Below are 57,399 nucleotides of genomic sequence, written 5' to 3'. Positions count from 1 at the left end.
TGTAATGTGAGTTTCCGGTTTTTCGGCGAAATCATGACTTAATGATTCCAATAAAAACAAGATGTTACGGAGGCTGTTCGGATAGTGTCTAGTGTTATCTTCGTCACAATTATCACCCAATAGTGACTATGCTTTACGTGTGACTCAAATGTGAGACAGCACAGAAAGTGTGTTAGTGAGGTGTTTATGACGATTCGGATGATATCGGTACTCGTGTTACTTGGTGCGATTTGGGGATGTTCAGATAACGGTAGCAGTGCGACTACCTCGACTAGCAGCTTGCAACTGCCCCAACAATTGGAGGTCGTGACCAATGAAACTGAATAAGGTTATCGCGGCTGTATCGGTTCTTACGAGCGTCGGCATCGCCCAGGCTGCATTTAACGACGCAGGCACTGACTATACCAATGCACCCCAGAAACGTTATGTGTGGAACGAAGCGTTACAACCCATTGAACTGGTAAACAGCATCCTTTGTTTTACTGCGCAGTTTAATACCACGGAATTTGCCAATCAGGGGCCATATCTGGTGCTGGCTGACGAAGGAGCCTGTTTTGATGATACGGATGATGGCTCTACCGGACAGTCAGCCGGGGCGGCAAACACGGTTTCTTATGTGACCGCAGTTGCGGATGTCACCCGCGAATCTACAAGCAGCCCGTTGATTGTGAATGTATGGCTGCCTGAAATGGGGGGCGGAGATGGCGAGCAGGCGATTAAGTTCAAGGCGGTGATCTCCGAAGGCGCCAGCGATACCAATCCATTTGGCCAGTTTCAGTTCAACTTCGAGTTTTTCGACAACTTTGACAATTTAACGCCAAGGGGTGGCGGTGAAGTGATAACCCTGGACTCGGTGCCGGGTTCGATCGGGTTTACCCTCTACGAGTCCAGCTCCAATGGTTCCAATTCCTACACCCAAAGCGCCAGCGTGGTCATGGATGCAGACCGTAGCAACGGGATTGCCCTGACAGCGTCGGATGAAAGCGGTGCGTATGCTCTGGCATTCAACGCTGACAATGTGTTGGTGCAAAACGCCAGCAGCTTTGGTTCATTGCCTTACAAATCCGGCAACAACAGTGGTACCTGCCTTAGCCGTACCCAATTTAACAATGACGTACATCGTTATGATCTCTTTAATAAAACCACCGGCGCTGCGGTTTCAGTAAACAGCGGATTCCCTATCAAATATGCCAGCCAGAACAACGGCAACTATGACAGCTTTGGTTACATCGGCTATTGGGGGTTGTGGACGGAAGTCGACAATGCGGTGACCAACGGTGAAACGGTTGTGCGCAGTGATGATGGGGTGACAATTCCGTATACCGTGATTAAAGCACCGGGAAGGTTGGTCAAAAATTCGGTGAAGACATTGGCGCTCGCCAATGCCCGCGGTATCGCGTTTTCCTACTGGGACGATGCGCTGTTCAGCGACGGCACCTTTGACCAGTGGGTGGTCAAATACCTCACAGCTGCTGCCGACAGTGTCGGGCAGGACGGATTCTATAAAACCGGCAAGCTGACTTGGGGAAATAATGGGCCGACAGTCGCGGTTTATGGACCAACCCTGATTTCGCTCAGCACTAACGAGTCCCTGTACATGTATTCCGAGCAGTTGGGTGGGGAAGTGAAGTATTTAGAGGGGAAAACCTCTCTGACCTACTATGAGCAGAAATTCATTAACGGCAGTGAAACCGGAGCGGGGGAGGAACTCAACGGCGGCTCATTGACTCTCTACTGTTACGATAATTGCCCGCTGGGAACGCTGGATGCCGGTGAGCTGACAAGCTGGAGTGGTGCTGGCAGTCCGTTTGAAAGCGGATCCGGTCCACACCAGTTTACCTTTAGTGTTTCGGGCGGGAATGCGCTGACCCTGGTGAGCGTGAACAGCTCAGAACCGGTGCAGTTTAACGGTTCACTGACTTCGTCCAGTCTCAACAACTCTCCCTGGAGTTGGGGGGTGAGGTCTGGCCCTATGGTGACGTCAACAGTCAGCAATGCCTATGACATCTACGACCCTACCATTGTGACGGAATACTATGTTTGGGAGACAGGGCTGTCGTCCTGGAACCAGCTAACTGCGGTAAAAGACGGTAATGGCGACATACTGAGCTTTGATAAGCCGTTGCAATTTACCTACACCCATACCAACGCCAATGATAGATCAGGTAGTGCGGGTGCATTTGCAGGGCAGACCTATTTGGTCAATTACGGCGGAAATGGGGATTTATGGGGACTTCCTTATGTGCAAACTGGGAACCGCTATGCCCCTGAGTTTTCCATTGCTGATGGTGTGGTGATGGGAGGATCTTCGCAGTATGTAATAAAGGCGCGGGAAATCGAGCAGACAATGCAAAGCGCAAGTGGGCAGTGCACCTCTCTGACTTTGTCTGATCCCTCAGTACCGGTACCGACTTCAGTCAGCGGCGATGCAGATATCGGTGATATGCCGGTCATAGACGGTGACCCGTCGGTTATTGCCGGTGTAACGCAGTAACCGCGCAATACCGTAAAAAACAAAAGCGCCGCAAACTGAACTGCGGCGCTTTGTCGTTAATGGTTTCTAAACCGGGGATTAGAGTTGATCCCAGGCATCTGACCAGTACAGGCTGTCGCCCGGAGCGTAAGAAACGCTCGAACACCAGCCAGTGTAAGGCCATGGTTTACATTCATAAACGTTGCCGTCAGCTCCGGTAACTCGGTCACCTGCCGCGTAGTTGGTACCGGCTACAAATGCTGGGTATTCGCCACCTGGAGGTGGGGTCACGGAGCCTGTCTTCACGGTGAATGCTGCATTCTGGGACAGGATTTTGCCGTCTTCAGTCTGCGCTGTTGCCAGCACAGAGTATGCACCTTGCTCGACGCCGCTCAGTGCCAGAGACAGATTTACTGTGCCATCCACCATCACCTGCGCTTCACCGCCAGCGACAACCGATGCGCCTGCAACGGAAACATCTACCGTCATGGCTTCATTGGTTTTCAATGTCAGGTCAACCGTAATGGAACCGTCGTTGGTGGTGTAGCTTGGGTTCACACCAGACAGGCTCAGGGTTGGCGTTGGAATGCCCGGGCCTGTGTCACCACAGTCACTGTCACCAACCACGCGCCAAACGCCCCATTCACCGGTAGTGCCTGGCTCGTCACCACGGGTCCACCATTCTGCGCGCCATTGTTTGCCAGCATGGTTCACGATGTCGCCGCCGTTATAGGTTGCGTCTGCGCTCCAAGCATTGGCACAGGTGCTGCCATGGGTTACAGATACGCGGCGCTCAACAGAGACAGTCTGGAAAGCGCTGTCTGAAACGGTGTACGTCAGCGTGTAGTTGCCAACCAGACCGGTGTTTACGATACCGTCGACAACAATGCTGTTTGTCAGCACGCCATCTTCTGCGTCAGTGGCTGTAACACCTGCCAGTGGATCAAAAGCTGTGCCGACTTTCACGCTTGTATTTTCAACGCCGCTGAATACCGGTTTCTGGCTGTACACGTCCACTTTACGTGGGGCTTTGGTTTCGTTGCCATCAGAGTCGATGACACTGTAAACCAGCACGGTTTCACCCAGCACAGAGGTATCAACGCTGCCTTCAACGGTAATGTTGTAGGTCAGATCCTGATCTTCTTTATCGAATGCTGTGATGCCGGCCAGTGCATCAAAGTTGGAGCGATGCAGTACACGTACATCGTTCACGCCACTGAATACAGGCTTGCCTTCTGATGGTGGTGGTGGCGTTTGTCCGTGAACGAACGGGCCGTAATCTTTGATGAACTGCTCATTGTATTGGCTGCCAGCTGCGTTGGTACCCATGTCCCAGTTAACAGACCAGGTCATGACACCACGGAGTGGCTGGCCTTGGTCACGCAATTGACCGAACGCTGCGTACAGCTTGTTCGGGTCCTGCACAAAACCGGTTGCTGCGGCATCGATGTTGGTTGGAATACCAAACACCAGTTTGTCGTGTGGGATCTTATGGAAACCGCGGGTTCCGTTCGCCAGCGAATCAGAGATGTAGTAAATGAATTCCTGCTTCAGGTTGTCGTTGTTTTGGGCAATCCAGCCCACACTGTCAACGTAAACCCCGTCACCGCCCTGGTTGTAGAACTGTGGGTTGATCCAGTCGTAGTAACCTTCCAGCGAGGTGATGTATGGCACATACTTTCCGCCTTGGGTCAGGTACGGGAACTCTGGCGCCATGGTGATCAGGAAGTTTTTGCCCTGCGCTTTATAGTGGTCTTTTACGATACGCAGTGCCGCCGGAATAACGGTTTGGTTGTCTGCTGCGGTAACTGCTGCTTGCTCCAGGTCGATATCCAGACCGTCAAAGCCATAAAGATCGGTCACGCGGATAATTTCATCAGCAAATGCCTGTTCGTCACCGGCTTTCATTTCCACGTGCGCGTCAGCGCCGCCCAAAGCGATCAGTACTGCGCGTCCCTGACGGTTCAGTTCGCTGATTTGGTCAGTGAATGCCTGCTCCGAAAGGCCGACTGCTGGGTCGAGACGGAAAGTCGGAATGCGGCCTTCTGCGGTATCGAAAACCTTCATGAAGGAGACGTTAACCACGTTGTACATTGGGTTGACTTCTTCCAAGGTGACACACGGTGCGTTACCGCCTTTATAGCCGCCGCCGTCACACCAGTTGTGCCAGTAACCGACCACAACACCCGCTTGAGGGTTGACCATATCGTCACCGCTGGTTGGCGCAACAGCGGCCTGAGAAGTAAAGCTCGACAACCCCAGGAAAAGGGCAGCGCAAATTGCATTTGGCTTGAAAGTCATGGCCGTCATATTCCTTAATAAATGATGTAAAAAAAGTTCTGCACCCAATCTAAAGAAGACAGTCATATTTGGTCGATTGGGTATCAGCGCTAAATTAACTGAATGCGTGACGCTGGGATAAGCGAAATAGACATCCAGGTTACCGACATGGAAGTGCGATCACGGAGAACTCATGTCTTTTTAGCGGATATACAAATTGCTTGAAGGTAACTCACTGAAATTTTGGAGGATTGTAGAGTCGTTTTTGTGTTTGAATATCAGCGTGCGGACTGCGATTTGTCAGGAAATTGTCAGCGCTTGCAATATGGGGTAATAATCTGGACAGGGTGCCGATTAATTTGTTTTCTGGTTTTAAAATGAGAGATTCATTATCACCGCCGCCTGATATGCCTATTCAACTGGCATTAAAAAAGCGCCATTAAAATTGGCGCTTAATAATTGATAGGTTGATTCCAGATTTATTTAATAACCTGAATGTCTACCTTCTTACCCAGTGACATCGCGAGGTTGTTGTCATAGTAGGCGGCCTCATTAATAAAATGCGGATACGCCTCATAGTCGCCCTGCCAAAGGATTTCAGTACCATCGAACAGGGTATAAATCGGGTCGCCTTTTATCAGAGGTTTGAAGTCGGCGTCCTGCACATTTTTATGCACCATGCCGATTCGTTCACCGTTCTCGTCTTCCGGCAACTTCAAGGTTTCAACATAGCGATAGGCACTGACGGTGTCAGGCAGTGGTGGCACGTCGCCGTTGTTATAGAGTTCAACGAAGTCAAGAATGTGCAGGGTCATGGTTTCCATCCATTCCAACACATCCTGGCGAACCACGGATTGGGACTGGGGACCGACTTCAATAATGATGCCTTGCTCGGCAATGGAGCAGAGGAAGTAGTGCTCCTCCATGGAGCAGTGATCCTCAAACAGGATGACCGCGTTGTCCATACGCTCCGCCACATAAGCAGCCAACTGGGTGTTGAAAGCATCATTTTTCAGCAAGATAAGGGTTGGGCCCATATTGCTGGTGGTGTTGTGTAAATCGATGACAAGATCGGTTCGTGCGTCGCCTTTTGGCCCCAATTGTAGGTTTATCGCTTTGGCGCGACTTTGCTCGTAGTTGGCCAGTTCCGGGTTAGCCAAATCGGCCGGAACGAATTGACGGTTAAGATCGCAGTCCAGATAGCGTTTGTTGTCGCGGAATGCATTTGGGTTGGCAAACAGGGTTTCCGTTTCGAAAGACGGACGGGAAATGGTACCCAAAGACTGTTCCCATTTTTTTAGAAGATAAATCCCACTGAATTCGTTGCCATGGGTGCCGCCTACAATGGCCACACGATTGAAAGTGCTCATCCTTGTCCTCTCCTGAAGGTCGAAAAATCAATATATCAGGGAGGCAGGCATTCCCCAAGTGCTTCAAACGACTTGGGGTTTGCATATTTACTCAAGGTTATTCATACCAACGGCCAGGGTAGGCCGCTGAATAATCAGGTGCATTTTCTACCTGGTTATCCGCCGTGGGTTCAAGCGGGCCGACCACAGTACGAAATGGCATGATCCCGGCCCATACGGGTAAATCCATGTCTTCCTTGTCATCATTGACACCATGTCGACCAATTTTGACTGAGGTTTCCGTCAGTGGTATGCGGAGCACTTCGGTGGCAGTCAGCTCTTTTTCATTGCTGGGTCTGGCTTCGGCACCTCTTCCGGGGGCAATCTGCTCAAGAAATGCATCCAACACTTCAAACTTTGTCGCGTTGCCTTCCACGGTCTCAAACTGTCCAAATACCATGGCGCAGCGGTAGTGGGCGCTATGGTGAAAGGCAGAGCGTGCCAATACCCAGGCGTCGAAAATCGTGAAGGTCAGGCAACAGGGCTCACCTTTTTTAAGGTGACGGATGAGCTGGCTGTTCCTGGCGCCGTGGATGTAGACACTATCGCCAACCCGCCACGCCAGCATGGGGATCACTGTTGGGCCACGGTGATCGCTGAACGCCACATGGGCAATTTTTACCTCGTCGATGATGGCATGCAGTGCTGCGCTATCTTCGACGGCTTTGTGGGCGGCTTTCTTGAGTGTTGTTCTATTGGTTGCACCGGGTTCCATCGCGTTGTCCTTCTGTTTGCTTCCCTGAATAACTTGCAATTTAGGGGAGAAGTGGCACCTTAGATAGAACCAATTTAGATAAATGGATGGATCCAAAATGCAGCCAATCGATATCGGGGATCTTGAGCTGGATGGACGACACAGCACAAAGCAGCAAGCCTTGTATGAAGCGGTTCAAGCCAAGATATTGAGCGGTCAGTGGCCGAGAAACGGCAAGCTCCCGGCATCCCGGCAGATGGCGACGGAACTGGGTATTTCCCGTAATACCGTCACGGCGGTGTATGACCAGTTAAGAGCCGAAGGTTATATAGACAGCCGCCCCGGTGCAGGATTTTTTATTCAGGTGTCGACGCCGGATAAGTACCTGCAGGCGGCGCCGAAAGCCTTGGCTGGAAGCCGACAAGCGCCCGCTAATTCAGAAGCGGTTTCAAGCGACGACACCCAGACAATTGTTGAGCGTAACCGCCCGTTTTCTACCGGCGTGCCGGATTTGGTCAACTTTCCCTATAAAAAATGGGCGAGGGCAATGCAGGAGCAGTTTCAGCGCCCGTTGATTTCAGGACAAAACACCACACAGGGCAGTGCTGCTTTGCGAATGGCGTTGAGCGACTATCTCTCATCCAGCCGGTCGGTCTCCGCGCCACCTCACCGTATTATTCTGACATTGGGTGCACAGCAGGCGCTTTACATTGCTATGCAGGCGCTGTTGAAACAGGACGACGAAGTGATGACGGAACTGCCCGGCTATGTGTAGATGCATAAAGTGCTCAGGCAAAGTGGCGCGGTCATAAAACACATGGCGGTCAGCCCAGGTACGGGCACAGATATTGACGCTTTGGCACATTTTCACGGTAAGGCGCTCTATCTTACGCCCAGTAACCACTACCCCATGGGAACCAGTATTGATACACATTGCCGTATGCAGTGTATTGAGTGGGCTTCAAAAAATGATCGCTGGATCATTGAAGACGACTATGACAGTGAATTCCAGTTTGCCAGCCGGCCATATCCCTCCCTTCAAGGGCTGGCGACGACATTGCATGGTGACGATGCGCGTGTCATTTATATCGGCACTTTCAGCAAAGCCTTCCTGCCTGCGGTGCGCGTAGGCTACATGGTAGTGCCCGAATCTCTGGTTGATGACTGTCTTGCGTTGAAATACACCATAGGTGGTGATACGTCGCCCTATGTGGAAGAGGCATTGGCCGCGTTTATTGCGGAAGGTCATTACCTGCGTCATATCCGCAAAATGCGTCATCTCTATCAGCAAAAACACCGCTTGTTTGTCGAATTACTGGAAAAACAGCTGGGTAACAGGGTCTGCGTTATCAGCCAACCGGCAGGGCTGCATGTTACTTTCAGCTGGAAACATGGCCCGCTGGCGGAAGATGTCCAGCGGCGACTGGCACAGGTGGGTATCTCAATCCGCACGCTGGGTTACTATTTCAACCCGGCAGACAACTCAGCGATGCCGACATGGATGACGCGCGCACTGGTGGCGGGATTTGGCAACAGCTCGCTGGAAGATATCGAAAACGGCGTGGCAAAAATCGCGGCGGCACTGTCCGCCGCCTAGCTTAATCGACCAGCTCTATTCCCAGGCTTTCCAGCAATGCCAGTGCCTCGAAGCGGGAAAATTTGGCATCGGTAACTTTGTTCTCCAGCACATTGATGTTGAATGCTGTGGAGTCAGTCAGGTCGGCTTCATTCAGATTGGTGCGCTGGAACAGGGCATTGGTGAAATCACAGCCTGTCATGACAGACTCCGTCAAATCACTCTCACGAAAATCTGCGTCATGCAGTTTGCAGTCCGCAACTTTCAGGCCATGCAGGGTCAGCCCAAAGAAACTGTTGTCATTCATGATGCAGCGTTTGAATGTCAGCTCAGCATCGCGCCGGTAAACGGGCCAGTCTGCCTGAGTCCAGTCACTGCCAACCAGCTTGCAGTCGACAAACTCAAGCTCTGAGAGGCGGGAATAGTGCCATTTTACCAGGCTGAGGTTGCATTGTTCGAAGGTACAGTTGAGAAACTTACAGTTGCGGAAAACGGCTTCTGATAACTGGCAATGACGAAACAGGCACTCCTCAAATTCAATGTCGCCGAACGACATGCCGGAAATATCAACGTCTGAAAATACGTCGTCGTAATACTGTGTCTGCTCAGCCAAATTCACGTCATGCTTCCTGTCTGATGGTGGCGGAAATCTATTAAAACCTGCCACGTTTATCAATTCCATGCGTTTGAACATTTCCCGGTAGATTGGCGGTTTATCGCGCTGTTATTTGCCTAAAAGTGCGCGATTTATCCTTACATTTTACGCTGCCAATTTGGCATAAGCATTGGTATTCAGGGATCGTCAACATTTAAAATCAGAGAATGTGCCTACAAAATAAGAATTATTGAGATTTCCTTCTTTCGCCGGACAAAGAGAATCAGCTCCCCTGCTAGAGTGATCGTCGAGTGAAGAAAAACCTTACGCTTGTGCAAACGATTTACGCCAGTTCTGTAAAAGTATGCACAACGCCACCGACAACTAAAATCAAGGCGTTGAATAGCCGCCGATTTTTCCATGTACTCAAATACGTGTCAGCTACAAGGTATTTCCCTGATTTGAGAGTCTGGTAATACACAGCAAGGTTTTGAGCAGGGTATGGACCCCCGTTTTAGTGATGTTGAAACGCTGTGTTTTAGAAAGTGAATACCCATGTGGCTTTAAAAGATCCTGACAGGTAACTCGCTAGGTAAGGGCGAAATATTCGGTGTCCATCCCGGCAACTTAGATTTAGACAGTCAGGTCTGCAACGCCTAAAGGCAACAAACACGATTTCCATTCGTGTTGCATCCGCACTCGTGCCGCGTTGTTCGCGGGCACAAAGGCCGAAGGCAAGTTCACTACACGATGTTTACAGTCAGAGGAAAGATCCATGGTTGAAGTCCAACAACACGCAGCATCACGACGCCAAGATGCTGTGCTGATCATATCGGATGATGCAGATGCCCAAATACGGGTAAGCCGGGCGCTGGGGGACGAAACAGCAATTGTTACGGCGCAGGCACAAGGCATATCCAATACTCTCCACCAGTTACTGACCACGGTTGCGGTGATTGCCGAATGCAATGCCGTGACGCTGGCAGTCCTCAAAGACATTCTTTCATATTCCCCGCGAACCAAAGTTATTGTTGTTGTGGATAGTGAAAACAATGGCGATGCCGTGTTGGCGCTGGAAGCGGGGGCGACAGATATCATCGAGCGTCCTTACAGTGACGATCTGTTAAGGATGATGGTCAAGCGGGCGCAGCACATTGCTTCGCTGGAAAGTGAAGTGGAAAGGCTCAGAACCTATGAGCGTCAGCAACATGCGATATTGGGCGGAAGTGCCCCAATGGTTCAGTTACTCCGTATGGTGGACAGGGTTGCCAGTACCGACGTTAACACTTTGGTTTACGGAGAAAGCGGCACCGGTAAAGCCCTGATGGCAAGGGCTATCCATGATCGCAGCACCCGTAGCAACAAACCTTTTATTACGTTGAACTGTGCGTCTTTGCCTGAAGATATGCTGGATGCTGAACTGTTCGGGATTGAGCGCGGCAACTTCGATTCCCGCCAAATCAAAATCGGTAAAATTGAAGCGGCCCATGGTGGAACTCTGTTTCTGGATGAGATCGGCGATATGCCCCTCTCCATTCAGGCGAAAGTACTGCGTTTTTTCCAGGAGCGCGTTGTCGATCGTATCGCTGGAGAGCGTTCCATTCCCGTTGATGTCAAAGTAGTGGCGGCGACGTATCACGATTTGGGTGCGCGGGTGTCAGAGAAAAAGTTCCGGGATGACCTGCTCCACCACGTTGGTGAAGTGACAATCAATATCCCTCCTCTCAGGGACAGGGGCGATGATGTGTTGCTGCTTGCAAAAACCTTCTTGCTGCAATTCAACCAAACCATGAACCGCAAAATCAACGGCTTTTCAGACGACGCCGTTAACGCGTTGATGACTTATGCCTGGCCGGGCAATGTGAGAGAGCTGCAGAACAAAGTGAAATCAGCGGTGATCATGGCGGACGGCACGCAAATCTCAGCGGCGGATCTGGCTTTGACCAAAGAGCATCAAAAAGACAGCGGGTTACCACTGAACCTGAGGCAGGTGAGAGAGGAAGCTGAGCGCAATGCTGTTACCCGGGCGCTTGCGCGGGCAGAGGGCAATATGTCGCAGTCTGCCAACTTGCTGGGAATTTCCCGCCCGACGCTCTACACACTGATCGAAAAATACTCATTGCAGCGGTAACGAGGAGCGCTAGTTTGCTTCATGTTTGAGACTAGTGGTCAATTGACCATTTACTTAATAAGGTTTTTTGGCAGCAGCATATAGAGTTAATTTGTGAATCAATATTACGCATGCCGGGGCAATATTCTCAGGTCTCCATCAGGGAGTTTGGGTTTCCATAGTCAGGCAAAATAAATACATCATCAGCCTTATGTAGTATGGTCAGGTGGCACAGATGAGAATGAATGAACTGATTGATAATAATCTGGTTTTAAGGGCAGAAGTCGACGTTAAGCTTGCCAGCAATTTTTCCCTTGAGTTATGCAGTTACGAATCCGGCGATCAGCTGGTTATTTTTAGCCCCAACACTGGCGATGTCATGCTCTGCGACAGTGCTGCCAGCGTTTTTCTCTCACTGTTGGAAAAGAAATTGCCCTTGGGTGCCGCGCTTTCCGCGCTTTCAGTGTGCGAGCCTGAATATGCCAAGCGTCTCTTGCATGAGTTGGAGCGTATGGAAATTATTCACCTTGCAGGGATACGCTGGCAATAGCCGCAAACGTGGGCGTTTGTTTTGGTGGGAAGAGAATAATGCTGCGAAGTACAAACGTTTAGAGTTGTTGCTTGTCAGCTTCGCCCCTTTCTGCCGCTAGTTTCTGCTGGCGTTCAATACGTTGAATTTGCTTATGCAGGGTAACGCCGTTAAATGGCTTTACGACAAAGCCGTTTACGCCGTAGCGGATAAGTTCTTTTACCCTGTCTTTATCCTGCTCACAGGAAACGATCAGTACGGGCATGGTTTTGAGTTTGTTGTCTGCCCGGATTTCCTTAAGCAACTCTCTTCCGTCCATTTTCGGCATATTCAGGTCGGTAATGAGTAAATCATACCGGCTTCGCTGCATCATCTGTAATGCCTGCCAACCGTTGGTTGCCTCTTCCAACTCCAAATAGCCGATGCTTCTCAGCAGGTTAAGCATGACGTGGCGCATCGAAGTCATATCGTCCACGACCAAAATTTTCATCGGAATAAGACATCCTGTCTGTTAATTAGATATCCAAAATATAGCCAGAAATTCTCGTATATGAGATGAAAGGGCAGCAAATTTATGTGTGTTTACCACCAAAGTCGAATCAGGGCTTAAAGCGGGTAGGGGATGGCGGGTAACGGGTTACTGAGGTAGGCATTCTTGGTGGAATGCGGTGTTCGAGGAGTTGGTAGAGCTTCTCATACCGCGCCTGATGCTCGGCGTGGTGGTAGCGCTCCAGCACATAGCTGCGCGAAGCTTGTCCGAGGCGAATACGTTTTCTGGCATCAGAATAAAGGGTGAGCATTTGATACTGGAACAGGTGAGAGCCGTTATCAGTTAGCCAAAACAGCGGATGGTTGTCATCTTTTAGCGAATCACCGGCACGTCCCGAGATCACTGGCAGCCCCATCGACATGGCTTCCAGTAAAGCAAACGAGGGCTGCGTTCCGTCATCCAGGGTGACGATGGCATCAAGCAGGTGGAAAAAGCGTTCACTTTCAGCGTGATGATTACAAAAACGTGCCTGATTGTCGCTGACATCGTGTTGCTCGAGAAAGCGGCGGTAAAATGACAGGTAGGGGCTGTTCCCTATGATCAGCAGCAATGCCTGTGCAGAAAACGCCGTTGAGTGTTTCAGCGCGGCAACATACTCTGCTAAAAACTGCTCAACCGCCTCCTTCCCTATGCCAGTGACGGGCAAACCGATAACAAAACGGTTCGCGGGCACCGGCAAAGTGCCGATAAAAGCAGTCTGGTTCCTGAGGCTGACATCCTGCAGCGGCGGGCGGTGCGTTTTGATGTCTATACCTGCACGTACACGTTTGATTTTACTCTCTTCAATACCTGCATTTGTCTTGAGCCAGGCCTCCTGCGCTTTATCCGAAGCAATGACAAAATCGCAGGAGTGTTTGAAGATCTTGTGTGACCACACCCGCCCCTTGCGGGCTAACCAATTCGCGGCACCGTTACCTTGTCCAGCGATATGCAGTCTGAGCGGGATGCCGGCCCGGTGAGCAAGCCACTGGACAGGCAGGGTCTGGTCGCCATAAGTCTGGCAGACATCAGGACGGATGGCGCGAAGTGCCTGATGGCAGGTTCGGATTTTGTTCAGAAGAGAGCCGTCAAGCGCCAACTCCAGACAACTGGTGTGGTGCGGCAGGCGCAGGGGGGGCTTTTTCGCCTTGTGCAAAACGATAAGGGTATGTTCGTAATGAGGTGAAGGGAATTGTCGGATGTTGGCAAATACCTGCTCATTCTGTGCCACATCACCAAGGGATACCACCACATGGCAGATATGCCTCGGCGGCCTGACTGACAACATACAAAACCCCATGCAGATGCAAAACTTCGTTGGTTAATCTTCGCATAGAAGAAATCGCCGGGGTTTCCGATTTCAGAGACAAACCGGGAAAAACTTAGGGAAGGAATTCATGGGCGTGGAAGACGCTGTTACCGGCACGGGAAAGCGCCGGTAATATCTCCAGGACGTTTGGAATAGGTATCAGAATACGTCTTCGGGAGCAGCGTTGTATTGTTTTAGCTCAGCGCGGTTGCGACCGCCACGTTTGGCTTTATAGAGGGACTGGTCAGCGAATTCCAGTAGTTGGTTTGGCTGGGTTAAACCGTCTGGCTCGCACACCACACCGCCAATACTGATGGTGACAATACCACTGTTCTGGCTGCCTTGGTGGGGAATACATAGGTCGCGCACGGATTGGCAAAGCTGCCAGGTAACCTCCTGTGCCAGCGCCAAATTGCTTTTCGGCAACAACAGTGCGAACTCTTCTCCGCCAAAACGCGCCAGCGGTGCATTGAACTGACGGGCGACATTGGCCATTGCACGCGCCACATACTTCAGTACTTTGTCACCTTGAAGGTGTCCGTAGATATCGTTGTAGGCTTTGAAATGGTCGATATCCACCATCATGACAGTCAGTGAATCACCTTCTTCGACGGCTTGATAAAGGGCATTGCTGAGTTGACGGCTGAAAGGACGTCGGTTCAACAGGCGCGTCAGTTCATCGGTTTCCGCTTCCAGACGCAGGCGCTCGTTTGCCATGATCAGCTCTTCCTGCAACTCTGTCATCGCCTGATGGTCGCGCTCGCGGATGGTCAATTCGCTGAGCATGGTCGCGTAGCGTTTAAGGAGCAGGCTCTTATTCTCATTCCACTGCAGGGATTGGTTGTTACGGGTGACCGCCAACAGGCCAAAGCTCTTGCGCCCGTCAGACAGTGGGAACATAGCTAGGCTGTGAATGCCCATTTCTTTCAGGAAGTGTGGCTCGATAATCGCGTTTTCATTGGCTGTATTCAAATCCAGCAGCGCCACTTCCTGCGCTTCCATCAACCAGCGTTTCACCAGATACATGTCGCTGATGTCGATGGTCGGCTCGTCACTGTTTTCCGGATAAGAGACGCGGTAGAGAACCTTTTCCTGATCGAGAGACAGCCAGAAAATGTGGTCAGCTTCGAACAGCTTTGCCAACTCCGGCATACACAGGCGAACATCAAACTCGACGCTGGCTTTGTGTCCTTTGATCAGGCGAAGTGACAACGCGGCCAGCAGTTTATTGGAGCGGTTTTGCCATTCCAGTTCCTTGGCACGTAGTGAGACCTCTTCCGCCAACAAGGATTTGTGTTGCTTCAGCGTGCGCTCTTTGAGTTTGTTATGGACACAATCAGCTCGGATCCGCATATACAGCTCTTGAATCGAGCGCGCGACCTGTCCAATTTCATCCTTGCTGTTGGTCAGCTCATCCGGAATCGCGAATTTGCTGACTTTGTTCAGGTCAATACGATCGACACTGTCAACCAAATCAGAAATCCGGCGGGTAAACGTCTTTTTAAGCAGTAGCAGAATAAGCAGTGCGACCAGAATGGCTTCGGTCAGGAAGAACAGCGCAGAAGGAATCGCACTTTCAAGTGCCGTCATTTCAACGGACGTGTAGTCCAGGTATACCTCTAACGTACCGAGCGTTTCACCTTGGGATGTCAGAGATTGTGTGATGATTCGCTCAGCGCGCCGCGGAAGGGTGATGTTATCAGCCCATAGGTGCGAATTGCCTTCATAGGTGAGGTGCACATTGCTGATATGGGGCATACCCGCCAGACTTTTCAACTGACGAACCATCAGGGACAGATCATCATGTTGAATCGCGTGCACCAGGTTATCGCTGGCCGCGTCGATACGTTTTTCCAGCGACTGGGTCGTCCATCTTACGGTATTGGCGTAGTTGACACCCAATTGCATGCAGACTGACACCCCAGCGAAGAGCAAACTAACGCCAAGAACCAGTACAGAAAGCTTGGTTTGTAGTCGATGACCGGATTGAAGAAAACGTTTCAGCATGCAAGGCTCATTATCATTCTGGTGCTGTCTTGTTGTTGGTTTTCTGGCGACAGCACACCGCAGTTTTAGGGATATAGCGAAATCGCCATTTTCATGTTCCAGTAAATTGACTGGCTTTCCCTCTGCCTGCGTCAAAAATCCGTGCCTCTGGGGCTTTTCACATCATGTGAACCGGTCTTTCTTGGCCGCACGTTATTGCTTTGAGTGCTGTTCTAAGTCCGCCACCTCCGTCTTATTGTTATATTTTTTAGACGGTTAGCGTTCTTTTTTCAGCGGTTCTTCGCGTCAAACTGGCTGTGTAGGGGGGCCTGTTATTGAGGTATAAGCAAATTCTAGGCCGAGAGCTAATTTATAGTGTGCAGTGTACCGCAAAAAAATCAGAGTAATGGTTCATAAAGTAACCACTTAGGTGTAATTTGCACCGTTCGGTTAGAAAGGCAGCAACTCCGTGGTGAATGTTATCAAAGCGTAGTGTTCACCGGATTGATTAGTGGGTTTTCTGTTGAAAATTAATATACCTAAACAACCTGAAGACGCGGTATTCAGCGAGCAACTCCTGGTCGTTTGGGTAAATCCCCAAACAAGGGGAAATTGTCAGTTTTCTGGGGATATAGCCGAGGCAGGGTATTGTGCCGGGATAAGAGCGGTATCAACGCATTATCAAAAAAAGGTCAAGGGTCAATTTTCTTTGCTGACGCAAATGCGGTGGTCGCCGATGGTTGTTTCCTTACCCACTTCAAGGCATGCATCGAAATAGGTGAACTTTTGGTACTCGATGCCCAATAAAAATGCGCCGATCACCAGCACGACGACGATAACCCATCGGAAAAGCTGCAATTTCATGTAAACTGCCTGACCTTTAAAAATGAAGGTGCGATATTCACGCAAACCCAAAGTGTTGAACCCATTGATACCCGCTGAATGCGAGCATATTCAGGTTGTTTGGATATAAGTAAAAACGCATCTAACGCTTGGGTCAAATACTGAACCTTTGGATAGCGACAAAATAATATTCTGGCGAACGCCTATATGTTTGTGATTGCATACTTCCACTTAGACCGGGATTGCTAAAAAAGAAAGCACTGAATGCAGTAAAAACAATCATTTATTTGTATTTGTTTTTTGTGGCGGCGCTGAAAACTGCCTCTATACTGAAAGCTGTATGCATCGTGTTTTCACATCGAAGAAGAGTAACGACATTGAAAACGATTAAACGACTCCGCAAGTTCTTCCCTCTCGACTTTTATGGCGAAGACAGAGGCTGGCGGTTTGTCATCAGAGCGTACAATGCCACAGAAGTGTTTGATGCCTTAATGTGGCGCTCTTATCTCTCTGTACGCAGACAAGACTTTAATCTGCTCCATTTGGCCATTGAAACCTTCCAGTATGAAAGTGACTATTCAGAAGGGCGGTTTGCGGAAGTTGCTGGCTCTCACGGCACACTGATGCGCGTCAAAATGTTGGGGCCAGTGGTTGAAGTTGAAGCATTGAATAAAGCGTATTTAGAGAAAAAGCTGCTTGCTGACAACCTTTGTTCTGTTGCCTGAAATTCAATGAAAAGAAAAGCCGGAGCGTGACGCCCCGGCTTTTTTGTGTCCGGCCCCCGGTTTTTCTACCCCTTCCTGAAAGTGCATTGTGAGCCCCACCTTTTATCCCCATGATTCAACCCAATGCGCCATTACTCAGGGCGAATCTGGATTGCTGGTGGGGATTTGATGACATGGGTGATTTGGGAAAAGACGGAAAATACGTGCCAGCGTTAAAAAATATGATTTCCATTGAATAATTTGCACGCACATTCGTAACAAAATGTTTCCATTTGTAATCATATAACAGGAAATTAACACCGCTGGAATCAGGTAAGTTACGGGATTCATGATAAAATCGGCACAATAAACCCATGAATTAACGATTTAATGTTTTCAAATTGTTAAATTATCGTGTTTAGCACTCGCCAATGAATTGTGCAAAAATAGCTCCATTAGAGCAATTAATGCTCGTAACGTTGGTTTAACCTTAGTTAATGAGGTAGAAATGGCCTTTTTCGTGGTTGTTTTTCTTTCTGTTGTTGGTGGCATCCTGGCGGGTGATCATTTCCATTCCTACATGGTTGGATTTTCATTGGCAACGGTTGCTGTTGGTTGTTGTTACTGGCTGAGCTTCCGCCACACAAAATACCCACAGCTCGCACTGCTACTGCTGATCTCTGGCTTTGCAGTAAAACTCGGCATCACTGTATTTGGTGTGATGTGGAGTATGGAACGTGAATTGATTACATCGCCGTTTGTGTTTGCGCTGTCGTATCTGTTCTTTTCCATTGCATCTACTTACGCATACTTCAAATACCGCGAGTTTTGGAACAAACGCATTGATGCGGTAAAAGCACGCCTTCAGGTGAGCTGATAGAAAACCCTTCCAGATTTTTTACAAAGGCGGCATATGCCGCCTTTGTCGTCTTTCACGCCGACCTCGCCAGTCTCAACTACAATACATAGTGACTGTAAATTCGTATACGAGTGGCGGCAATGTCTCACAGATTTCTCAATATTATTCTGGCGATACTTTGCGTATCGGTGCTTGCTATTTCTGTTCTGGTCAATGTGTGGCAGGCGGACTACGTTAAGAAGCTCAATGAAGAGTGGAACCGCAAATCGCTGGAGAGTGTTAAGGTCGCGTTGGATTTGGCGGCGCTAGAGCGCTCTTTCGGTTATGTCGGTTTTATCCACCATTTCAAAAACTATGTTCTGAGAAGAAAAGAAACGGACTTTATCGATGCCACGGCCGCCTATTGGGAAGCAAACAACGCGTTGCTGAACCTACTGGTGGCAGAGCTCGATGATAAGGACATGAAGCAGATCCTTGTGGTGCAGGAAACACTCAACGAATACTTCCGTAACCTTAACAGGGCGAAACTGGAATTCTACAACTTGCCGGTACTGGAACTTGACGCCCTAGTGAAGGTGGATGACAGATCCGCACGCGAAGCACTAATCTCACTGAGAAAAAACCTGCTCCCCAGCATAGAAGGTCAATATTTCGACACCAGCTTCAGCAACCGTAGTAACGGGCTGTTGATGGCAGTTGGCAGCTCCTATCCCGCATTCATCATCATCGCGTTTGCTTTGGCAATTTCTATTATTACCCGCAGACTGTTCAAGCGCGCCAATGAGGTCAACGTGTTGTTTGATGCATCGCCAGATGCGTTTATCTATAGCGATCCTAAGGGCAGGATCCTTCGCACCAACAAAACCGTTTCTTCCATCTTTGGTTATAACCAGACTGAACTGAGAAATATGACCGTCGAAGATCTGATTGAAGACGGGTTAAAGAGCAAACACCAACAGCTGCGTAAAAATTTTATCAAAACACGCGGCTCCCGCTTGATGCTGAGTGACAACACTGAAATCCGCGGCGTGACCAAAGCGGGTGGGCTGGTGCCTTTGAGTATCGCGATCACCACCACCAAAGAGGGTGTGATTGCCATTGTCCGGGATATCTCCCAGTACAAACGGCTGCAGACGGAATCTACCCATGATGGTTTGACCAAACTACTTAACCACAAGGCCATTAAAGAGCGTCTGGATGAAGAGGTGAAACGCGCCAAGCGCTATAACCGCCAGCTTTCGGTGTTGCTGATAGATTTGGACCACTTTAAAGCGCTGAACGATTCAGAAGGCCATGCTGCCGGGGATCAGGGACTGTTGATGGCTGCTGAACACCTCAATGCTGAATTACGCAAACATGACCATATAGGGCGCTGGGGTGGTGACGAGTTTCTTGTGGTATGTCCGGAGTTGGGTATCGAGGATTCGCTGGAACTGGCTGACCGCATCCGTCGACGGTTTGCCAGCTTGCCGTTCCCTTGGCCTCAGCAACTGACCATGAGCATTGGAATCTCGTCCCTAGTTGTTTCTTCTGGCTATTCTTCATCACAGAATATGTTTGAAGAAGCAGACGGTGCCTTGTACCTCGCAAAAGAACTAGGGCGAAACCGTCATGAGCACTACATCAACACCAAGCGTCCACGCCGGGTAAAATAGCCTTTACTGCCTGGCGCTGTTATCAGGGTTTAAGGTGGGATCCGGGGCAACTACCGCTTTGCCGTCATCCCTGAAAAATGGTGTGGGCAGATTGGCGCCTTTCAGCTTGTTCTTGAGCACAAAGCCCAACACGATAACCAAAGACTTGAGGGAAAACTTCGGGTGCGGGTGTGTTGGCGGCTGCCCTTTGGCATAAGTCCCCATGACATAGCAGCGCACAGGCCCAAGTGCCGCTTCTTTGTCGTTGCCATGGATAATGTGGCTTGGAATGCCGGCAAAGGGCATTTTCCGGCTCACCGTATTGGCAATCGGGGTACGACAGCAGGATGAATAAAAGCGGAATATACCGCCGGGTTTGACTCTGACACAGCGCAGCTTGTCGCCGCCTTTCAGGAAAGTAATACTCGCGGGCGTTACCTGAAAGATATCCGTGCCACCCCACTCATCCAGCCATTTATCTTCATCGCCCAAATAAGCAGCATAAGCCTGGCAGTCATCGCAGTAGCAGACCATGTGATTGCCTGTGTGTGGAGAAGCATTTGTCAGCGAGCCTTCTACCTGACCGCATTCGCATCGAAAAGTGAGGTTTGTCATGCGCCTTTCCCTCAAAAGTGGGCTGACGTTATCTTTTAAGCGTAGCGTCGGTTAATGTTTCCCGGGGCTTAGATTTGTTTGAAAGGAAGATGATTCAGGGCGTCAGCATGGTATTGCTCAATCAGGGAATGCTCGCGCATTAGGTAGTCGGCAATGGCCTGATGAAAGCCTTGATGGCGCAACAGGTGGGCAGAGTAAGTAAAAACGGGCTCAAACCCACGCAACAGTTTGTGTTCGCCCTGTGCGCCCGCATCAAACTTTGCAATTCGGTGGTGGATGCAATACTCAATGCCCTGATAGTAACAAAGTTCAAAATGCAGCTTTTCGTATTCTCCTAGACAACCCCAGAACCGCCCGAACAGGGTCTCTTTCGAACGGAAATAGAGCGATCCCGCCACATATTGTCCGTTGTCTTTAGCGAGAATGAGTACCAGCTGCGCGTTTTGTTTCGCGAGGGAGAGGAAGAAATCCCGGTTGAGGTATCCCAAGTGGCCAGAACGCTTCAGGTAAGTTCGCTGATAAAACTTGTACATAAGGGCAAGGTGTTCGGAAGTCACCGCTTTACCTTCAAGAACCTCAACCTGCAGGGATTGCTGCTCAATACACACCCGCTCTTTTCTGAGCGTTTTGCGCTTTCGCGCTGTCAGCGTGGCAAGGAAATCATCGAATGATGCGTAGCCACGGTTAAACCAGTGAAACTGCACCGCGCGGCGTTCCAGAAAACTATGCTTTGTAAGAGGTCGCATACCTGTTTTGTCCGGAAACAAAACGTGGGCACCGGAACAATCCAGTTGCGCAGCCAGGGATTGAAGCCCCCCGATTAGATAATCCGTGACCGCTTCGACATGGTCTGTATCCCTGACCAGCAGGCGTGGGCCCGTTGCCGGGGTAAAGGGTATGGCGCAAACCAGCTTGGGGTAATAATCCAGATCAGCATCTTCGTAGGCTTCTGCCCAAGACCAGTCAAACACGTATTCGCCGTAAGGGTGGAGTTTGAGAAAGCAGGGTGCTGCCCCCAACAGCGTTTCGCCATCAAATACCGCCAGATATTGGGGAAGCCAGCCACTTTTGCCTCCCACGGCGCCGCTTTGTTCCAAAGCATGCAAAAACGCATACCGGACAAACGGGTTATCGTCCGGCAGCAGGGCATTCCAGGCGGGCTCGCCTAATTCTTCAATGGTTGCCACCACGCGGCATTCCAGCGTCATTGCTGATCTTCCCCAATCCGTTTGTCTGTCTGGGTATATAGTGGCTGACCATAGGTAAAGATCAACCTGCAAAGCGTGGGGAATACATCAAGAGGAAGCAGCGCAATCCACTCATCAGTGATTTGAGCGAGGTTGAATACTCCGTGATCGAAACCTAAACCAATCGAATGTTTCAGAGTTTAACTTTGGCGAGATTAAATACTGGAATAAGAATCTTTATTGGTTTTTTGCTGTTGCTGAAAGCAAATATTATGGCATAAGATTTCATTAACAATCTGCTAACAGATTGCGTTTTGTATGACTCAACAGCTTACAGCGTTTGCCCGCTGGTTCCGTGAGGAATCCCCGGGTGGGCAGGCGGGTATCGGTTCAAAAGGAATGAAAGATGCAAAACAAGTTTCTGATTGAAGCCTTTCAAACGCCGGACAGTGTGGCAAATACACTGCTGCCATACTTCTCTGTCCTCCCTCAAGATCCCTACGTAGACAGCGATGTCCGATTTCGGAGTTATGCCCGTTTTTCCATTAATCAAACTGGGGAGATTACCCGCCTGGAACACCGCCCCTTTATGCAGTCTTCCGAGGTAAACCGCGTGGTGGGTGATGTGGAACGCCACTTTGCCCCTATGTCTGAAGAGATGGTGGCATTGCCGGAATTTGACCACCTGATCCGCTCATTCGCGAGTGCGACAGGGCTGGATGTGACAGGCGGCCAGATTGATGTTCATCAAATCCGGGTAACCTGCTCTGAAAGCGACACCAGTGCGCCGGCACCGGAAGGCATTCATCAGGACGGTTTTCGCTTTGTGGGGATCTTTTGCGTTCAGCGCAGGAACATTGCCGGAGGCTTTACACAGATTTTTTCATCGCCTGTGGATCAACATCCGCACTTGAACACGGTACTGGAACCCAACCAATTCATCATCCTGGATGATCAGCGCTACTACCACCACATATCAGAAACGCTTTCGAGCAAAGCCGGCGAGGAGGGCGTGCGCGATGTCTTCGTATTTACCGCTTAACAGTGACAATGTGGACCAATTACGGGCGCAATTTCCGGCGCTTCAAAGGTCGGTGAATGGGCAACTGCCCCTCTACCTTGACGGTCCTGGCGGCACTCAGTTACCAGACAATGTGATTGACGCATTCAGCACCTACCTGAAAAACGGCAATTCAAATCTCGGTGGAAAATTTGCCGTGAGCCAGGAAACGGTCGATTTGGTGGGGGATGCCCGCAGGCACGCTGCCGCGATGTTGGGCGCTGCGCCTGAAGAGATCTTCTTTGGCGCAAACATGACGTCAGTGACCTTTTCATTCAGCCGTGCACTGAGTCAGCAATGGCAGGAAGGGGATGAAGTGATCGTCACCCAGGCGGATCACGGTGCGAATCGATCGAGCTGGATCATGGCTGCGAAAGATCGCGGCGTCACAGTTCACTATCTGCCTGTCAAAGATCATACCGGTGCATTGGATCTGGATGCGCTCGACAGTCTCCTCAATGAAAAGACCCAGCTGGTGGCCGTCACCGGTGCCAGCAATATCACTGGCACAATCACAGACCTTTCCATTGTTGTCGCTAAAAGCCACGCTGTCGGTGCCAAAGTCTTCGTGGATGCTGTGCACTTGCTTCCCCACCAACTGGTAGACGTAAAAGCGCTGGATGTGGACTTTCTTGCGGGCTCCGCTTACAAGTTTTATGGCCCGCATCTTGGCTTCCTCTATGGGAAAAAAGCGTATCTGTCGACAATCACGCCTTACAAAGTGGAACCCGCACCCTCTGCGGCTCCAAATTGCTGGGAAACGGGGACGCTGAATTTCGAAGCGCTGAGTGCGTTTGTTGCCGCAGTGGAATATCTGGCTTCTCTGGGTGAGGGTGATAATCTGCGCACGTGCCTGGCGAGCAGTTACGACAATATCCACCAGTATGAAACCACCTTGTCGGCATACTTTCTCGACAAATTGAAAGCTGTCGAAAATGTACAGCTATACGGTGTGGAAAGTGTGGAGGGGAGGACTGCGACATTCGCATTGCGATTTGGTGAGCGTGATCCGTCAGAAATCGCTACCGCTCTGGGCAAGCAGCAAATCTACGTCTGGAGTGGCCATTTGTATGCAGACAAACTGACCGATGCATTCGGTGTGACCGACAAGGGCGGCATTTTGCGTGTTGGTCTGATGCACTACAACACGCGGGAAGAGATCGACCGCTTTTTCAGTGCGCTGGAAATTATCCTTTAAAAACAAAAGCCCGCAGCAAGGTGCTGCGGGCTTTCTTCTGTTCGGCAAATCGCTTTGCGATGCTCGCGGTTTACTTGGCTGAGCCTTCAACCAGCGAATAGCTGATCACATAGAAATCTTCATCGTTAGGATAAATTTCGCGGATCAGTGGTTTCAGCTCTTCCAGTGGGATGAACTCCTGCGCGGCGTGTTCTTCATTGATATCGTCAAAGCCAATCTTTTCAACAGCAAGGATATCAATCTGACACACATAAGTGTCTTGCTCCAGGGTGTGAACATCTACGCGCGTTCCCGGCACGTAGTGGCTTTCAGACTCGTCACGGATAGTGATCACTTTCTTGCCTGAAGCAACCAGCGGTGTCAGCCATTCGAAAAAGGTAATTTTGGTTGGTGCGGTTTGCATGGGAATACCCCAATATTTGAAGCTTGGAATCAGCGCGCATTAAAGCACAGTTTTCACATTCAGCATCATATTTCTGTCGCGAGAGCGACCAATTCAATTGATGCAAATGATCTCATAAACCGTACATCGACCGGCAAAACTGTTTCTCATACTTTCGACTCCAGTGGTCAAGTAAGGAAGACAACATGAAATCGAAACTGCTGCTTTGTGCCTCGCTGTTGATGGCTGCACAGGTTTCAGCAATGAATCTGGAAAGCCCCCAGGTCGTAGAAGGTGAATCGTTCAACAAAGGACAGATCTTTAACTCGTGGGGATGCGAAGGCGACAATGTTTCACCGGAACTGAAATGGGACGACGTTCCAGAAGGCACGAAAAGTTTTGCGGTGACCATGTACGACCCTGATGCACCCACAGGCAGTGGCTGGTGGCACTGGGTGATGATTGATATCCCAGCGGATGTTCGCCATCTGTCGCTGAATGCTGGCGAAAAAGGCGGTGAGAAGATGCCCAAAGGCGCGCAAATGCAGCGCAATGACTTCGGCTATATCGGCTTTGGCGGCGCTTGTCCTCCACCAGATGCACCGAAGCACAATTATGAAATCACCGTTTATGCCTTGGATGTTGAAAGCTTAGGCGTACCTGCCGATGGCGCCCCTGCTCTAGCAGGCTACTACATTCTGCAACACCGTATCGGTGAAGCGCAGTTGATTGCACCCACCAACGCACGTAAATAACCTTTTCATTGTCTACTTCAGCGCCCTAGAAAGGGGCGCTGCTTTTGTTTCATATCAGTTTGCTCACGGCATTTTAATGTCACAGAACCGGATAAGCGGGTATTTACACTCAATCTGAATGCGCTACCTTTTAGCTTCATTGCGCTTTCAGGAAGAAACCAAGGGTATGGAAATCCAATTCAACCAGCTTAAAACAGCAGGCAGCAGCACGCCGCTCACTATCGATAATTGGCAAATCGCCCCGCACCAGTCCTGGGCGGTATTCAGCACGGAAGGGGATGTTGGCTCCCTGATTGGCGCTGTGCTATGCGATACCTTGCCATTTGAAGGAACGCTGAATAAGGGGGACGGCAGGATTGTGCTGGTTTCCCTGCGCGAACAGCAAAAACTGCTGGAGCAGGAGCTTGCCAATGACGACACGGATTTCCTCGACCGCATTGATACCGGCACCACGGTGCATGACCTCATCTTTGACATGTGCAGCGATGACACCCTGTGCGATACCCTGATCGCCGAGCTTGATCTCGACCACTTGAAAAACAGTGGATTCCGCGTGCTTTCAACCGGGGAAACCCGCCGTTTGATGCTGGCGCGCGCCCTGGCTACCCAACCGGATTATCTGGTGTTGGACAACCCGTATGAAGGGATGGACGTTGCACACCGCCAGTCACTTTCTGCCTACCTTGGCAAACTGGCAGAAACCGTTCAGATGCTGGTGGTGCTTTCCCGTGAAGCAGACATGCCGGATTGGGTGGATAACGTTGCCCTGTTCAGCCAGGGCGAGCTGGTTGAGGTGATGAACAAGGCGCGTTGGGATGCCCACCCCGTGATTGCACAAATCGCTGCCCAATCCGAGCAGCAAAGTGACGAAATGATGGCTTTGCTTCGTCGTTACCAACATTCCACGCCGTTCGAGAATCCGATTTTTGCGCTAACAGACGGGCGGGTGGAATACACTGAAAAAACCATCTTTACCGGCGTTAACTGGCGTATCAACAAAGGCGAGCACTGGCAAATCAAAGGCCCTAATGGCGCAGGGAAAAGTACCTTACTGGGGATGATCTTTGGCGATCACCCACAATGCTATAGCAACAATATCCATATCTTTGGCAAACAACGCGGCAGCGGCGAAACCGTTTGGGAAATCAAAAAGCATATCGGCATGGTTTCCTCGGCGCTGCACCTGCAATACCGTGTTAACTGCAAAGCACTGGATGTGATTATTTCCGGCTTCCATGATTCCATTGGACTTTACACCCAGCCCAGCATTCAGGAGCGGAAAATCGCCAATGAATGGCTTGATATCCTCCACATGCGCCAATATGCCAACACCCCGTTCCGTCGTCTCGACTATGGACAACAACGCTTGCTGTTGATTGCCCGCGCGATTGTTAAACAGCCGACGCTATTGATCCTCGATGAACCGTATCAAGGGTTGGATTTCCTCGGCCGCAGGCTGATGAAACGTACACTGGAAATGATCGCCCGCGAAAACCTCAGCCAGCTTCTCTACGTTTCTCATTACCAGGATGACGAGCTGGAAAGCATCAAAAATACCCTGACGCTGGTGTTTGATGATAGGCAGGGATGTTATGTGGCAGAGGTGACAAGAGCGGCTGTTTAGCATCTACCAATAACACCAAGGCCAGCTTCAACGCTGGCCTTGGTGTTTCAAATTCAGACAAATCACTTATCCGTTAACGCAATTTTTCCTGCCAAACCTACCAGCAATATGCCTGACGACGCCTCCAAGCCGCGCGCAAAACGTTGGGATGAAGATGACGCAAAGAGCCAGCTTCCTGCAATGGCGTAAGAAAGGTTACAGACTGTCGCCGTCACACTGAACAGCACACCCAGCATCAGCAGCTGTATTTCTGGTGCCGCAGTATTGGCATCAATAAACTGTGGCAAGAAGGAGAGGAAGAACAGGGCAATTTTCGGGTTGAGTACCGCCACCATCACACCTTGTTTGAATACGTTTTTGGTTTTGGCGTCTGTGGCACTCACAGATATAGCCAATTTCCCTTCGTAAGCATTTTTCAGTGCGCAAATGCCAAGGTAGAGCAGATAAGCCGCGCCAAGATATTTCACCACAGAAAAAGCAAACGCAGAGCTGACAATAATCGCGGAAAGGCCAAATACGGCGGCCAGCGTGTGAATAAAGTAGCCAACACCCAGCCCCATTGCAGCGCGCAGTCCCATTTTGAGTTTCCCCCCATGGTGTTGGAGACGATGTAAATCACATCCGGCCCCGGGATAAGGTTGATGGACAGTGAAGCAATCACAAAGAGTAAGAGGGTCTGAAGTTCCATTTCTGTTCCTGTGGCGGTTTAGCGTCAATATTGGTCGAATATCCTGAACAACACTATCAAAAATGCTCAGTTATTAAACGCTAAAGATATCCCTATAGTCTGTTTAACAAAAATGGACACCGATAAATGTGGTGGCGTTTGGATAGTTCAGGAGATAGATAAATGGAAAACTCAACCCAGCCCGTGCTGTTTGTTTCCCACGGCGCCCCGACCATTGCACTCAGCAACAGCCCAGCGGCGCAGTTTTTATCAACTTTGGGCGATACGCTTCAAAAGCCGAAAGCGATTGTGGTGTTTTCCGCTCACCTTGATACCCGCGACAACATTGAGATTTCAGCGGGGCCGTTACCAGAGTTGGTGTATGACTTTTATGGTTTTCCACAAAAGCTGTATGAAATCGAATATCCAGCAAAGGGAGCACCTGAGCTGGCGGGAAAAATCGCGGGCATGCTGGAAAGCGCCGGGATTGCAGCATCACAAAAACCTGATCTAGGCTGGGATCATGGCGTCTGGATCCCGCTTTCATTGATGTACCCTGATGCGGATATTCCTGTTGTTGAAGTTTCTATCAGCAGCCGTCTTGGTGCGGCATTCAACTTCAAACTCGGTGAGGTGCTGGCACCTTTGCGTGAAGAAGGCGTGTTGATGATAGGATCCGGCGGGATCAGCCACAACCTGCGGGAAATCTTTGCTTCGCCCCGCGATCCGTCTGGCGTGCAAAAAGTGGAAGTCTTTACCGAATGGGTGGCTGAAAAGCTCATCAGTGGAGATTACCAATCCGTCGTTGAATATGAATCTTTAGCGCCACACGCCAGTTACAATCACCCGACGTCAGAGCATTTCTACCCCTTGATGACTGTATTGGGGGCGAGCGGGAATGCGAAGGCAGAGCGTTTACACCACAGTGTGGAATACGATCTATTAGCGATGGATGCGTATCGTTTTGGCTAATGGATTGCAGAACAACAGGACGCTAAGACGCATCCACAAAATGTGACTGGTAGTATTTTGGTGTGACAGCCAGTTTTTTCTTAAAGTGGCGTTGAAAGTGGGCTTGGTCAGAAAAGCCCAGCGTCATCGCCACGTCTGCTATCTCTAAACCTTCTCTCAGCAATACTTTGGCGCGTTTGATTTTCTCATCCATCAAATACGCGTGCGGCGGCAGGCCAAAGCTTTGCCTGAATGCACGGATAAGCTGGTAGCGGCTCATGCCTGCTTCGTTGGCGAGGTCGTCAAGATGGTGGAGTTGGGTCAATTCATCGAGCATCTTGTCACGCACGCGCAGTACATTGGTATCTTTCGCAGTGTCAGAGGTGTTTGTCGTTTCCCGTTGCCAGAAACAAGCCTCGACAAAATCATAGAATGCTACCTGCGCCTGAAGCGGGCTTGTGTCTGAAACCAGTGCATTGAACAGAGTGATAAAGCGCGACTTAATATGCGGGTTGCGTTCTACATCATGCCTGAATGGGGTGTAATCCTGACTGTATCCGCGCACTTTATCGCTCAAGATATCCCGCTGGATTTCGCCCATCCGGACAGTGTCCGCAAACAACATGCTGTAAGACCAGGTTTCGCCTGTTGGGTTACAGGAATGCACATCAGCAGGATTTATTGTGACAACGTCACCGATTTGAATGGGGTAGTGCCTATTACGGTTTTTATATTCAGACTGACCTTGTTCGATAATGCCGAAGGAAAACTCATCGTGCGAATGTGCTTCGTAACAGGCGCGGCTTTGGCAGGCGACACGCATTTCCACCCAGGGTAGCAAGGTGCTTTGTTTGAAGTGCGTAGACGTATCCTTTTTCATCGCGTGCCTTATATCCAGATGATGGCCACGGACAGCGCTAAAACCGTCGCCATGAACCTATTAAACTGGCGCTGTTTTGCGGGATTTTCAAGCTTGCTGGACAAAATATGCCCAAGTACAGCCCAAAGCCCAATGCTGAAAAGGCACACCAGCAAAGAAACCACGGTGTAAATCACCAGCCAGCCTGATTCATCCTCTTTGCCAATCACGTAAATACTTACGCCGGAAAGGGCATAGAGCCATGCTTTGGGGTTGAGCAGTTGGGTTACGGAACCCGTCAGCCAGCCCGATTTTGCCTGCTGGCCTTTTTCGAATTTGGACACAGGGGCAGTGAAAATTTTATACGCAAGGTAAAGCAAAAATGCGCTGCCCAACACCTGCATGGTGGTTTCAAGGGAAGGGATTAAGGCCAACAGGGATTGCATCACCCCGCCGCACAGAACTACTACTAACGCATAAGCAAAGGATGCCGCGACCACATGTTTAATCGCTTCGCGCAACCCTTGATTGACGGCGGTGCTGGTCGCCAGCAGGTTCACCGGCCCCGGCGTTACCGCACCCACAAAAGCAAACGTGACCATGGCTAGAAACACACTGTTCATGACTTTCTCCTATGTAACACGGAGAAATTAGCGCAGGGCAGAGTGGAAGTATTGAATGATATTGCGCCCCTTTGAAGGGTGGAGGGGATTTTTTGTCTTCAAGGCAGAAGCGGGCTACGTGCTCTTGGTCCTTCCCCTTTGTTAAGGGGAAGTTAGATGGGGTTGCTTGTGATCTTTGGGACATAAACAGCTTAGAGTCGGTGCTCAAAAGCGTCTATTCCGTATAACTTCAGATTGGGGAAAGCCAAGTAGACGGCTTTGTTTTTTGAGTATTGGAGAGTCTGTCCCTGCAAGCGCACTAAAACTTATACGCCCCGCCTACGCTGATTTGCCAAGCAAGGTCGTTTTGAATCAGAGGGCTATTCGAATCGTGATGTTCAAACTCTACTTTTGCAATGGCTAGCCACTGCTCGGTGATGTCGTAGAGTGAAATTAAACCAGCCTTGTAAACCCAAGTCTCATCAGCATCAAATTGTGCCAAACCGGAAGCGGCAGCTTCTTGCGCAGAAACGCTGTAAAGATGCTGCGAGAGTTTTTTGGAGCGGTAATCCACTTCAACGTAAGGGGAGAGCACCCACTGATCAAACGGGGTATCAAAAGCGCGACCAAGGTGAAGTTGAATCTCGTAACCGTCGTGAACATTGGTGACATCTTGTAGGTAGGTGAGGCGTGCGCCAACTGTGCCCACGGTGATGCCAAGATCGGCATTGCCATCACGGTTGTTGATGCCGCGGGGGATGTCATCAAAATCGTCCGATACTTCGGCAAAACGCAGGTTGCCCGACAAACCCAGCCAAGGGGTGAGTGAGTAATTGGCTAAGCTTCCATCAATAAAGCCGTATTTTCCGTTGTAAAACAAAGAGGGCTCAATGCCAACTTTGGCCCCGTCCGTTGAAAATGCGGATTCGCCGTAGGTCACACCTGCGCCAACAAACGCATAATCTTGGTATTGCTCTTGTGCCAACACAGGAGAAGACAACACCAGCAGGGGAATGGACACGCGCATGTCGCGCACAAGATTTTTCATGGCTAACTTCCTTTTTCTTTTCGTTTTATAAAAGAACGGTTAAGTAGCGGTTTTTTTACGTCAGGGTGGGGTTGATTCGTTGTTTTTGGTTTTGTTCGCTGAAGGGGTTTGTGTTGATGGCGAACAAAACAGATTGAAAACAGAGAATTACTTTTGAAACGTTCTCCCTGCCGCGATGGGCTGGGCGGTGTTTTTGATGTGGTTTGATGATTATTTTTTAAGTACCTGTCCCATGTTTTTATGTTTTTCACCTCATCAAACTCACCATCATGGCTAATCAAAATAACCCCACCGCAATAGTTATTCAGCGACTGTTCTTCTACCCTAAGGTGAGTGACGAATAGCGAACTGTACATTGTAAAAAACGTTCTATTACGATTCACCCTAACAATAATTAGCTATTAAACGATGAGTTAATAACAAGCCTTTGTTTGTGCTTTGAAACGCAATCATACGGAATTTGAATGTAATCAGTCATGGTTATATTGAGAGGGTCGGTGATTGTGTCATTCCAATTGGTTTTGCTTTACAAAATGTTGTTTCTTGGGCTGCATTTTAACAACGTTAAGGCTAACCATGAATCTAAACCAGTATCTCGTGGCGGCATCAATACTGCTACCGAGTGTTTCAGTGGCATCGATTGATTTGCCCCACCCAACTCTAAAGTTATCGGAATCCCGATCATTGATCCCAGGGAAATATGTCGATTTTTCTGGTAACCCGGATGGCTACCCATACCACGACTATGTGCCCATGGATGCATCATCAATCCTGGAAAGTGGAAGTATTTTGAATGAATACATTTTCACGCCGGATTACAAGCTTTCATCAGCAAAAGCGAATGCAGCACTGGGTAAAGAAAGATTTACCACTTCAGAGGTAGGGATTCATGAATTCTATCCTCCGTACTTTGTGAAAGCTGATCTGAAGCCCACCGTGTATTTCCAAGACTTCTACAATCCATTTTGGAACAAAACACCTCACGCCAGACAATACTGGCTCTACTACATCAATAACATTTGGCTAGGTACTCATATCTCTGACTGGGAATCGGTCGCCTATTTCTTTGATAGAGATTCAAGGCCAATTGATGCTGTTTACTCCACTCACTATGAGGCGAATAAATATAGCTGGGGTAAGGTAAACAAAGTGGGTGGGTCACCGCTCATTTACGTGTCTAACGGTGGCCATGGCAGCTATGCGCACAGCGGAGAAACTAAGTTTGGCTCGCCATTCTCGGCAACTGATTACCATCGAGGTGAGAAAGAAACGGTAAGTATTTCGAGCGCAGTGGCTTTGAACTCCCCATTGGGAGCTTCTGTATTGAACTTCTCTGCCCCATGGGGAGCGAGTGACGACAGCAAAGCGCCACATGGGCCGAGACTGCGTGTGGATAAAGCACAAAATGGCGTCTTTATTAAAGATTCCTATCTCGCGAGAAATCCCTACAAAAATTGTGAGCTGTACCCGAACGTAGAGATGTACGGCACGTCGGTAAATTTGCCTGAATATGGTGTTCCTATCGTCGAAAGCCAGGATCGAGCGCGTTCCAAAGAGCGGATTGAAGAACTCTTAAACTTCGGTCCACACCGTTGGGCTTCTGGCTACAGTGAAGATGACAAGTGTGACCCAATCGCCTTACCTCAACCAGTGAGAGAGCTTGAGCTTACTGCGGTTGACCAAATTTCAGTGAAATGGGAAGACAATGCTTCATCAGAGAAACCTTTTGGCTACCGCCTGTCGTTCTATCACGACACTGAACAAGGATTCCGCATGGTCTCCACCGTTTTGCCATGGCTGGAAGCCTGTACAGACGGGATTTGTTCGTTTGATGCCGCGTTTGAGGACTATGTTTCAGCGTCATCATCAGAGGCGCTTTGTGTTGATGTAGAAGCCTTTCACCCTGGCGGCACCAGTGACGTAGTTTCAACCTGTGAAAAACCTTCGGTTGTGTTGGTCGTTGATGATACTGGCAGCATGAGCGGTGAAATCAATCTGGTTAAAAACCAATTGACGACCTTCCTGCAAGGCTATGAAGATGGCGAAGCAATGTATCAGCTGATCACATTTAAAGACAGTGTGGTCAACCGTATGATTACCCGACAGCGTGCAGATATCATCAGTGCTGTAGGCAATATCTATGCGAGCGGTGGTGGTGATTGCCCTGAAAGTTCTGGCGCAGCACTAATCAAAGCGGCTGAAACAATGGCAGAAGGTGCATCAGTCATTTTTGTCACCGATGCATCATCAAACTCGTTAGCTGATCTGGCTCGGGCAAAAAATGAAATTCTCAAAAAGCGCGGAAAACTGACTACATTACTCTCGCGTACCTGCGACGGTTCAAGTGCAAGTCCTCGTGTGGCATCTATGCAGGTAGAACCCCGTGTGCTCCGTGCTGAAGCTCGAGCGGTGACAGCCACATCAACCTTTGATGGCCTAGACTGGGAATCTGACTTTGGGCTAGAAAATGGACGAGTCTTGATTGAGAACGATGCTAATCAACTTCGTTACATCGGATTTGTACAGGATGACAGCCATACCGACCGTGTAGATAACTTCCGCGTACTGGTAAGTGCAGGCAAAAAAACTATCAACGTTAAACAGCTCAATAACTTCGGTGTTGGCTTGAATGTACGTGTTGTCGAAGCTGACACTGTGACTAACAGAGCGCAAGGAAGAGTGGGTGCGAATTACAACAATGTCCGTCAATGGATGTGGAACTTTGAACAACCAACGACTGATAACCTGTATATCGAAATCACTGCGAGTTCGGTCAATTCAACACCAACGGAATATGTCATCGAAGTCATTGATAACCCATATGTTGGCCTGAATGACTATGAGGTTTATTCAACGTTCACCAATGATGTTAATGGCAACTTCTACTACGTGCCTGAAATAAAATACGGTGACAGTACACGTTTCGCCGAGGCATTGGACGAAGCGCTTAAAGCGGCACTGACGCCAGTGATATCATCAGTATCGCCAAATACCTTGGTTGCAAACAACAAAGACCAGACGGTTGATGTGAAGTTGCTGAATATCAGTTGGACAGGAAGCGAGTTTGTAGAGTTTGGTGATGAAACAGGTTTTCGCGTTGCAGGCACAATTGGAGAGTTCAGCGGGCAATTGGCCACTGTCAATTTCAATGTTGCGCGAGCGGTTGAATCAAAGTGTTACAACCTCTACGTCTCAGGTGCAGACTACATGATCCAGTCTGACTGTGCGCTAGTGATAGAAGAAAGCCCAGTAGATATCTTTGGCTTGATGCTAGAACTGCGGGATCTCGTGAAAGCAGCGGATATCTATGACTCAATTGAAAGTATGTTGCTGTATCGTTTGGATATCATCGATACCCATATCGCAAACAGTGACTTTCCTGTTGCGCAGAGCTATTTGGCTGATTTTAATCAATGGATTGCAGCGTTGAGTGGCTTCCTTATCCCGACTGATGACGTCGAAGCAATGACAGCTAAAGCCAATGAAGCGATTGAAGAGCTTAATGCGATGTAAGCAATATCTGCATTGCCTTTAGGCGCGTAATCTCAGGGAGACCGGTTGTGGTGAAAATGAAAGAAAGCCAATGGATGCTGCTTTTTATGTCACTGCTACTGGTCTCTTTTCTTTATTGGTTTGGGCTTCAATCCAAAGTGGGCGAAATCATTCTGTTGACCATACTTGGTTGCGGCACCTCGGCTTACCTTTGTTACTACCTTAAACGACTCCACCCCCAACGGTCGCAATCCTTTATGCTGGCAATCGCAGCAGGGGCAGTGATTAGCCTGCAGGCGTTGATGGCGATATTTTACGGAAGGGGAGGCGATACCATTGGAGTATTGACGGCTTTTACTTTCTTGGCGGTTTTACTGTTGTTGGGGATGGTCTTCGCAGCCACATCTAAAGATCTCTATCCTGTCATTATCAAACATCCCGTTTTCTCTGTGGCTGCGCTGACTGTCGGTGCCATTTTGGTGGTTATCTTTAAAATCCCTCACACCATTGGCAGCATCATTCTTATGGCTGTGCAAGATCAATCGATTTCGCTGCAGTGGTATGAGCCTCTCTCGCTTATTTTTCTGGTTCAACTATTACTGGCGGGTTTCCTCTTGCCTTGGCGGGTGGGAATGGCGTGGATAGCCAAACAGCGGGAAACGAATATGTCGCTATCCGTTCTCACTGCCATGGGGATTAATGGTTTAGTCGGTGCCATGACAGTGTTCGCACTGTATTTCCAATGAATGGTTTGTGGTACTGAAATACCGCAAAACCAAGCCAGACTTTCATCCAGCTTGGCTTGCTTACGTCCTCAAATCTCAATCTGTCTCACTACCCCTGATTCTTCCGCAAATTCGCCATCGTGGCTAATCAAAATAAACCCGCCCCGATAGGTATTCAGCGCCTGAGCGAGCATGATTTTTGAATCAAGATCCAGATGGTTATCGGGTTCATCGAGCAGCAGGAGAGGTTGGGTTGGCTGGTGGCTGACGATCAGCATTGCGAGTTTCATTTTCTCGCCGCCGCTGAGCATGCAGCCAATCAGGAATACGCTGTCCCGGCGAAAACCGATGCCTGCCAACAGCGTTCTTGCATCGCTTTCGATCATGCCTTTGCAGTGGCGCAGTAAGTTCTCCAAGGCTGATAGGTTGGGGTTAATTGCGCCAAAATGTTGATCGAGGTAGCAAAGCGGTGTGTTGACCTGCAATTCGCCACTGTTGAGCGTTAATTCCCCAAGAATGGTTTTGAGCAGGGTAGATTTTCCGCTGCCGTTTTTGCCCGTCAGGTGCACTTTGTCGTTGGCGAAAATCTGGAGCGTGATGGGCGCTTTGCATCCAAACGGCAACACGCCATCCAGTATGGAAATCACTTTGCGCGAACGGCTTTGGCTGTCTGGCAGATGAATTTTCGGGTTTTTGAGCTCTTCTTTTCTCGACTTGAGCGCCTGTTCTTTCTCGTTCAAGTGAGCTTGCCGGAGTTGCTCATTTTTGTTGCGGTTTGATGCGCGGGCGGTCGCTTTGTCTTTCATTGCATCCATCAGGATTTTGGGTTGCGCCCCTGTTTTGCGCAGTTTGTTGCCTTGGGCGGCGCGCTGCTCGGCTTTCTCGCGGTTCCGTTGGGCTTGCTCTTCAAGCTGCTTTTTCTGCTTGTCGATGTGGTTTAACTGACGCTCGACAGCCTGCAGTTCAGTACGCTTTCTCTCTGCATAGAAGTCGTAGTTCCCGCCAAAGACTTGTAGCCCGAGGCTGGATAACTCCCATATCTCCTCGACTTCACGAAGCAGTTCCCTGTCGTGGCTGATAAGGAGGATTGCGCCGGAATATGCCCGCATGGACGCTGTCAGCCACTGTTTGCCTTCTGCATCTAGGTGGTTGGAGGGTTCATCGAGGATCAGGAGTTCTGTGTCCGTTTCGAACAGCTGCCAAAGCTGTAAGCGGGTCAATTGACCGCCGCTGAGTTTGGCGCAGGGGAAGTCCGGCTCTGGTGGCAACCCCATGTCTGTAAGTTGCTGCGCTAAGCGGGTTGTAAAGTCCCAGTTATCGCCCACTGTCTGAAACCAGTGCTCGGCACAATCGCCGGATTCAATGTGTTTGAGGGCTTCCAGAATGCGGTCTTTTCCCAGGTACTGGGCGATGGTGTGTTGGCTCTCAAGCAGGTGAGAGGGCTGCTGGCGATATACAGCGACGGATGTTGGCGGCGTGACGGAACCGCTCGATGGTGTCAGCTCGCCACTCAAGATTGAAGCAAGAATGGATTTGCCCGCGCCATTTCTGCCTACCAAACCCACCCGTTTCTTGGTCATGGTGCAGGAAAGGTGCTGGAACAGTGTCTCGCCATTGTCGAATTGATAACTGATGTGATATGCGCGTAAAACTGGCATAAATTGCCTCCTGTGTAACAGGGACAACAGCCGTAGCCGGGGAATATTCTATGATGCGTTCAATGCTGACCGTTACGTCACAATGGCACGAGTTGACTTGATTGTGGTTGCCAGCAAAGAATGATCGGAAAGTGAGCTACGCCTACTAACCCTGTGTATCCAAAAACAAAATGAAATATGGATGACAGGCTTAGTTGTTCATTTCGGCGTAATCTCCTGGGGAAGTGATGGCCAATGTTAGTCGGCGGAACGTGAGAAAGTCAATTTCAGGGTGTGCATTATGCCGCGTACACCACCTCAAAGCGCTCTAATACCAACAAGATATCTTCGCGCATCTCAATGCCTAGCTCTTCGCATTCCCTGCTGAAAAACGCCCAATGGGCTTCGCGCCACCATTCGTAGCTTTTATCACCTTCACCTTCAGCGGCTGCAAATTCGGCGGTCACTTCATTGAAAGGGCAGGTTGAGACGTCGGTGATTTCAATAATGCAATGGGGTGTGCCGTGCCAGTCGGTGACAACGTGCAGGTGGCCGGTTTCTGGTCGTTCTTCGCCTTCCTGGCTGTACCAAATGTCCATGCTGCAACTGGCGCGTTTTTCGCCCTGTTTGATGAGCTGGGCACAAAGGTTGGCATTGTATTCGTCCGCGCAGAAATAGTCGGCGGAAAAGCGGGTGTATTGTTGGCGCTGTTCAGGCGACAGGGTATTGAGAAAGGTATCGAGGTACTGTTGGGCGCGGGCATCCATGCGTTTCTATCCTGATAATGAGTCGCCGCGCAGTATATCGACTCATCTGTTTTTTCGTCGTTAGAAGGGACTTTCTTTGTTAAGTTCGTTGCAGATTTCGACAATGGCGAGGGAGAGACCAGAGGCAATCATTTGCTGCTGGCGTTTAAGTTGGAGCTGGTAAAACTCCAAATCCACGTCATCGTCCGGTTGCATTACTTCAAGTTTGACCATGCCCATTTTTTCCACCAGATTAAGGTTCTTAATCGCACTGATGATAAAAGGGTCGGTGAAGGTGTATTCTTCGCCATCGCTGTTGAGCTGGTTGCGAAGCTTGATGATGTCGTTGATGTCTTGATAAATCGGGTCTGGCAAGACGCCAAGGCCATAAAGCAGTTTGAGACGGACGGAAAGATCGCCCAGCGGACCCGTAGAATCGAGAAGGGGACCCACGACGGATTTCACCGCGAAATCGTCTTTGCGGAAAATGCGTTGGATCAGCTGATCAATCGCATCGTTAAAAACGTCAACCGAGGCAATAAAGAACCCTCGCACAGTCGGTGCGGCGTTCAACTTTTCCAATATGAGTGTTTCGTTTACCGGCGCTACCATTTTTGCCTTAGTTGATTTTCTCATCAGGGAGGGCTTTCGCCCTCCGTTTGTGCTGCCTTCTTCAAGCAGAAGGGGCTTATAGCTGGCTGTAGATTGACTCAATGCTCTGCGCCTCTTTGCTGGTTTCTGCCAAGCCGCAATAGTGCGCCAGCGTTTTCGTCACGCCATGTTGTTGCAAATAGTCCTGCAGTTCAGTGGCTTGCGGGTCTGTCGCATTTTTATACTTCAGGGCTGCCGCAATCCCTTTGAGCAGGGCGTCATTTGCTGTGCCGTACTCGATTGTACCGAGTAACGGTCTGATTAATCTATCATTCTTACCCAGTTTTCTGATGGGTTCGCGCCCAACGCGTGAAACTTCATCAATCAGATACGGGTTAGCAAAGCGTTCAATGATCTTGTCGATATAGGCGTAGTGCGCATCACGGTCGAAACCATAACGCTGGATCAGCACTTCGCCGCTTTCCATCATCGCTTGCATCACATCGGTGCGGATCACCGGATCACCAATGGCTTCACGAATGGTGCGATATCCTGCCAGACAACCTAGATAGGCGGTAATGCAATGTCCGGTGTTGAGCGTGAAAAGCTTACGCTCTACATAGGCCATCAGGTTACTGGTGCGCTCCATGCCGTTAATGGCAGGGATTTCACCTTTGAATTGCTGGTCATCCACAATCCATTCGCTGAAGCGTTCTACCGTTACTTCAAGTGGGTCGTCGTTCGCCGCATCCATTGGGGGAACAATACGGTCTACGGCGGAATCGACGAACCCGACTAGCGTATCAGCCTTGGCCTGCTCATCTTCGGTAAGATGCTTGTAAACCTCGGCTTTGAGGTGCGTGCTGCCGCGCACCATGTTCTCACAGGCAATGATGTTCAGTGACGCTTCATTACCTTGTTCAAAACGTTTTTGCAGCCCCTGCGCGATGGTGCGCGCAATTTTATCCAGTACGTTAGGGCCAACGGCGGTAGTCACCAAATCCGTGGTGGCGATGCGCTCAATCACGTCTTCACTGAGGGCATTCACCGCCGAAATGTGGCGGACTTCATCCACGGTACTTTCCGTACCGACCACCCGCACTTTGTATTTCTGTTCGTGGCTCAATTGGTCAATCAGTGGGCCGTTAACGTCGGCAAATGTGACGGCAACGTCTGAATCTGCCAGTAATTTACCGATAAAACCGCGGCCGATATTGCCTGCGCCAAAATGGACAGCTTTTTTCATCATCTATTCCTCACCAACTTTGTTTAGGTGGAGCCAGAAACACTCTGGCTCCAATCTTCCGGGGCTTACGCGGCCTCGGTCGCAGACAGAATTTCCAGAACTTCATCGATGCTTCCCGTCGAGGCGAGGCGGTCAATGGCGTCCGGGTCGTCCAGCGCGTTAGTGATGGCGGTGATGACCTGAATGTGCTCGTCGTTTTTGGCGGCAATGCCGATAACCAGTTTTGCAACGTCGTCATCGTCTTCGGTGAACTGCACGCCTTCTGGGTATTGGCAGATCACGATACCGGTTTTCTTCACTTTGTCTTTTGCTTCGATGGTGCCGTGCGGAACCGCGATGGATTCACCCAGGTAGGTGGAAACCAGCTTTTCGCGTTCAAACATGGCATCAACGTATTCTGGCTCGACGTAACCCAGCGCCACCAGTTGTTCACCGGCGTAGCGGATTGCATCTTGCTTGCTGCCAGCTTGCAGGCCAAGGTGAACGTTTTTGCGGTCTAGCTGGAATACCGGTGTTGGTTTTGGTTTCAGTGACTCGTCATTCGCTGCCAACAGTGGCTTTTTGATGTACTCAGGGTCGTTAGCGGCCTTTGGGCCTTGCGCTGCCATGAGTTGTGCAACCAGCGAGCTGTAAACTTCGCCGTCGAGGAAGTTTTTTAGCGAAATGTGGTGTGCATGCTCGGCGTGCTTGCGGGCACGGTCAGTCAGATCTGAGTGGGTGATCACGATATCAACGTCCTGTGGCAGGTTGTTGATAGCCACATTGGTCACTTTGATGTCTAAACCTGCATCCTGCACTTTTTTGCGCAGCAGGCCAGCACCCATGGCGCTTGAGCCCATACCAGCGTCACACGCTACGATGATGCTTTTCACGTTCGCCATGTCGATGCGTTTGTTTTGCTTTTCAGCGACCATGCCTTTTGAGGCAGCTTTCATGTCTTTCATTTGCGAGGTGGCTTTGGTCAGCGCATCGCTGTCGCCTTCTTCATCTTCTGTGCGTTGTGCTTTCAGCAGCAGGGAAGCGACGAAGAATGACACGCCGGTTGCACCTGCGACAGAGAGCAGCACACCCACCAGAGAGCTTTTCGGTGTCATCAGCAGGATAGCGAAGATAGAGCCTGGAGATGCTGGAGAGACCAGACCTGCGTTAAAGAGAGTCAGGATAAACACGCCAGTCATACCGCCTGCGATGGTCGCCAGCAACAAGCGCGGGTTCATCAGCACGTACGGGAAGTAGATTTCGTGGATACCACCGAAGATCTGGATGATAGACGCGCCACCCGCAGTTTGTTTCGCGGTGCCTTTACCGAAGAACATGTACGCCAGCAGTACACCAAGACCTGGACCCGGGTTCGCTTCAATCAGGAAGAAGATAGATTTGCCGGTTTCCGCTGCCTGTTGGATACCCAGCGGCGAGAAGATGCCGTGGTTGATCGCGTTGTTCAGGAACAGGATTTTCGCTGGTTCAACAAGGATAGAGGTCAATGGCAGCAAGTGCGCTTCAACCAGGAAGTTAACGCCGGAAGCCAGCACGTTGGAGACGATTTTGACAAATGGGCCAATCAGGAAGAAGGCAACAATCGCACACAACATACCAATGATGCCGGAGGAGAAGTTGTTAACCAGCATCTCGAAGCCGCTTTTAACGCGACCTTCCATGTATTTGTCGAAGGTTTTGATGGCGAGGCCACCCATTGGGCCAACAATCATGGCACCCATAAACATAGGAATGTCGGAGCCGACAATCACACCCATGGTGGTGACTGCGCCCACAACCGCGCCACGCTCGCCGCCAACAAGGCGTCCGCCGGTGTAACCGATAAGCAGTGGCAGTAGGTAGGTGATCATAGGGCCAACCAGTGCTGCCAGCGTTTCGTTAGGCCACCAACCGGTTGGAATGAAAAGGGCTGTGATTATCCCCCAGGCGATAAACGCGCCAATGTTGGGCATAACCATATTTGAGAGAAAACGACCAAAATTTTGTACTTTGATCTTCGCATCTGGTGATATCATAAGTGTACCCGTCTGAAGTTTCTTTAGATTCGTGTGGAGCGGTTCGCCAAAACCGCTGGTTTGTTTTTGCACAACTACAAATTACCACACTCTTTTCTAAAGGCATTGATGACGGGTTTTTTGTGACCAATGTCACTTAAATCTCGCGCTTCCCGCCGCAAAAAGTGAGAGCAATCCCACATTTCTCGTGTAGTTTTCTTTCAAATTGCAATAATCTTAAAAGTCAATTCTTTTCTGTTAATTTAAGTTTGCTTAATGTCACGAATTTGTGATTAGCGATCGTGATATTTATTGTGATTGTGATCACTAATTGGCGTAAATGTCGCCGTTGACGGAAATTTAAAGTGATCTAAGGCACACTTAAATTGTTATTTGCTGAGGCGAATTAATTGACATCACTCGCATTGAGTCGTTGTGTAATTTTTGTACATGACAGGAGTGTGATCAGGCACGTTCTTTTTGCAGCACATCGCAACCGTGAAAGTGTGCGTTTGAATCTGTTTGAAACGTGCTTTTTGAGACCTTTTATTCCAGTGCGTTCTGCTATGCTGGCAAAAATGATGGCTGGAGTCCTTACATGAAAAAAATCAAACACGAAGCACAGTTGCTGAAGAAGGCACTGAGTATTGGTGAGCAGTATGCGAAAAAGCGTGGCTTTGCGACGTTTGATGAAGGGACGTCCAATAAGGTGAAAATTGAATGTATTTATCGCCTGTTAGTAGAGGACAAGGTGCTGACTCCATTAGCGTCTGATAAGGAGGATGGGCCAAACATGAAACACAAGCTGGTGCTTTGGATTCACAAGCAGTTGCCGGAAGGGCATCCATTGCTTCAGGACTGATCAATTCCCACACCGGTCGCGTACCGGGAACAAACGAATACAGCGAGTTGAACTATGAAAAAAACTGCGTTGATTTACGGTTGTCTGGGTCTTATCCCTTTTATTGCGTTTGGTGTTTTACTGCCGCTCTGGCCGGATGATTGGCATCACGGCTTGCTTTATGCCTTCAACAATTACAGCGCCATGATTCTGGCTTTCCTTTCCGGTGCGGTGTGGGGCATGACGATCAGCGGCGCCAAACCGGACAAATCCACTAATGGTCTGACAGTGGGGATTGTCTTTTCGCTGGTGGCCGTGGCTTCGTTAATGATGCCGCTGCCTTATTCTCTATATCTGCTTGTCGTGGCGTTTGTAGTGTTGTTGATTCTGGAAGTGGTACTGATGTTCAAGGGCATCTACCCGTTCTGGTACACCCTGATGCGGGCAGCGTTGACAGCAGTCGTGGTGATTTGTCACCTGTTTGTTCTTTACTGGCTGAACGACCTTACCACCTTTGGTATGCCCGTCGACCATATTTAACGTCAGCACCTGAAACGAAAAAACTCCCCGAGGGGAGTTTTTTTAATCGTCCAAATCACCCTGCCACGGCATTTCCGGCAGCATATCCAGATGTTCTTCGTAACGTTTCAGGTTGAACTCACCTTCGCCTTTTGCGACGTCATAAATCTCGACCATCAGCGCACAGGCAATGTACTCAAGCGCTTCTTCCTGCGTTGAACCTGTCATACGCAAGCGCATCAGCGTCTCTTTTACTTTCTTCGGGTTATTGTCTTCCAGTTGGTTCTCTACGATTTCGATGAGATTTTCACTGGTCAGGATATCGTCGTCATTCATTGCTCTGAGCCTTGCGTTTGCATGGAAATATGCGCGTTATGGTACGGCATCTTACCTACTACGCGCCACTGAGACAGCGTAATTTTATTTTCAAGTACATACTCATGTTGTAGCTCAGCAAATGGATCAGCGGATGAAAAACGAAACAACACGGATTGAAAAGGACAGCATGGGCGAAGTGGCTGTGCCACATCATATGTTGTACCAAGCGCAAACCCAGCGTGCCGTAAACAACTTCTCTGTCAGTGGCCGTCCCATGCCAGCGCCCTTTGTTCGTGCGCTGGCGATGGTGAAATACTGCGCCGCCAGCGTAAACACCAGCCTTGATTTGCTCGACCCCCAAATTGCACTGGCGATCACTGAAAGCTGCGATGAAGTGATTGGGGGCGATTATCTCGCTCACTTTCCTGTGGATGTCTACCAGACGGGCTCCGGTACCAGCTCCAACATGAACATGAATGAGGTGATTGCGACGCTGGCGACCAGCAAGTGTGGTACGACTGTCAGCCCGAATGATCATGTCAATATGAGCCAGAGCAGCAATGATTCCGTGCCGACCGCAATTCAAATCAGCGCAGTGCTGGAATGCGAAACCCGGCTGCTTCCCGCGATTGAAGTATTGATGGAAACCCTGCGCCGTAAAGAAGGCGAGGTAGGCCACATCGTAAAAACGGGGCGTACCCATTTAATGGATGCAATGCCGGTAACCTTCGGTCAGGAAATAGAAGCGTGGCGACGCCAGTTTGAGGCTTGCTCGCTGGGAATCACTTTTAGCCTTCATGGGCTAAAAAAGCTGGCACAGGGTGGCACAGCAGTCGGGACAGGTATTAACGCCCATCCCCAGTTTGCTTCTCTGTTTGCCACTGAGATTTCTGCCCTGACCGGCATCAGTTTTGAAGCCAACCCGCATCCGTTCAATGCCATGGGCAGTCAGGATGCGGTGCTGGCGTTATCTGGGCAGCTGAGAAACCTGGCAGTAGCCCTGATGAAAATCAGCAATGATTTACGTTGGATGAACTCCGGGCCACTGGCGGGGCTGGGGGAGATTGAACTGGAAGGGTTGCAACCGGGGTCGTCAATTATGCCGGTAAAAGTGAACCCGGTTATTCCTGAGTCAACGGCGATGATTGCCGCACAGGTGATGGGCAATGACGCCACCATTGGTATTGCGGCACAATCCGGTAACTTTGAGCTGAACGTGATGCTTCCGCTGCTTGCAGACAAACTGCTCGAAAGCATTAACCTGCTCAGCAATGGACTGGTGATGCTGGCTGAAAAAGCAGTTTCCAGCTTCACCGTCCGGGAAGACAGGGTTCAGGATGCTCTGGCGCGTAACCCGATTCTGGTGACGGCGCTCAACCCAGTGATTGGTTATTTGGAAGCGGCTCGGATCGCAAAGAAAGCCTATGCAGAAAACCGCGCCATCATTGATGTGGCGGAGGAAGAAACGGATATCCCCCGCGCTAAACTGGAAGCCCTGTTAAACCCTGGGCTGCTGACCCAGGGCGGCATTGCAGAATAAATGAATCTAGCCGATCAGGGTGCGGTTTCGCCCCTGTTCCTTGGCCTGATAGAGCAAGCTGTCGGCACGCCCCATCAGGGCATCTTTTGATTCTATGGGTTGGTATACCGCTGCGCCGATACTGAGGGTGACCGTTATATCGATCTCCCCAAAATGGAATACGTGTTTTTCACACTCCATCCTCAGCCTTTCAAGCGCGCGTTCAGCCTGCAGCTTATTTCCCCCGGGGAAGATAATGGCAAATTCCTCGCCGCCAACCCGGGCAACAATATCTGAATCTCTTACCGCTTCCTGCATCAGCACGGCAATTTGTGCCAGCACTCTGTCACCGGTAGCATGACCATAGTTGTCGTTCACGGACTTAAAGTGGTCGACGTCAATCATAGCAACCACCAGTCTCTGATCTCCGATTTCTGTATGGTGGAAGATCCTGGCGAGTTCGGGGAAAAAGGCGTAGCGGTTGGGGAGGCCGGTGAGTTGGTCGGTACGTGCCTTGGACTGCCAGATATCCCGTGAGCGGGAAACCATGTGTAATCGCCTGACATGCAAACCGATGGAAAGCGGTGTGATGATGCTGACCAATACAAAGGTAAGCAGAGAAGTGTGTCCTTCCAGTTTATCGGGCAGATCAAACGGGCCCAGATTGTAGGGAGCGATAAAGGACACAATCAGCCCCATACCAAACAGCGCCGCCAGTGCCGCCAGTTCTTCGCCTCTAAATGCCAATAACACCGGAATAATGGGGCCGACAAAGATAAGGCCGGGAACAAACACAAACGCCACAAACGTCAGCAGCAAATAAAGCGTAATGAGTAACAGGTTTCGTGCTGAGAAATACTGCAACGGTTTTTCTGTCGCAATCCAGAGGTGATAAAAGGGCACAACCAAAAGAATACTGAGCGTGTAAATAGAGGTCAGCTCATAGACATCATATAGATAGCCGTCGATACCGTTGTAGAAGCCGTAAAGTGAATCGGAGGCTGCTATCAAGGCAAACAGCAAACCGGGGAAAATGCCGATCAGGAGAACAAACTGAATGAGGCTTTCGAACGTGAGGCCGCCAGGGTTAAACAGTTGGCGCCAAAGGTAGGCGGAAAGGTAGCTGGCAAATGGCACCAATGCCCCCGTGATGAAAGCGGGCAGTAGCGGCATATCCGGTTCCCAACGGTAGATAGCGGCGGTGTAGGCAATGGAAGAGGCGGCAATCAATGTAAACAGCGCATGCTTGCCACCATAGAGGCAGCCTATCATGCCAATGCCGGAAGCGACGCTGATTTGGACGATATTGGTTTCATGAAAGCTGAACGGTGCAGATCCCAGATAGGAAACCAGAAAATACAAAGTAACGAGTGCAGTTATCCAGAGGTTAGAACCACGAACCATACGTTGGTAAACCTCCAAATATTTTTAGATTGAACACATTTATCTCCCAAGTATTGTGTCGGCGGGTACAAAATTCACGGAATAGGGGGAATTTGTTTGCTGTCAGACGGGGTTTGTCGGGGTTGTCATACAACGATGAGGAAAAGGCCAGCAGTCTTTATGTCGGGTGCGCCGGCACCCGACATAAAGTGGCTATTTCTGTTTAGCCAGCGCGATAGCGTTAATGCAGTAACGCAGTTTTGTGGGTAGCGGCCCGTCAGGAAAAACATGTCCCAGGTGGGCGTCACACACATTGCAGGTCACTTCCACGCGCGTCATGCCGTGGGAAATATCCATGTTGTAGGCGACGACGTTGTCTTCCAATGGCGCAGTAAACGATGGCCAGCCAGTCCCTGAATCAAACTTTTCCTGTGCGTTGAAAAGAGGTGTGTGGCAACAGACGCAGGCGTAAATGCCGGGCTCAAACAGCGCACACATTTCAGAGCTGAAAGGACGCTCGGTGCCATGCTTGCGCGTCACGTAAAATTCTTCGCTGCTCAGCTCGGCCTGCCATTGCGCCTCAGATTTTTCAACCCGACGCGGAGGTTCAGGGTTACCTTTTTTGGCTGTATTCAGAACAGTTTCCCAGTTAAGCATGGTGTTCACCTTATGGTTATTAACATCGGCCAGTGACCAATTTGTCTCCAGCGGGGTAATTGACCGACCAACCTTGGTTTCCCTTTCACTGTGTTTGCATGATTAACCTAACTATCGGGAACCCATACAGTTTATGTACTAAGGTTGAGGCATGAGATTGCAAAACTTCTGCCAAAATAGACATTCTGGTCTTCCACCGGGACGTGTTCTCCGCGCACTGCGAGGTGGCGTGCTGTTGCTGTGTCTGACTATTGTGGTGGGCTGTTCACGTTCCGGATCAGGATCTGATACGCCATCGGATATGTCCGAGATCAATGCCGATCAAGTGTTGTTGGTGGGATCCATCTCCCGCCTGAAAGCCGTCACGGCTTCAGCGCTGAAAGAAGAAACGGACAACTTCATCCCTTTTGACCGTGAACGGGTGCTGCTTTGGCTGAAACCGTTAAAGCAGCAAGCCAAGGAAGGGGAGCGTCTGGGGCTTTTGGTGGACTGGGGGCGCGTATACTTCTTTGCGGTACCCAAAACCTCCATGCGGCTGACTGAACTGGAAAGGGCGTATTACGAGGATGAAGCGCTGCAATACCGCCCCTTGGGCTTACCTGAGCCGATGCGGTATCTGGTGCGGGTGGATGACAGGGTGGTTTACATTGGCCATTTACGGCTGTATGTGAATGAGTTTGATGATGTGGTGGCAGTGGAAGTCGTGGACGATGCCAAGTCTGCAAAACAGACCATTGAAACGCAGTTTGGCGAAGGGTTGAGATTCCGGGTTTCCCTGCTTACTCCTGAAGAATATTTACGCTGACGTCCCACTTCGCAGGGATGTGTCATGAAACTGCGGTAATGCTGTGACAAGATACGTCTTTCACCTGTGGAAAGGACATCCCATGGCTTCACACCTCGCCGTATTTGACCTTGATGAAACGCTTGTCGCGGGTGATTCAATGTCGCGCTGGCACCAATATTTGGCTGATAAAGGATTTGCCGATTCTTCGTTTGTCACCCGTGATATCGAATACATGCATGATTACACCGCCGGTACTCTCAATCTGGATGACTACCTCGCATTCAGTCTCTCACCCTTATCTACCCACTCATACAAAGATGTGAAAACGCTGGCGTCACATTGTGTGAAAAGCCGTATGCTTCAGCATGTTTTCCCCCAGGCCCGTGAGCGCATTGCCGAGTTGAAAAAGGAAAAAGCCACGGTTGTGATTGTCTCTGCGTCACTGTCGTTTCTGGTGATTCCGCTGGCAAAACAGCTGGGGGCCGATTTTGCTATGGGTATCGATTTGGTGGTCGAGAACGATCATTTCCAGCCTGTGACGGACGGGATCCCAACGTTCAGGGAAGGCAAAGTGCAGCGGCTGGCACAGTGGATAGCCGCACAACCCCATGATTTTGACCACGTCAGTTTTTACACAGACTCTATCAATGATTTGCCGATGTGCCTGTTTGCCGATGAAGTGTTGGTGGTAAATCCTTGTCCTCAGCTTTTCAAAAAAGCGGGGGAGTACCAGTGGCCTGTACTGCGTTGGGGGCGATAGAAAACAAAAAAAGCACCCTGAGCAGGGTGCCTTGAATTCGCGAGAGAAGCGCAATTAGTGCTGAACTGGTGTGCTGATATGCAGTGTTTTGTTCAACGTAGTGGTGTTTGGCTCCAGCTCAAAGTTCCAGTTGCCTACGATTGGCGTGTGGTAACCACCTTCAACAATAAACTCGACCGTTTTGCTGGTCTTGTTCCAAATCTTCACCAAACCGGAAATATTGCTGGTGCGAATAATGCTGTGTGCGATTGGGTCTGAACAGCCTGGTAAGAACTCACCGTCATTCAGTGTGATCTTGTAAAGCGTACGGTTTGAGTCGATCAGGAAATCTTCAGTTTTCACGCTATTCACGTTCAGGCTGGCGATTTTGTTTGCCTCTGGATCTGGCGTGTCTGGCGGTGTTACGTCAATTTCTACAGGGATACGGATAGTCATATCGTGATCAGTAGAAAGCACGCTTTTATCAAGTGTGAAGTCAATGAAGTTCACTGCGCGGTGGTCGAGTTCACCGGAAATGCGATAGCTAATGGTGTTTGCACTTGCGCGGTAAGGGCGGACAACATTGTGCGTAGAAAGGGTAGTCGCGTCGCGCAGTGTGTTTACGTTCGTGGTGTTTAACGTAGCGCCTTGCAGCTCAACATGCAGTTGGAAGCCGTAAAGAATGTGCTGGTAAGGCAGAATATCATAGTTCACTTTGATGCTTGGTACGCTGATGCCGTAACGCTCGGCGTCTTGCACAGAAAGCGTATATTCGTGAGCCATCGCTGGCTGAGCCACACCGAGAGACAACGCAGAAGCAATAAATACGGCCGTAAGCGACTTATTGATTTTCATGATCACACCTTTGTTTGGGATTGATTATTTTAATTGGAGAATCCGATCGGGAAATTGCGGTAAAACCCTTGATTTGGCAAGGTTTTATAGTGGTGTGATCTTAGATATGAGACGTTGCTGCAAGATGTTGTCAGGCAGTGGCTGCGCTACCCAAATTGCCATTGAAGCAATCTCATACACTTTGGTGTGGTGGGTGTTACCCGAAGCGGTGTTTGTAAAATCCATGGCTAGCTTTTTGTTTGTGTCAGCTGCATTGCATCCAGGGCTTCGACCCGGCGATGTTGATCCTCGCCGAAGTAACTTTTCCGCAGCGTCTGAAGGGCGTCTTCGCGCTCGTGATCGGTGAGATGGTCTTGCCCTAATAATGTTTCCCGCTCTATCAGGTAGCTGGAATAGCCTTGCTGGAAGGCGGCTTCTTCCTGCTCATAAGCTTGTAAGCGCAGGGCTGCTTCTTCCCCGATCAAAGCAACAACCTGCGAATGACTTGCCGGTTCTTCTCTGTTTTTGAGCGTATTCAGGTGACTGATGAGCGCGGCATTGCGGTAACTCTCTTTCGTGTCTGGCGGTAACCTGTCGAGCTCTGCCTGCCAGAGTGCCTGTTTGCTTTCCGGATCCAGTCCCAGATCGTCAAGTTCCAGCTTTCGGATGGCCATTTCCCTTGTCAGGTTTTCCTCGTAAAACAGGCGTTGCTGTTCACCTTCCGTGAAATGGGCAGATTGAAGCGCTTTCTTTTGCCCGTGCAGGGTGGTGAGAAGATCGACATTGATCTCTTCGTAGGAAGGTGTGGGCAATTCACTGAGTGCCTGGCGGTATTTTTGGTATTTCTCAAACAGCGTCTGTTGCTGTTCGCCGAAACTGAGCGTGTTGGCAAAGCGGGCATACTGCACTTGAATATCATCCAATGAACGTTCACCCAAGGTGGAAAGGAAATACTCAAAAGTATCGCGGTCTGAAGCGATATCGACCTGCGTTCCCTGCTGGGATTGGACGTTTGGCGTAGAAGGGGACGGCTTGCCTTCCAACAGATAAACCGTAGCGGCGAACAACACACCAGCAGCCAAAACTGTCGCAACTTTTAGGTGGGAAAGATGGATTAGCATGTGTTCGCCTCCTTGCTTTAAAGTCCCTGACGCTTTAGACGGTTGGCGTGCTGGCGGTAAAGTGTCACCGGATCAGTCTCAAACAGATCATGCAGGCCGAACACTTGGTTCACCTCATCCAGATGGTTCATGCGGTAGTCACTGCGGATCACTTTACCTAAATGAGTCGAGCAGCGGCCAACCAGTCCATCGTTCGGCTCAGAAAAGAACAGGCCGGTGGCAAACAGCACTGGATCACTGATATCCGCCACGTTGGTCACTGTCTGGGAGCCCGACCATGAATAGTAATAGACCCCATTGGCTGCGCGGTAATCGCCTTCGCCACAGCGGGTGGCAGGCACTCCCTCAGGATATTTTTGGTTAAATTTGCGCAAACCCTCTGTAGTTAGGGATGTCAGAGACGCTAAAGGATCCTGCGCAAGCTGGCTGCCGCCTGAAAGGACACTGATCAAGCCGGAAAGTGCGTTGGCAGCGCTCACGGCCAGTGCCTCACCGGCAGAGCCCGGTGGGAAGGTACTTCTTACCGTGTCGGCAAACTCAGAGCCTTTGTTTACGCCGCCCACACTGGTGACAGATGCAATGTACTGCGGTGCAACTGAAGCAACATAGCGCGCTGTCGGGCTGCCATGGCTGTGACCAATCAGGTTCACTTTTTGTGCGCCGGTAACGGCCAACACCCACCGTACCTGCTGTAAAAGCTGTTCTCCGCGCAGTTCAGAGCTGTTGGTTGCCGACACTTGCGCAACAAAGACTTTTGCGCCGCTTCGTGTCAGCGCCTGGGGGATGCCATAGAAGTAATCAAGGCCAGCAATGCTGTCGAAACCAAATAGGCCGTGGACGAGCACGATAGGGTATTTGGTTTCCGTGTAGCCAGTGGTGGTAATGCCGGATGTGGTCGAGCTAGCCAGTGCCGAAAAGGGTGCTGTTATCGTCACTAGAAGCGCAAAAATGATTCCTTTCATCTCGATATCCTTCTGGTCAGTCCTCTGATGTCGATTTGATTCTAGACAGCGAGATCCTAAAAGAAGAGTGTCAAAAATGAGATTGTAATATTTGTGTTTCTGAAAGGTTAAATAATGTGTGAGCGATCAAAAAAAGAGCGCAACGCGCTCCTTTTTTGGCGGGGTGGTGGGCTTACGCCACGCCAATACCCCATTTTATTTCGTTGTTGGAATCATCCACCACTTCATCCAGGTAGTTTTCTACCTGCTGCTCAACATGCTTGTCTGGCTCTTCGAAGAACGCAATGTGATAAATCGCGTCGCCTTCGTTAACCAGTGGCAGGGTTTGCTGACCAATGATGATACCGCCTTGTGGCGCGTAGATTTGGATCTCTTCGCTGCCGACTGGACTGCTGATCGATGCCAGAGACTGGCCTTTGCTGACACGTTGGCCCAAAGACACGTGTGAACGCAGGATACCGTCCGCTTCAGCACGAACCCAACGGGTCGCGCGGGCGATAACAGGCTCTACGGCGGTCTTACGGCTGCTGCTCTTGCGGATCATGCCAAGGAATTGCATAACGCGCTTCACGCCTTTCACACCCGCGGTGATTGCGTACGGTTCAAAACGCAATGCTTCGCCCGCTTCATAGGTGATGACAGGAATACCGATCTTCTCAGCCTCTGAACGAAGCGAGCCTTCACGCAGTGCAGCATCAATAACCACAGGTGTACCAAAGGCAATGGCCATGTCATTGGTCTGTTCGTTATCAAGGTTTGCACGGATTTGCGGGAGGTTGGTGCGGTAGATGGCAGCGGTGTGCAGGTCAACAATGTGGGTACAACGGCGAACGATCTGTTCAAAGATCTGGTAAGCCATGCGGCCGGCAATTGACCCACGCTCAGAACCTGGGAAACAGCGGTTCAAGTCGCGGCGGTCAGGAAGGTAACGTGATTTGTGAATGAAGCCGAACACGTTAACCACAGGGATCGCGATAATGGTGCCTTTCAGTGTGGCCGGGTTGATGCTTTCCAGCACCTGACGCACAACTTCAACGCCATTCAGCTCGTCGCCATGGATAGCCGCGTTAATCATCATAACAGGGCCGGGCTTCTTACCGTGAAGCACTTCCGCTGTCACTGACAGCGGAGAGTGGGTGTACAGTTTTGCAACCTCAAATTCAACGCTTGCACGTTGACCTGGCGGGATGGTCACCCCGCCAATTTCGAATGCTTTATTTTTGTTGTTATTGGCTTTTGACACGTGTCCTTGTCCTCGGAGAAGAGACTATTTTCTCTATATGGTCAATGATCATCCCTGCCACGTCTTTACCGGTAGCAGTTTCGATCCCTTCTAGACCTGGTGAGGAGTTCACTTCCATCACCAGAGGCCCGCGCTCTGAGCGCAGCAAATCAACGCCTGCAACGTGAAGGCCCATCGCCTTGGCTGCTGCAATCGCTGTTTTACGTTCTGCTGGGGTAATGCGAACCAGTGACGCACTGCCACCGCGGTGTAGGTTCGAACGAAACTCACCTGGTAGCGCCTGGCGTTTCATCGCCGCGATCACTTTGTCGCCGATAACGAAACAACGAATATCCGCACCGCCAGCTTCTTTAATGTATTCCTGCACCATGATGTTGGCTTTCAAGCCCATGAATGCTTCGATAACACTTTCTGCCGCTTTGCGGGTTTCTGCCAGAACCACACCAATACCTTGAGTACCTTCAAGCAGTTTGATAACAACCGGTGTACCACCAACCATGCCCAGCAGGTCTTTAATATCACCCGGTTTGCTCGCAAAACCTGTGATTGGCATACCAATATTCTTACGGGACAGTAACTGGAGTGAACGCAGTTTGTCGCGTGAGCGTGAGATCGCAACGGAATCGTTTACAGTGTAAACACCCATCATCTCGAACTGACGCAGCACGGCACAGCCGTAGAAAGTCACTGATGCACCGATACGTGGGATCACGGCATCAAAACCCACCAGATCTTCACCCATCAGGTGAATAGACGGTTGGGTCGAGTTGATGTTCATGTAGCAACGCAGCGCATCAATGATTTTGTATTCGTGACCACGTTGCTCACAAGCTTCAATCAGGCGACGGGTGGAGTATAGGTTTGCGTTGCGAGAGAGAATTCCAATTTTCATATAAATAACCTTGTTACGCCTGAACGAGGAAAGATTGTACCGGATCGACCATCAAGCGATTTTCCATCGCAGTGCGGCCCAGCAGCATTCTAAATACCATGTTGTCTCGAGCGGTCAGCGTCATTTCAATAGGGTATGACAACTCACCGATGACAAACGTGGTCTCAATTACATATCGGAGCGTTTCGTGACCGCCAGAATCGCGCACTGTACGCATGTCGACAACTTTCGCGTGACACTCTTTCTCAGTCACACTGTCATCCTGGATTGGGTGAATCATAAACTTCACCCATTTCTCGCCGTCTTTTTCGTATTCTTTAATGCCGAAAGTGTGTAGGCAAGACGTTCTTGCGCCGGTATCGACTTTTGCTTTAATTGCTGAGATACCCAGATCTGGTAAGGCAACCCATTCCCGCCAGCCAACAAGCAATCTGTCATTTGTAGATGCTTGGATAGTCCCCTCGACTGCTGGTCGAGCTGTGTTTTTGTCAGTCATTGCTGTCAATGCCCCAGGTAGTGAATTTCGTACGGATGGAGTGAGCGCACCAATCGTTGACACTAACTCAAGTAAAACGATAGCTGTTTTGTGAGAATCTTCTGCTCACAATTATAAGAACTGATTGAATAATCAACACTATCGTTTCCGCCAACCCTCTATTTTTAAAGGCTGGTAGAGCCAACACACGGCTATTCGCATACGTTGACTTACAAACTCCGGCGGCGCACTTCATCATCCACTTACTCAGCACCGCACCAAAGAGCGCGCAAGTTACAGCTTTGAGAAGTAAGCGACAAATCAATTTATGAATTGTCACGATGAAAATTACTTATCGACTTGGAGTGGCAAACTCACAGAAATTCATGTGTTTGCTTAAAATATATGCAGGGGATGAATAGTTAACGAATGCGGCTGGAAAATTGTTTCTTCCCGGCGTTGTTAAATAAGCCGACACGCCAGTATTCCTTGATGATAGCTTCGCGATGATAGCACCTTTGGCGTGTTGGTGGGTTTTGACAACGGTTTTTGTCTGCCCGGACTAGACGGCGATAGAATGAAGCGGGTGCCAGGTGTTCTCACGCCGCCATTCACAGAGGACATCAACCATTCCTTCTTCGTTATCATGAAGGCCTGTGCGTCGTTCGACAAATCCATGTTTCTGCCAGAATTTTCGGGCAATTGCGTTCACTTCAAAGGTGTATAACGTCAAGCTGTCGCCCGCCGTATCCTTTACGATTTCCACCAGGGAAGAACCTATCCCTTGATGTTGGTACCCAGGGTGGACATAGAGCTGGCTGATCTGTGTGTCGTCAGCGGCGATCATCCCCAACACCATTTCAGAGCGACGTTCTACGGCAAGATAAATGCGGTGGGTGGCGGCAAGTATACGGTTGAGGAAGTACCGGTGTGCTTCAATATCATGCATCTCAGGCATGCCGAGGGCGAGCTCTTTGCTGGCTCGCCACATGGCAATTGTCTGTTCTGTGTAGCGTGGATGGTAATCGATTATTTCTATTCTATTGTTCATAAGCACGGCGTAATCAACGTTTTCCTTAACGTGGGATCAGAGAGCCGGACTGAACTGTTGCAATACACGTGTATAGAAGATGCTGTTAGGGTCTTCTACATAATCGGCAAACGGCGCACAAGCTTCGAAGCCAAAACGCTCATAAAGACGATGCGCTGGCTGAAATTCTGGTTCAGTTCCTGTCTCTAAACTTAGACGTGCATATTGTCGTCTGCGTGATTCTTGTAAAATATGTGCGAGCAAGTTCGCAGCTACGCCACGTCGTATGAATTTTTCCGCCGTTCTCATTGACTTTATTTCGCCATGGTTATTGCTAAGTTGCTTTAACGCACCGCATCCTGCCAATTCTCCTTCGATCCAGGCGCTCCAAATAGTGACATCCGGCGCACGCAACGCGCTGATATCCAGAGCGTGAACACTTTCAGGCGGGCTAATCTCATGCATATTGCTCAAGTGATTCAGCAAGAACTGTTGGATTTCTTTTCCGCTAAGGTCATCGATACGTATTTCCATGATCTCTCCCTCGAAACAAAGGCAACCTCGTGCCTGAACGCCATATCCGGATTGAATGGGCAATTCATCATTAAGCACACAGTTTCGGTGCTCTTCAAGATGTCGCAATTTTGTTAAAAGGAATGCTGTGCGCTTTGCTTTTGGATGAATTGACTGGAAGTGTTGGATAGCTCAGTAGGGGAGCGAGGTCAGAAAACTTCGGGGGAGCATTATCAGTTGGTCAGGGGGAATGTGACAATTCAGGTTTGTGACTTCAAATATTAGATTTGCTTCATAGTTTCGATAACAAAAAGCCCCTCAGAGGGGCTTTAAAGCGGGTGAATAGTGGGCGGTGCGTTTTGCTTTGCGTTTCACCTTCATCATCAAAAGAAGGCTTAGCAGCACAAGGCCAATCCCAATCCACTGGTATAAACCCAGGCTTTCGTTGACCAGCCATATCCCCAGTGCGACGGCAGCGACAGGGTTGAGCATGCTGATCATCGCCATGCTGTCAGGCCCGATACGTTTGATTGAACGTGAGAATGCCCAGTAAGCGAATGCAGTGTTCAGCAAGCATATCCACACCAGACCCGGGATTTCATTTGCCGTGATGGCTTTGGGTGCACCTTCCATCCAGTAGGCGACCGGTAACAGCATCAAGCCGCCCAGGGTCAGTTGCCAGGCTGTCAGGCGGAATATGTCTGTCACTGGCCAGTTTTTCAGCCACAGGGATGCGCGTGCAACTAACGCGGTTGCCAGTAGTGCAGCCCCGGCGCCGACAGGGTCGATATCCGCGCTCGGATTAAGCAGCATCACAATACCGACAAGCCCCAGTATCGCCAGAAGCAACAGTTTCGGGTCTGGTCTTTTCCCTTCTACCAACCATTGAACAAACATCAGTTGCAGGGGCAGGGTTGCGCCCAGCGTACCCGCTACTGAGCCTGGAAGCCGGTAGGCAGCAATAAACAGAAGCGGGAAAAAGAGGGCAATGTTCAGGGTGCTCAACAACGTCATTTTTCCCCAAGGCAGCGGAGGGCGACCCGGTTTGAGCATCAACAGTAACAGACCCGCTGGCAGTGCGCGGAACACAGCAACCCAGAATGGCGTCATATCATGCAGAAACAGGCTGACGGCAGAGTAAGTGCTCCCCCACAAGATAGGTACCAGCGCTGCAATAAAATAGTTAGCCATAGCGAGCCTTTGTCTTTCATGAAAGTATCTTTTCTAAAAGATAAAATATTCGCATTCTATCTTTTGATCAAGTATCTTTCTGAAAAGATATTTTCTGATGAGTTAGCAGACCGGATGAAAGCAGACCATGTCGATAGCATTCTGGCGCAGTGGAAAGAGCGGCGCCCGGATTTAGATTGTTCACCAATGGGCGTTATTGGCCGGTTGGGAAGAGCGACCCAGCTGATCACGCCCAGGCTTGAAAAAGCCTTTAAGGCCTATGACCTCAGCAATATAGAGTTTGATATTCTTGCCTCACTACGCCGCGCAGGCGTTGCCGTAACCCCAACGGATTTGTACCAGACCCTGATGCTCTCATCCGGTGCGATGAGCACGCGCCTTGATGGTCTGGTGAAGCGGGGACTGGTAGAGCGTCACGCCAGCGAAACCGACCGCCGCAGTTGTCTGGTCACGTTGACGGAAAAAGGTATCGCCGTGATTGACGAAGCCGTAGAAGCCCACGTTGAGAATGAACGCCAAATCCTCAAAGCCTTAAATGAAGATGAACAGGCACAGCTCGCTGCTTTACTTAGGAAATGGTTGGCAGCTAACGAGTAGCTGCAGAGCAGAAGGGCTGGTTTGGGGCAATGGCACGAACTTGTACATGGCTTTCTCAAGAAAACTCAAAAATGAGACTAATTCTCATCCTTCATCTATAACTAAATGAATACCCAAACAGCACGGACAATGTCATTACAGTTAGTGGAGGATTGAATCATGATTCGAGTGATTTATGCGAGTTCTGCAACCGCTGAATTTGGAGAGTCAGAGTTGATGAAAATCTTGGGCAAAGCACGCGCCAACAATGAACCTTCTGGGATCACGGGGTTGCTGCTGTATTCAAAGGGAAACTTTTTCCAAGTATTGGAAGGAGAGGAAAGCGATATCGACCAGATTTGGCCAAAAATCAATGCCGATGAAAGGCATACTGGCGTCATCGTGCTGGATAAGTCCGAGATTGATGAGCGCGCTTTTTCAGGCTGGTCGATGGGGTTCAGGAACCTGGAAACATTTGACAAGTCTGTGTTGCGTGGATACAGCGATATTCTGGACAACCCACTTTCGCCCGAGCAATTCAAATCGAAAGGGAGTGAAATCGTCGGACTCATTGAGCAATTTCGCTCGCTTTAAAAGTGTTCTTGCTAACAGCAAAAATTTCCCTCACCAAATCAACCACAAATAAGAAACCTTTTGCATGTCTTAATTACGATGCAAAAGGTTTCTTCTGTTAAACAGTACTATCTAAGTACCACCTCATTTGGCACAACCATTTCAGATGCTTGATCATTTTGTCGGTTCTATGTCTAGGGGCTGTTGACCTTTGGTGATGATTTTTGCAGCAGTTTGTGGGGATTTTATGCAAGGCAGAAGCTTCGATGTGTAGCTAGCCTACATGAGACGCTGATAACGCAGCAGAAATTCCCCACAAA

The 57,399-nt window shown here is 49.9% G+C and carries 53 protein-coding genes and 2 pseudogenes; 21 read left to right on the top strand and 34 right to left on the bottom strand.

The features are described from left to right. Positions 1–313 precede the first annotated feature (313 nt). Positions 314–2,494, top strand: a complete 2,181-nt coding sequence (locus KU854_RS21005; RefSeq protein ID WP_218360287.1) for a hypothetical protein — start codon at positions 314–316, stop codon at positions 2,492–2,494. Between the two features lie 78 nt (positions 2,495–2,572). Here the strand turns inward: KU854_RS21005 and KU854_RS21000 are convergent, their stop codons facing one another. The 3 genes from KU854_RS21000 to KU854_RS20990 all read right to left on the bottom strand — a co-directional run bounded on the left by KU854_RS21000 (position 2,573) and on the right by KU854_RS20990 (position 6,877). Further along, positions 2,573–4,774 (bottom strand): immunoglobulin-like domain-containing protein, encoded by a 2,202-nt coding sequence (locus tag KU854_RS21000; protein ID WP_218360286.1) that lies wholly within the window; start codon positions 4,772–4,774, stop codon positions 2,573–2,575. Positions 4,775–5,232: 458 nt separating this feature from the next. Further along, on the bottom strand, positions 5,233–6,123 hold the full coding sequence (locus KU854_RS20995) for an aspartoacylase (protein WP_218360285.1): 891 nt from the start codon (positions 6,121–6,123) through the stop codon (positions 5,233–5,235). 97 nt (positions 6,124–6,220) lie between these two features. Continuing rightward, entirely contained in the window at positions 6,221–6,877 is a 657-nt protein-coding gene (locus KU854_RS20990) for a pyridoxamine 5'-phosphate oxidase family protein (protein WP_218360284.1), read from the bottom strand. An 82-nt stretch (positions 6,878–6,959) separates the two neighbouring features. Here KU854_RS20990 and pdxR point away from each other — a divergent pair. Beyond that, a pseudogene (pdxR, locus tag KU854_RS25080) lies at positions 6,960–8,453 on the top strand (MocR-like pyridoxine biosynthesis transcription factor PdxR). 1 nt (position 8,454) lies between these two features. Here the strand turns inward: pdxR and KU854_RS20980 are convergent. Then, positions 8,455–9,114: a pentapeptide repeat-containing protein gene (locus KU854_RS20980; protein ID WP_218360283.1), complete on the bottom strand. Its 660-nt coding sequence runs from the start codon at positions 9,112–9,114 to the stop codon at positions 8,455–8,457. Between the two features lie 688 nt (positions 9,115–9,802). On the opposite strand from KU854_RS20980, the gene KU854_RS20975 reads away from it, so the two are divergent. Continuing rightward, on the top strand, positions 9,803–11,158 hold the full coding sequence (locus KU854_RS20975) for a sigma 54-interacting transcriptional regulator (protein WP_218360282.1): 1,356 nt from the start codon (positions 9,803–9,805) through the stop codon (positions 11,156–11,158). A gap of 220 nt (positions 11,159–11,378) precedes the next feature. Next, positions 11,379–11,687, top strand: a complete 309-nt coding sequence (locus KU854_RS20970) for a hypothetical protein (protein ID WP_255555667.1) — start codon at positions 11,379–11,381, stop codon at positions 11,685–11,687. 58 nt (positions 11,688–11,745) lie between these two features. Here KU854_RS20970 and KU854_RS20965 read toward each other — a convergent pair whose 3' ends face one another. From KU854_RS20965 to KU854_RS20950, 4 genes are all read right to left on the bottom strand, one after another. Next, positions 11,746–12,156: a response regulator gene (locus KU854_RS20965; RefSeq protein WP_218360280.1), complete on the bottom strand. Its 411-nt coding sequence runs from the start codon at positions 12,154–12,156 to the stop codon at positions 11,746–11,748. A gap of 109 nt (positions 12,157–12,265) precedes the next feature. Continuing rightward, entirely contained in the window at positions 12,266–13,483 is a 1,218-nt protein-coding gene (locus KU854_RS20960) for a glycosyltransferase family 4 protein (protein ID WP_218360279.1), read from the bottom strand. A gap of 180 nt (positions 13,484–13,663) precedes the next feature. Next, positions 13,664–15,511 (bottom strand): GGDEF domain-containing protein, encoded by a 1,848-nt coding sequence (locus KU854_RS20955; protein ID WP_218360278.1) that lies wholly within the window; start codon positions 15,509–15,511, stop codon positions 13,664–13,666. A gap of 678 nt (positions 15,512–16,189) precedes the next feature. Then, positions 16,190–16,354, bottom strand: a complete 165-nt coding sequence (locus KU854_RS20950) for a hypothetical protein (RefSeq protein ID WP_218360277.1) — start codon at positions 16,352–16,354, stop codon at positions 16,190–16,192. 356 nt (positions 16,355–16,710) lie between these two features. Here KU854_RS20950 and KU854_RS20945 point away from each other — a divergent pair, with 356 nt between their 5' ends. The 3 genes from KU854_RS20945 (at position 16,711) to KU854_RS20935 (ending at position 19,551) form a co-directional block, all read left to right on the top strand. Further along, a complete protein-coding gene (locus KU854_RS20945; protein ID WP_054780128.1) occupies positions 16,711–17,058 on the top strand; it encodes a hypothetical protein in 348 nt (115 codons plus the stop codon). Between the two features lie 487 nt (positions 17,059–17,545). Then, the gene (locus tag KU854_RS20940) at positions 17,546–17,914 is read left to right on the top strand and encodes an NADH:ubiquinone oxidoreductase (protein WP_218360276.1); all 369 of its coding nucleotides are present in this window, start codon (positions 17,546–17,548) and stop codon (positions 17,912–17,914) included. 122 nt (positions 17,915–18,036) lie between these two features. Further along, positions 18,037–19,551 (top strand): GGDEF domain-containing protein, encoded by a 1,515-nt coding sequence (locus KU854_RS20935; protein ID WP_218360275.1) that lies wholly within the window; start codon positions 18,037–18,039, stop codon positions 19,549–19,551. A 3-nt stretch (positions 19,552–19,554) separates the two neighbouring features. On the opposite strand, the gene KU854_RS20930 is transcribed toward KU854_RS20935, so the two are convergent. Both KU854_RS20930 and KU854_RS20925 read right to left on the bottom strand, forming a co-directional pair. Continuing rightward, on the bottom strand, positions 19,555–20,145 hold the full coding sequence (locus KU854_RS20930) for a DUF6151 family protein (protein ID WP_218360274.1): 591 nt from the start codon (positions 20,143–20,145) through the stop codon (positions 19,555–19,557). Between the two features lie 68 nt (positions 20,146–20,213). After that, positions 20,214–21,353: a GNAT family N-acetyltransferase gene (locus tag KU854_RS20925; protein WP_218360273.1), complete on the bottom strand. Its 1,140-nt coding sequence runs from the start codon at positions 21,351–21,353 to the stop codon at positions 20,214–20,216. A gap of 385 nt (positions 21,354–21,738) precedes the next feature. Here KU854_RS20925 and KU854_RS20920 point away from each other — a divergent pair, with 385 nt between their 5' ends. Beyond that, positions 21,739–22,374, top strand: coding sequence for a 2OG-Fe dioxygenase family protein (locus KU854_RS20920; RefSeq protein ID WP_218360272.1), 636 nt, complete (start codon positions 21,739–21,741; stop codon positions 22,372–22,374). Continuing rightward, positions 22,352–23,590, top strand: a complete 1,239-nt coding sequence (locus KU854_RS20915) for a cysteine desulfurase-like protein (RefSeq protein ID WP_218360271.1) — start codon at positions 22,352–22,354, stop codon at positions 23,588–23,590. The genes KU854_RS20920 and KU854_RS20915 overlap by 23 nt, the downstream gene beginning before the upstream one ends. Positions 23,591–23,660: 70 nt before the next feature. Here KU854_RS20915 and yqfB read toward each other — a convergent pair whose 3' ends face one another. Then, positions 23,661–23,993, bottom strand: a complete 333-nt coding sequence (yqfB, locus tag KU854_RS20910) for a N(4)-acetylcytidine aminohydrolase (protein ID WP_218360270.1) — start codon at positions 23,991–23,993, stop codon at positions 23,661–23,663. A gap of 185 nt (positions 23,994–24,178) precedes the next feature. On the opposite strand from yqfB, the gene KU854_RS20905 reads away from it, so the two are divergent. Continuing rightward, entirely contained in the window at positions 24,179–24,727 is a 549-nt protein-coding gene (locus tag KU854_RS20905) for a YbhB/YbcL family Raf kinase inhibitor-like protein (RefSeq protein ID WP_218360269.1), read from the top strand. A gap of 166 nt (positions 24,728–24,893) precedes the next feature. Then, a complete protein-coding gene (gene modF, locus KU854_RS20900; protein ID WP_218360268.1) occupies positions 24,894–26,351 on the top strand; it encodes a molybdate ABC transporter ATP-binding protein ModF in 1,458 nt (485 codons plus the stop codon). A gap of 62 nt (positions 26,352–26,413) precedes the next feature. Here the strand turns inward: modF and KU854_RS20895 are convergent. Further along, a pseudogene (locus KU854_RS20895) lies at positions 26,414–27,039 on the bottom strand (LysE family translocator). A 162-nt stretch (positions 27,040–27,201) separates the two neighbouring features. Here KU854_RS20895 and KU854_RS20890 point away from each other — a divergent pair. Next, entirely contained in the window at positions 27,202–27,990 is a 789-nt protein-coding gene (locus KU854_RS20890) for a DODA-type extradiol aromatic ring-opening family dioxygenase (RefSeq protein WP_218360267.1), read from the top strand. Positions 27,991–28,012: 22 nt separating this feature from the next. Here the strand turns inward: KU854_RS20890 and KU854_RS20885 are convergent, their stop codons facing one another. From KU854_RS20885 to KU854_RS20870, 4 genes are all read right to left on the bottom strand, one after another. Next, a complete protein-coding gene (locus tag KU854_RS20885) occupies positions 28,013–28,849 on the bottom strand; it encodes an AraC family transcriptional regulator (protein WP_218360266.1) in 837 nt (278 codons plus the stop codon). 8 nt (positions 28,850–28,857) lie between these two features. Then, positions 28,858–29,451 carry a LysE family translocator gene (locus KU854_RS20880; protein ID WP_218360265.1) on the bottom strand — a complete coding sequence of 198 codons (594 nt, stop codon included), beginning with the start codon at positions 29,449–29,451 and terminating at the stop codon, positions 28,858–28,860. Between the two features lie 298 nt (positions 29,452–29,749). Continuing rightward, positions 29,750–30,478: a MipA/OmpV family protein gene (locus tag KU854_RS20875; RefSeq protein ID WP_218360264.1), complete on the bottom strand. Its 729-nt coding sequence runs from the start codon at positions 30,476–30,478 to the stop codon at positions 29,750–29,752. 2 nt (positions 30,479–30,480) lie between these two features. After that, entirely contained in the window at positions 30,481–30,834 is a 354-nt protein-coding gene (locus KU854_RS20870) for a hypothetical protein (RefSeq protein ID WP_218360263.1), read from the bottom strand. A 220-nt stretch (positions 30,835–31,054) separates the two neighbouring features. On the opposite strand from KU854_RS20870, the gene KU854_RS20865 reads away from it, so the two are divergent. Next, a complete protein-coding gene (locus KU854_RS20865) occupies positions 31,055–33,991 on the top strand; it encodes a vWA domain-containing protein (protein WP_218360262.1) in 2,937 nt (978 codons plus the stop codon). A gap of 47 nt (positions 33,992–34,038) precedes the next feature. Then, the gene (locus KU854_RS20860; protein WP_218360261.1) at positions 34,039–34,716 is read left to right on the top strand and encodes a hypothetical protein; all 678 of its coding nucleotides are present in this window, start codon (positions 34,039–34,041) and stop codon (positions 34,714–34,716) included. A 68-nt stretch (positions 34,717–34,784) separates the two neighbouring features. On the opposite strand, the gene KU854_RS20855 is transcribed toward KU854_RS20860, so the two are convergent. The 5 genes from KU854_RS20855 to KU854_RS20835 all read right to left on the bottom strand — a co-directional run bounded on the left by KU854_RS20855 (position 34,785) and on the right by KU854_RS20835 (position 40,927). Next, entirely contained in the window at positions 34,785–36,353 is a 1,569-nt protein-coding gene (locus KU854_RS20855; protein WP_218360260.1) for an ABC-F family ATP-binding cassette domain-containing protein, read from the bottom strand. Between the two features lie 278 nt (positions 36,354–36,631). Continuing rightward, a complete protein-coding gene (locus KU854_RS20850) occupies positions 36,632–37,099 on the bottom strand; it encodes an ASCH domain-containing protein (protein ID WP_218360259.1) in 468 nt (155 codons plus the stop codon). Positions 37,100–37,159: 60 nt separating this feature from the next. Beyond that, the gene (locus tag KU854_RS20845) at positions 37,160–37,690 is read right to left on the bottom strand and encodes an MltR family transcriptional regulator (protein WP_218360294.1); all 531 of its coding nucleotides are present in this window, start codon (positions 37,688–37,690) and stop codon (positions 37,160–37,162) included. A gap of 76 nt (positions 37,691–37,766) precedes the next feature. After that, positions 37,767–38,915, bottom strand: a complete 1,149-nt coding sequence (locus KU854_RS20840; RefSeq protein WP_218360258.1) for a mannitol-1-phosphate 5-dehydrogenase — start codon at positions 38,913–38,915, stop codon at positions 37,767–37,769. 65 nt (positions 38,916–38,980) lie between these two features. Next, entirely contained in the window at positions 38,981–40,927 is a 1,947-nt protein-coding gene (locus KU854_RS20835) for a PTS mannitol transporter subunit IICBA (protein ID WP_218360257.1), read from the bottom strand. A gap of 577 nt (positions 40,928–41,504) precedes the next feature. On the opposite strand from KU854_RS20835, the gene KU854_RS20830 reads away from it, so the two are divergent. Both KU854_RS20830 and KU854_RS20825 read left to right on the top strand, forming a co-directional pair. Further along, the gene (locus tag KU854_RS20830; protein WP_054780151.1) at positions 41,505–41,768 is read left to right on the top strand and encodes a DUF5062 family protein; all 264 of its coding nucleotides are present in this window, start codon (positions 41,505–41,507) and stop codon (positions 41,766–41,768) included. 54 nt (positions 41,769–41,822) lie between these two features. Then, positions 41,823–42,287, top strand: a complete 465-nt coding sequence (locus KU854_RS20825; protein WP_218360256.1) for a DUF3429 domain-containing protein — start codon at positions 41,823–41,825, stop codon at positions 42,285–42,287. A 42-nt stretch (positions 42,288–42,329) separates the two neighbouring features. On the opposite strand, the gene KU854_RS20820 is transcribed toward KU854_RS20825, so the two are convergent. Then, the gene (locus tag KU854_RS20820) at positions 42,330–42,602 is read right to left on the bottom strand and encodes a hypothetical protein (protein ID WP_218360255.1); all 273 of its coding nucleotides are present in this window, start codon (positions 42,600–42,602) and stop codon (positions 42,330–42,332) included. A gap of 121 nt (positions 42,603–42,723) precedes the next feature. Here KU854_RS20820 and KU854_RS20815 point away from each other — a divergent pair, with 121 nt between their 5' ends. Beyond that, positions 42,724–44,124 (top strand): class II fumarate hydratase, encoded by a 1,401-nt coding sequence (locus tag KU854_RS20815; RefSeq protein WP_418885870.1) that lies wholly within the window; start codon positions 42,724–42,726, stop codon positions 44,122–44,124. Positions 44,125–44,130: 6 nt separating this feature from the next. On the opposite strand, the gene KU854_RS20810 is transcribed toward KU854_RS20815, so the two are convergent. Next, positions 44,131–45,507, bottom strand: a complete 1,377-nt coding sequence (locus tag KU854_RS20810) for a GGDEF domain-containing protein (RefSeq protein WP_218360253.1) — start codon at positions 45,505–45,507, stop codon at positions 44,131–44,133. A gap of 192 nt (positions 45,508–45,699) precedes the next feature. Continuing rightward, positions 45,700–46,143 (bottom strand): peptide-methionine (R)-S-oxide reductase MsrB, encoded by a 444-nt coding sequence (gene msrB, locus KU854_RS20805; protein WP_218360252.1) that lies wholly within the window; start codon positions 46,141–46,143, stop codon positions 45,700–45,702. A 151-nt stretch (positions 46,144–46,294) separates the two neighbouring features. Between msrB and KU854_RS20800 the strand changes: the two genes are divergently transcribed. Then, entirely contained in the window at positions 46,295–46,948 is a 654-nt protein-coding gene (locus tag KU854_RS20800; RefSeq protein ID WP_255555666.1) for a hypothetical protein, read from the top strand. A gap of 82 nt (positions 46,949–47,030) precedes the next feature. Continuing rightward, the gene (locus tag KU854_RS20795; protein WP_218360251.1) at positions 47,031–47,690 is read left to right on the top strand and encodes an HAD family hydrolase; all 660 of its coding nucleotides are present in this window, start codon (positions 47,031–47,033) and stop codon (positions 47,688–47,690) included. Between the two features lie 54 nt (positions 47,691–47,744). Here KU854_RS20795 and KU854_RS20790 read toward each other — a convergent pair whose 3' ends face one another. The 10 genes from KU854_RS20790 to KU854_RS20745 form a co-directional block, all read right to left on the bottom strand. Beyond that, positions 47,745–48,524, bottom strand: a complete 780-nt coding sequence (locus tag KU854_RS20790; protein ID WP_054780142.1) for a hypothetical protein — start codon at positions 48,522–48,524, stop codon at positions 47,745–47,747. Positions 48,525–48,608: 84 nt separating this feature from the next. Next, the gene (locus KU854_RS20785; protein ID WP_218360250.1) at positions 48,609–48,749 is read right to left on the bottom strand and encodes a hypothetical protein; all 141 of its coding nucleotides are present in this window, start codon (positions 48,747–48,749) and stop codon (positions 48,609–48,611) included. Positions 48,750–48,751: 2 nt separating this feature from the next. Continuing rightward, on the bottom strand, positions 48,752–49,624 hold the full coding sequence (locus KU854_RS20780) for a lipase secretion chaperone (protein ID WP_218360249.1): 873 nt from the start codon (positions 49,622–49,624) through the stop codon (positions 48,752–48,754). 17 nt (positions 49,625–49,641) lie between these two features. Next, positions 49,642–50,586 (bottom strand): esterase/lipase family protein, encoded by a 945-nt coding sequence (locus KU854_RS20775; protein ID WP_218360248.1) that lies wholly within the window; start codon positions 50,584–50,586, stop codon positions 49,642–49,644. Between the two features lie 172 nt (positions 50,587–50,758). Beyond that, the gene (locus KU854_RS20770) at positions 50,759–51,829 is read right to left on the bottom strand and encodes a succinylglutamate desuccinylase/aspartoacylase domain-containing protein (protein WP_054780144.1); all 1,071 of its coding nucleotides are present in this window, start codon (positions 51,827–51,829) and stop codon (positions 50,759–50,761) included. Beyond that, a complete protein-coding gene (gene rimK, locus KU854_RS20765) occupies positions 51,813–52,721 on the bottom strand; it encodes a 30S ribosomal protein S6--L-glutamate ligase (RefSeq protein ID WP_218360247.1) in 909 nt (302 codons plus the stop codon). The genes KU854_RS20770 and rimK overlap by 17 nt, the downstream gene beginning before the upstream one ends. 13 nt (positions 52,722–52,734) lie before the next feature. Next, entirely contained in the window at positions 52,735–53,217 is a 483-nt protein-coding gene (locus tag KU854_RS20760; RefSeq protein ID WP_054780146.1) for an ATP-dependent zinc protease family protein, read from the bottom strand. 541 nt (positions 53,218–53,758) lie between these two features. Further along, positions 53,759–54,247: a GNAT family N-acetyltransferase gene (locus tag KU854_RS20755; protein WP_218360246.1), complete on the bottom strand. Its 489-nt coding sequence runs from the start codon at positions 54,245–54,247 to the stop codon at positions 53,759–53,761. A gap of 36 nt (positions 54,248–54,283) precedes the next feature. Then, entirely contained in the window at positions 54,284–54,760 is a 477-nt protein-coding gene (locus KU854_RS20750; RefSeq protein ID WP_218360245.1) for a GNAT family N-acetyltransferase, read from the bottom strand. Between the two features lie 297 nt (positions 54,761–55,057). Beyond that, on the bottom strand, positions 55,058–55,930 hold the full coding sequence (locus tag KU854_RS20745) for a DMT family transporter (RefSeq protein ID WP_218360244.1): 873 nt from the start codon (positions 55,928–55,930) through the stop codon (positions 55,058–55,060). Between the two features lie 114 nt (positions 55,931–56,044). On the opposite strand from KU854_RS20745, the gene KU854_RS20740 reads away from it, so the two are divergent. Together KU854_RS20740 and KU854_RS20735 are read left to right on the top strand one after the other, a co-directional pair. Further along, positions 56,045–56,527: a MarR family winged helix-turn-helix transcriptional regulator gene (locus KU854_RS20740; protein ID WP_218360243.1), complete on the top strand. Its 483-nt coding sequence runs from the start codon at positions 56,045–56,047 to the stop codon at positions 56,525–56,527. Between the two features lie 159 nt (positions 56,528–56,686). Next, on the top strand, positions 56,687–57,100 hold the full coding sequence (locus KU854_RS20735; RefSeq protein ID WP_054780147.1) for a BLUF domain-containing protein: 414 nt from the start codon (positions 56,687–56,689) through the stop codon (positions 57,098–57,100). The last annotated feature ends 299 nt before the right edge of the window (positions 57,101–57,399 follow it).

This window comes from Enterovibrio paralichthyis, assembly GCF_019209835.1.
Classification (GTDB): domain Bacteria; phylum Pseudomonadota; class Gammaproteobacteria; order Enterobacterales; family Vibrionaceae; genus Enterovibrio; species Enterovibrio paralichthyis.
Note: the sequence above shows the minus strand (reverse complement) of the source record. Positions and strands in the feature narration are given on the sequence as shown.

Excerpts from the sequence above, each read along its gene's own strand:
- KU854_RS21005 (WP_218360287.1), top strand. The coding sequence starts at position 314 with ATGAAACTGAATAAGGTTATCGCGGCTGTATCGGTTCTTACGAGCGTC.
- KU854_RS21000 (WP_218360286.1), bottom strand. The coding sequence starts at position 4,774 with ATGACTTTCAAGCCAAATGCAATTTGCGCTGCCCTTTTCCTGGGGTTG.
- KU854_RS20995 (WP_218360285.1), bottom strand. The coding sequence starts at position 6,123 with ATGAGCACTTTCAATCGTGTGGCCATTGTAGGCGGCACCCATGGCAAC.
- KU854_RS20990 (WP_218360284.1), bottom strand. The coding sequence starts at position 6,877 with ATGGAACCCGGTGCAACCAATAGAACAACACTCAAGAAAGCCGCCCAC.
- KU854_RS20980 (WP_218360283.1), bottom strand. The coding sequence starts at position 9,114 with ATGGAATTGATAAACGTGGCAGGTTTTAATAGATTTCCGCCACCATCA.
- KU854_RS20975 (WP_218360282.1), top strand. The coding sequence starts at position 9,803 with ATGGTTGAAGTCCAACAACACGCAGCATCACGACGCCAAGATGCTGTG.
- KU854_RS20970 (WP_255555667.1), top strand. The coding sequence starts at position 11,379 with ATGAATGAACTGATTGATAATAATCTGGTTTTAAGGGCAGAAGTCGAC.
- KU854_RS20965 (WP_218360280.1), bottom strand. The coding sequence starts at position 12,156 with ATGAAAATTTTGGTCGTGGACGATATGACTTCGATGCGCCACGTCATG.
- KU854_RS20960 (WP_218360279.1), bottom strand. The coding sequence starts at position 13,483 with ATGTTGTCAGTCAGGCCGCCGAGGCATATCTGCCATGTGGTGGTATCC.
- KU854_RS20955 (WP_218360278.1), bottom strand. The coding sequence starts at position 15,511 with ATGCTGAAACGTTTTCTTCAATCCGGTCATCGACTACAAACCAAGCTT.
- KU854_RS20950 (WP_218360277.1), bottom strand. The coding sequence starts at position 16,354 with ATGAAATTGCAGCTTTTCCGATGGGTTATCGTCGTCGTGCTGGTGATC.
- KU854_RS20940 (WP_218360276.1), top strand. The coding sequence starts at position 17,546 with ATGGCCTTTTTCGTGGTTGTTTTTCTTTCTGTTGTTGGTGGCATCCTG.
- KU854_RS20935 (WP_218360275.1), top strand. The coding sequence starts at position 18,037 with ATGTCTCACAGATTTCTCAATATTATTCTGGCGATACTTTGCGTATCG.
- KU854_RS20930 (WP_218360274.1), bottom strand. The coding sequence starts at position 20,145 with ATGACAAACCTCACTTTTCGATGCGAATGCGGTCAGGTAGAAGGCTCG.
- KU854_RS20925 (WP_218360273.1), bottom strand. The coding sequence starts at position 21,353 with ATGACGCTGGAATGCCGCGTGGTGGCAACCATTGAAGAATTAGGCGAG.
- KU854_RS20920 (WP_218360272.1), top strand. The coding sequence starts at position 21,739 with ATGCAAAACAAGTTTCTGATTGAAGCCTTTCAAACGCCGGACAGTGTG.
- KU854_RS20915 (WP_218360271.1), top strand. The coding sequence starts at position 22,352 with ATGTCTTCGTATTTACCGCTTAACAGTGACAATGTGGACCAATTACGG.
- yqfB (WP_218360270.1), bottom strand. The coding sequence starts at position 23,993 with ATGCAAACCGCACCAACCAAAATTACCTTTTTCGAATGGCTGACACCG.
- KU854_RS20905 (WP_218360269.1), top strand. The coding sequence starts at position 24,179 with ATGAAATCGAAACTGCTGCTTTGTGCCTCGCTGTTGATGGCTGCACAG.
- modF (WP_218360268.1), top strand. The coding sequence starts at position 24,894 with ATGGAAATCCAATTCAACCAGCTTAAAACAGCAGGCAGCAGCACGCCG.
- KU854_RS20890 (WP_218360267.1), top strand. The coding sequence starts at position 27,202 with ATGGAAAACTCAACCCAGCCCGTGCTGTTTGTTTCCCACGGCGCCCCG.
- KU854_RS20885 (WP_218360266.1), bottom strand. The coding sequence starts at position 28,849 with ATGAAAAAGGATACGTCTACGCACTTCAAACAAAGCACCTTGCTACCC.
- KU854_RS20880 (WP_218360265.1), bottom strand. The coding sequence starts at position 29,451 with ATGAACAGTGTGTTTCTAGCCATGGTCACGTTTGCTTTTGTGGGTGCG.
- KU854_RS20875 (WP_218360264.1), bottom strand. The coding sequence starts at position 30,478 with ATGAAAAATCTTGTGCGCGACATGCGCGTGTCCATTCCCCTGCTGGTG.
- KU854_RS20870 (WP_218360263.1), bottom strand. The coding sequence starts at position 30,834 with ATGTACAGTTCGCTATTCGTCACTCACCTTAGGGTAGAAGAACAGTCG.
- KU854_RS20865 (WP_218360262.1), top strand. The coding sequence starts at position 31,055 with ATGAATCTAAACCAGTATCTCGTGGCGGCATCAATACTGCTACCGAGT.
- KU854_RS20855 (WP_218360260.1), bottom strand. The coding sequence starts at position 36,353 with ATGCCAGTTTTACGCGCATATCACATCAGTTATCAATTCGACAATGGC.
- KU854_RS20850 (WP_218360259.1), bottom strand. The coding sequence starts at position 37,099 with ATGGATGCCCGCGCCCAACAGTACCTCGATACCTTTCTCAATACCCTG.
- KU854_RS20845 (WP_218360294.1), bottom strand. The coding sequence starts at position 37,690 with ATGGTAGCGCCGGTAAACGAAACACTCATATTGGAAAAGTTGAACGCC.
- KU854_RS20840 (WP_218360258.1), bottom strand. The coding sequence starts at position 38,915 with ATGAAAAAAGCTGTCCATTTTGGCGCAGGCAATATCGGCCGCGGTTTT.
- KU854_RS20835 (WP_218360257.1), bottom strand. The coding sequence starts at position 40,927 with ATGATATCACCAGATGCGAAGATCAAAGTACAAAATTTTGGTCGTTTT.
- KU854_RS20830 (WP_054780151.1), top strand. The coding sequence starts at position 41,505 with ATGAAAAAAATCAAACACGAAGCACAGTTGCTGAAGAAGGCACTGAGT.
- KU854_RS20825 (WP_218360256.1), top strand. The coding sequence starts at position 41,823 with ATGAAAAAAACTGCGTTGATTTACGGTTGTCTGGGTCTTATCCCTTTT.
- KU854_RS20820 (WP_218360255.1), bottom strand. The coding sequence starts at position 42,602 with ATGAATGACGACGATATCCTGACCAGTGAAAATCTCATCGAAATCGTA.
- KU854_RS20815 (WP_418885870.1), top strand. The coding sequence starts at position 42,724 with ATGGATCAGCGGATGAAAAACGAAACAACACGGATTGAAAAGGACAGC.
- KU854_RS20810 (WP_218360253.1), bottom strand. The coding sequence starts at position 45,507 with ATGGTTCGTGGTTCTAACCTCTGGATAACTGCACTCGTTACTTTGTAT.
- msrB (WP_218360252.1), bottom strand. The coding sequence starts at position 46,143 with ATGCTTAACTGGGAAACTGTTCTGAATACAGCCAAAAAAGGTAACCCT.
- KU854_RS20800 (WP_255555666.1), top strand. The coding sequence starts at position 46,295 with ATGAGATTGCAAAACTTCTGCCAAAATAGACATTCTGGTCTTCCACCG.
- KU854_RS20795 (WP_218360251.1), top strand. The coding sequence starts at position 47,031 with ATGGCTTCACACCTCGCCGTATTTGACCTTGATGAAACGCTTGTCGCG.
- KU854_RS20790 (WP_054780142.1), bottom strand. The coding sequence starts at position 48,524 with ATGAAAATCAATAAGTCGCTTACGGCCGTATTTATTGCTTCTGCGTTG.
- KU854_RS20785 (WP_218360250.1), bottom strand. The coding sequence starts at position 48,749 with ATGGATTTTACAAACACCGCTTCGGGTAACACCCACCACACCAAAGTG.
- KU854_RS20780 (WP_218360249.1), bottom strand. The coding sequence starts at position 49,624 with ATGCTAATCCATCTTTCCCACCTAAAAGTTGCGACAGTTTTGGCTGCT.
- KU854_RS20775 (WP_218360248.1), bottom strand. The coding sequence starts at position 50,586 with ATGAAAGGAATCATTTTTGCGCTTCTAGTGACGATAACAGCACCCTTT.
- rimK (WP_218360247.1), bottom strand. The coding sequence starts at position 52,721 with ATGAAAATTGGAATTCTCTCTCGCAACGCAAACCTATACTCCACCCGT.
- KU854_RS20760 (WP_054780146.1), bottom strand. The coding sequence starts at position 53,217 with ATGACTGACAAAAACACAGCTCGACCAGCAGTCGAGGGGACTATCCAA.
- KU854_RS20755 (WP_218360246.1), bottom strand. The coding sequence starts at position 54,247 with ATGAACAATAGAATAGAAATAATCGATTACCATCCACGCTACACAGAA.
- KU854_RS20750 (WP_218360245.1), bottom strand. The coding sequence starts at position 54,760 with ATGGAAATACGTATCGATGACCTTAGCGGAAAAGAAATCCAACAGTTC.
- KU854_RS20745 (WP_218360244.1), bottom strand. The coding sequence starts at position 55,930 with ATGGCTAACTATTTTATTGCAGCGCTGGTACCTATCTTGTGGGGGAGC.
- KU854_RS20740 (WP_218360243.1), top strand. The coding sequence starts at position 56,045 with ATGAAAGCAGACCATGTCGATAGCATTCTGGCGCAGTGGAAAGAGCGG.
- KU854_RS20735 (WP_054780147.1), top strand. The coding sequence starts at position 56,687 with ATGATTCGAGTGATTTATGCGAGTTCTGCAACCGCTGAATTTGGAGAG.